This window comes from Sulfitobacter sabulilitoris (assembly GCF_005887615.1).
GTDB lineage: Bacteria > Pseudomonadota > Alphaproteobacteria > Rhodobacterales > Rhodobacteraceae > Sulfitobacter_E > Sulfitobacter_E sabulilitoris.
Genome location: NZ_VANS01000002.1, coordinates 672,456 through 727,761, shown reverse-complemented (window position 1 = coordinate 727,761; position 55,306 = coordinate 672,456). Strand labels below are relative to the sequence as shown.

At 64.4% G+C, this 55,306-nt stretch carries 59 protein-coding genes and 1 tRNA gene (2 of these 60 only partly in view); 31 read left to right on the top strand and 29 right to left on the bottom strand.

What is annotated here, in order from left to right:
• Positions 1–327, bottom strand: the beginning of a protein-coding gene (locus FDT80_RS11950) for a LysR family transcriptional regulator (protein ID WP_138662600.1). The gene continues 552 nt to the left of window position 1, outside the view; the window shows 327 of its 879 coding nt (coding positions 1–327); its start codon is at positions 325–327; its stop codon lies off the left edge, out of view.
• Positions 328–451: 124 nt separating this feature from the next.
• Between FDT80_RS11950 and FDT80_RS11945 the strand changes: the two genes are divergently transcribed.
• From FDT80_RS11945 to trmD, 11 genes are all read left to right on the top strand, one after another.
• Positions 452–1,030, top strand: a complete 579-nt coding sequence (locus FDT80_RS11945) for an FMN-dependent NADH-azoreductase (protein WP_138662493.1) — start codon at positions 452–454, stop codon at positions 1,028–1,030.
• Between the two features lie 231 nt (positions 1,031–1,261).
• The gene (ffh, locus tag FDT80_RS11940; RefSeq protein ID WP_138662492.1) at positions 1,262–2,773 is read left to right on the top strand and encodes a signal recognition particle protein; all 1,512 of its coding nucleotides are present in this window, start codon (positions 1,262–1,264) and stop codon (positions 2,771–2,773) included.
• Position 2,774: 1 nt separating this feature from the next.
• The gene (locus FDT80_RS11935; protein WP_138662491.1) at positions 2,775–3,293 is read left to right on the top strand and encodes a GNAT family N-acetyltransferase; all 519 of its coding nucleotides are present in this window, start codon (positions 2,775–2,777) and stop codon (positions 3,291–3,293) included.
• Complete coding sequence (locus FDT80_RS11930; RefSeq protein WP_138662490.1) at positions 3,290–3,889, top strand: GNAT family N-acetyltransferase; 600 nt, start codon at positions 3,290–3,292, stop codon at positions 3,887–3,889. The genes FDT80_RS11935 and FDT80_RS11930 overlap by 4 nt, the downstream gene beginning before the upstream one ends.
• On the top strand, positions 3,882–4,178 hold the full coding sequence (locus FDT80_RS11925; protein ID WP_138662489.1) for a chorismate mutase: 297 nt from the start codon (positions 3,882–3,884) through the stop codon (positions 4,176–4,178). The genes FDT80_RS11930 and FDT80_RS11925 overlap by 8 nt, the downstream gene beginning before the upstream one ends.
• Positions 4,179–4,227: 49 nt before the next feature.
• Complete coding sequence (rpsP, locus tag FDT80_RS11920; RefSeq protein WP_138662488.1) at positions 4,228–4,614, top strand: 30S ribosomal protein S16; 387 nt, start codon at positions 4,228–4,230, stop codon at positions 4,612–4,614.
• A 244-nt stretch (positions 4,615–4,858) separates the two neighbouring features.
• A complete protein-coding gene (locus tag FDT80_RS18900) occupies positions 4,859–5,020 on the top strand; it encodes a hypothetical protein (RefSeq protein WP_170311827.1) in 162 nt (53 codons plus the stop codon).
• Positions 5,017–5,535, top strand: coding sequence for a ribosome maturation factor RimM (rimM, locus tag FDT80_RS11915; RefSeq protein WP_138662487.1), 519 nt, complete (start codon positions 5,017–5,019; stop codon positions 5,533–5,535). Before FDT80_RS18900 ends, rimM begins: the two co-directional genes overlap by 4 nt.
• Before the next feature lie 2 nt (positions 5,536–5,537).
• Complete coding sequence (locus FDT80_RS11910) at positions 5,538–6,320, top strand: sulfotransferase (RefSeq protein ID WP_138662486.1); 783 nt, start codon at positions 5,538–5,540, stop codon at positions 6,318–6,320.
• A complete protein-coding gene (locus FDT80_RS11905; RefSeq protein ID WP_138662485.1) occupies positions 6,320–7,108 on the top strand; it encodes a hypothetical protein in 789 nt (262 codons plus the stop codon). The genes FDT80_RS11910 and FDT80_RS11905 overlap by 1 nt, the downstream gene beginning before the upstream one ends.
• Complete coding sequence (gene trmD, locus FDT80_RS11900; RefSeq protein ID WP_138662484.1) at positions 7,105–7,902, top strand: tRNA (guanosine(37)-N1)-methyltransferase TrmD; 798 nt, start codon at positions 7,105–7,107, stop codon at positions 7,900–7,902. Before FDT80_RS11905 ends, trmD begins: the two co-directional genes overlap by 4 nt.
• A gap of 63 nt (positions 7,903–7,965) precedes the next feature.
• Here the strand turns inward: trmD and FDT80_RS11895 are convergent, their stop codons facing one another.
• Positions 7,966–8,376, bottom strand: a complete 411-nt coding sequence (locus FDT80_RS11895; RefSeq protein ID WP_246039928.1) for a c-type cytochrome — start codon at positions 8,374–8,376, stop codon at positions 7,966–7,968.
• A 345-nt stretch (positions 8,377–8,721) separates the two neighbouring features.
• On the opposite strand from FDT80_RS11895, the gene rplS reads away from it, so the two are divergent.
• The 4 genes from rplS to FDT80_RS11875 all read left to right on the top strand — a co-directional run bounded on the left by rplS (position 8,722) and on the right by FDT80_RS11875 (position 12,170).
• Complete coding sequence (rplS, locus tag FDT80_RS11890) at positions 8,722–9,108, top strand: 50S ribosomal protein L19 (protein WP_138662483.1); 387 nt, start codon at positions 8,722–8,724, stop codon at positions 9,106–9,108.
• Between the two features lie 11 nt (positions 9,109–9,119).
• Positions 9,120–9,341: a 50S ribosomal protein L31 gene (gene rpmE / locus FDT80_RS11885; RefSeq protein ID WP_138662482.1), complete on the top strand. Its 222-nt coding sequence runs from the start codon at positions 9,120–9,122 to the stop codon at positions 9,339–9,341.
• Positions 9,342–9,469: 128 nt separating this feature from the next.
• On the top strand, positions 9,470–11,278 hold the full coding sequence (locus tag FDT80_RS11880) for a tetratricopeptide repeat-containing sulfotransferase family protein (protein ID WP_170311853.1): 1,809 nt from the start codon (positions 9,470–9,472) through the stop codon (positions 11,276–11,278).
• An 82-nt stretch (positions 11,279–11,360) separates the two neighbouring features.
• Positions 11,361–12,170, top strand: coding sequence for a division plane positioning ATPase MipZ (locus FDT80_RS11875; protein ID WP_138662480.1), 810 nt, complete (start codon positions 11,361–11,363; stop codon positions 12,168–12,170).
• Here FDT80_RS11875 and FDT80_RS11870 read toward each other — a convergent pair.
• Both FDT80_RS11870 and FDT80_RS11865 read right to left on the bottom strand, forming a co-directional pair.
• On the bottom strand, positions 12,139–13,026 hold the full coding sequence (locus FDT80_RS11870) for a DMT family transporter (protein WP_138662479.1): 888 nt from the start codon (positions 13,024–13,026) through the stop codon (positions 12,139–12,141). The genes FDT80_RS11875 and FDT80_RS11870 overlap by 32 nt on opposite strands.
• A gap of 26 nt (positions 13,027–13,052) precedes the next feature.
• A complete protein-coding gene (locus tag FDT80_RS11865; RefSeq protein WP_138662478.1) occupies positions 13,053–13,505 on the bottom strand; it encodes a MarR family winged helix-turn-helix transcriptional regulator in 453 nt (150 codons plus the stop codon).
• Positions 13,506–13,578: 73 nt separating this feature from the next.
• Here FDT80_RS11865 and hmgA point away from each other — a divergent pair, with 73 nt between their 5' ends.
• The 6 genes from hmgA to FDT80_RS11835 all read left to right on the top strand — a co-directional run bounded on the left by hmgA (position 13,579) and on the right by FDT80_RS11835 (position 19,295).
• A complete protein-coding gene (hmgA, locus tag FDT80_RS11860; protein ID WP_138662477.1) occupies positions 13,579–14,940 on the top strand; it encodes a homogentisate 1,2-dioxygenase in 1,362 nt (453 codons plus the stop codon).
• A 71-nt stretch (positions 14,941–15,011) separates the two neighbouring features.
• Positions 15,012–16,265, top strand: a complete 1,254-nt coding sequence (gene fahA / locus FDT80_RS11855) for a fumarylacetoacetase (protein ID WP_138662476.1) — start codon at positions 15,012–15,014, stop codon at positions 16,263–16,265.
• An 88-nt stretch (positions 16,266–16,353) separates the two neighbouring features.
• A complete protein-coding gene (locus FDT80_RS11850; protein ID WP_138662475.1) occupies positions 16,354–17,304 on the top strand; it encodes an MBL fold metallo-hydrolase in 951 nt (316 codons plus the stop codon).
• Positions 17,301–17,516: a hypothetical protein gene (locus tag FDT80_RS11845; protein ID WP_138662474.1), complete on the top strand. Its 216-nt coding sequence runs from the start codon at positions 17,301–17,303 to the stop codon at positions 17,514–17,516. Before FDT80_RS11850 ends, FDT80_RS11845 begins: the two co-directional genes overlap by 4 nt.
• On the top strand, positions 17,506–19,107 hold the full coding sequence (locus FDT80_RS11840) for an FAD-dependent oxidoreductase (RefSeq protein ID WP_138662473.1): 1,602 nt from the start codon (positions 17,506–17,508) through the stop codon (positions 19,105–19,107). Before FDT80_RS11845 ends, FDT80_RS11840 begins: the two co-directional genes overlap by 11 nt.
• Complete coding sequence (locus tag FDT80_RS11835; RefSeq protein WP_138662472.1) at positions 19,104–19,295, top strand: DUF2783 domain-containing protein; 192 nt, start codon at positions 19,104–19,106, stop codon at positions 19,293–19,295. Before FDT80_RS11840 ends, FDT80_RS11835 begins: the two co-directional genes overlap by 4 nt.
• A gap of 7 nt (positions 19,296–19,302) precedes the next feature.
• Here FDT80_RS11835 and FDT80_RS11830 read toward each other — a convergent pair whose 3' ends face one another.
• Positions 19,303–19,695: a RidA family protein gene (locus FDT80_RS11830; RefSeq protein ID WP_138662471.1), complete on the bottom strand. Its 393-nt coding sequence runs from the start codon at positions 19,693–19,695 to the stop codon at positions 19,303–19,305.
• Positions 19,696–19,890: 195 nt separating this feature from the next.
• On the opposite strand from FDT80_RS11830, the gene FDT80_RS11825 reads away from it, so the two are divergent.
• The 5 genes from FDT80_RS11825 to FDT80_RS11805 all read left to right on the top strand — a co-directional run bounded on the left by FDT80_RS11825 (position 19,891) and on the right by FDT80_RS11805 (position 26,016).
• The gene (locus tag FDT80_RS11825) at positions 19,891–20,676 is read left to right on the top strand and encodes a creatininase family protein (protein ID WP_138662470.1); all 786 of its coding nucleotides are present in this window, start codon (positions 19,891–19,893) and stop codon (positions 20,674–20,676) included.
• On the top strand, positions 20,673–21,860 hold the full coding sequence (locus tag FDT80_RS11820; RefSeq protein ID WP_246039927.1) for an amidohydrolase family protein: 1,188 nt from the start codon (positions 20,673–20,675) through the stop codon (positions 21,858–21,860). Before FDT80_RS11825 ends, FDT80_RS11820 begins: the two co-directional genes overlap by 4 nt.
• Positions 21,857–23,266 (top strand): FAD-binding oxidoreductase, encoded by a 1,410-nt coding sequence (locus tag FDT80_RS11815; RefSeq protein ID WP_138662469.1) that lies wholly within the window; start codon positions 21,857–21,859, stop codon positions 23,264–23,266. The genes FDT80_RS11820 and FDT80_RS11815 overlap by 4 nt, the downstream gene beginning before the upstream one ends.
• Before the next feature lie 515 nt (positions 23,267–23,781).
• Positions 23,782–25,446 carry an ABC transporter substrate-binding protein gene (locus FDT80_RS11810; protein WP_138662468.1) on the top strand — a complete coding sequence of 555 codons (1,665 nt, stop codon included), beginning with the start codon at positions 23,782–23,784 and terminating at the stop codon, positions 25,444–25,446.
• Between the two features lie 81 nt (positions 25,447–25,527).
• Positions 25,528–26,016 (top strand): DUF2165 family protein, encoded by a 489-nt coding sequence (locus tag FDT80_RS11805; RefSeq protein WP_138662467.1) that lies wholly within the window; start codon positions 25,528–25,530, stop codon positions 26,014–26,016.
• Here the strand turns inward: FDT80_RS11805 and FDT80_RS11800 are convergent.
• The 15 genes from FDT80_RS11800 to hemE form a co-directional block, all read right to left on the bottom strand.
• Positions 26,003–27,217, bottom strand: coding sequence for a 3-hydroxyacyl-CoA dehydrogenase family protein (locus tag FDT80_RS11800; RefSeq protein ID WP_138662466.1), 1,215 nt, complete (start codon positions 27,215–27,217; stop codon positions 26,003–26,005). The two genes, FDT80_RS11805 and FDT80_RS11800, sit on opposite strands and share 14 nt — an antisense overlap.
• Positions 27,214–28,104, bottom strand: coding sequence for a helix-turn-helix transcriptional regulator (locus FDT80_RS11795; protein ID WP_138662465.1), 891 nt, complete (start codon positions 28,102–28,104; stop codon positions 27,214–27,216). The genes FDT80_RS11800 and FDT80_RS11795 overlap by 4 nt, the downstream gene beginning before the upstream one ends.
• A 137-nt stretch (positions 28,105–28,241) precedes the next feature.
• Positions 28,242–29,441, bottom strand: coding sequence for a benzoyl-CoA 2,3-epoxidase subunit BoxA (gene boxA / locus FDT80_RS11790; RefSeq protein WP_138662464.1), 1,200 nt, complete (start codon positions 29,439–29,441; stop codon positions 28,242–28,244).
• Positions 29,438–29,611, bottom strand: coding sequence for a hypothetical protein (locus FDT80_RS18895; protein ID WP_170311852.1), 174 nt, complete (start codon positions 29,609–29,611; stop codon positions 29,438–29,440). The genes boxA and FDT80_RS18895 overlap by 4 nt, the downstream gene beginning before the upstream one ends.
• 68 nt (positions 29,612–29,679) lie before the next feature.
• The gene (gene boxB / locus FDT80_RS11785) at positions 29,680–31,131 is read right to left on the bottom strand and encodes a benzoyl-CoA 2,3-epoxidase subunit BoxB (RefSeq protein WP_138662463.1); all 1,452 of its coding nucleotides are present in this window, start codon (positions 31,129–31,131) and stop codon (positions 29,680–29,682) included.
• A 47-nt stretch (positions 31,132–31,178) separates the two neighbouring features.
• Entirely contained in the window at positions 31,179–32,837 is a 1,659-nt protein-coding gene (boxC, locus tag FDT80_RS11780) for a 2,3-epoxybenzoyl-CoA dihydrolase (RefSeq protein ID WP_138662462.1), read from the bottom strand.
• A gap of 136 nt (positions 32,838–32,973) precedes the next feature.
• On the bottom strand, positions 32,974–33,420 hold the full coding sequence (locus FDT80_RS11775) for a DUF309 domain-containing protein (protein ID WP_138662461.1): 447 nt from the start codon (positions 33,418–33,420) through the stop codon (positions 32,974–32,976).
• On the bottom strand, positions 33,413–34,240 hold the full coding sequence (locus FDT80_RS11770) for an alpha/beta fold hydrolase (RefSeq protein ID WP_138662460.1): 828 nt from the start codon (positions 34,238–34,240) through the stop codon (positions 33,413–33,415). Before FDT80_RS11770 ends, FDT80_RS11775 begins: the two co-directional genes overlap by 8 nt.
• Positions 34,240–35,778 (bottom strand): benzoate-CoA ligase family protein, encoded by a 1,539-nt coding sequence (locus FDT80_RS11765; RefSeq protein ID WP_138662459.1) that lies wholly within the window; start codon positions 35,776–35,778, stop codon positions 34,240–34,242. The genes FDT80_RS11770 and FDT80_RS11765 overlap by 1 nt, the downstream gene beginning before the upstream one ends.
• 109 nt (positions 35,779–35,887) lie before the next feature.
• On the bottom strand, positions 35,888–36,367 hold the full coding sequence (locus FDT80_RS11760) for a MarR family winged helix-turn-helix transcriptional regulator (protein ID WP_138662458.1): 480 nt from the start codon (positions 36,365–36,367) through the stop codon (positions 35,888–35,890).
• Between the two features lie 78 nt (positions 36,368–36,445).
• Positions 36,446–37,765 carry a TRAP transporter large permease gene (locus tag FDT80_RS11755; RefSeq protein ID WP_138662457.1) on the bottom strand — a complete coding sequence of 440 codons (1,320 nt, stop codon included), beginning with the start codon at positions 37,763–37,765 and terminating at the stop codon, positions 36,446–36,448.
• Between the two features lie 6 nt (positions 37,766–37,771).
• Positions 37,772–38,350 carry a TRAP transporter small permease gene (locus FDT80_RS11750; RefSeq protein WP_138662456.1) on the bottom strand — a complete coding sequence of 193 codons (579 nt, stop codon included), beginning with the start codon at positions 38,348–38,350 and terminating at the stop codon, positions 37,772–37,774.
• Between the two features lie 81 nt (positions 38,351–38,431).
• Complete coding sequence (locus FDT80_RS11745; protein ID WP_138662455.1) at positions 38,432–39,472, bottom strand: TRAP transporter substrate-binding protein; 1,041 nt, start codon at positions 39,470–39,472, stop codon at positions 38,432–38,434.
• Positions 39,473–39,676: 204 nt separating this feature from the next.
• A tRNA-Met gene (locus tag FDT80_RS11740) sits at positions 39,677–39,753 on the bottom strand.
• A 52-nt stretch (positions 39,754–39,805) separates the two neighbouring features.
• Positions 39,806–40,840, bottom strand: a complete 1,035-nt coding sequence (gene hemE / locus FDT80_RS11735) for a uroporphyrinogen decarboxylase (protein ID WP_138662454.1) — start codon at positions 40,838–40,840, stop codon at positions 39,806–39,808.
• Between the two features lie 107 nt (positions 40,841–40,947).
• On the opposite strand from hemE, the gene hemC reads away from it, so the two are divergent.
• Both hemC and FDT80_RS11725 read left to right on the top strand, forming a co-directional pair.
• Positions 40,948–41,904 carry a hydroxymethylbilane synthase gene (gene hemC, locus FDT80_RS11730; protein ID WP_138662453.1) on the top strand — a complete coding sequence of 319 codons (957 nt, stop codon included), beginning with the start codon at positions 40,948–40,950 and terminating at the stop codon, positions 41,902–41,904.
• Positions 41,905–41,978: 74 nt separating this feature from the next.
• Positions 41,979–42,914, top strand: a complete 936-nt coding sequence (locus tag FDT80_RS11725; RefSeq protein WP_138662452.1) for a fatty acid desaturase family protein — start codon at positions 41,979–41,981, stop codon at positions 42,912–42,914.
• Positions 42,915–42,946: 32 nt separating this feature from the next.
• On the opposite strand, the gene hemF is transcribed toward FDT80_RS11725, so the two are convergent.
• The 4 genes from hemF to clpS form a co-directional block, all read right to left on the bottom strand.
• On the bottom strand, positions 42,947–43,840 hold the full coding sequence (hemF, locus tag FDT80_RS11720) for an oxygen-dependent coproporphyrinogen oxidase (RefSeq protein ID WP_138662451.1): 894 nt from the start codon (positions 43,838–43,840) through the stop codon (positions 42,947–42,949).
• An 84-nt stretch (positions 43,841–43,924) separates the two neighbouring features.
• Positions 43,925–44,725 (bottom strand): SDR family NAD(P)-dependent oxidoreductase, encoded by an 801-nt coding sequence (locus tag FDT80_RS11715; protein WP_138662450.1) that lies wholly within the window; start codon positions 44,723–44,725, stop codon positions 43,925–43,927.
• A 36-nt stretch (positions 44,726–44,761) separates the two neighbouring features.
• A complete protein-coding gene (locus tag FDT80_RS11710; RefSeq protein ID WP_138662449.1) occupies positions 44,762–45,763 on the bottom strand; it encodes a class I SAM-dependent methyltransferase in 1,002 nt (333 codons plus the stop codon).
• A gap of 6 nt (positions 45,764–45,769) precedes the next feature.
• Entirely contained in the window at positions 45,770–46,111 is a 342-nt protein-coding gene (clpS, locus tag FDT80_RS11705) for an ATP-dependent Clp protease adapter ClpS (protein ID WP_138662596.1), read from the bottom strand.
• Between the two features lie 86 nt (positions 46,112–46,197).
• Here clpS and FDT80_RS11700 point away from each other — a divergent pair, with 86 nt between their 5' ends.
• Both FDT80_RS11700 and FDT80_RS11695 read left to right on the top strand, forming a co-directional pair.
• Positions 46,198–46,899, top strand: a complete 702-nt coding sequence (locus FDT80_RS11700) for an HAD family hydrolase (protein WP_138662448.1) — start codon at positions 46,198–46,200, stop codon at positions 46,897–46,899.
• Between the two features lie 237 nt (positions 46,900–47,136).
• Entirely contained in the window at positions 47,137–48,561 is a 1,425-nt protein-coding gene (locus FDT80_RS11695; protein WP_138662447.1) for a D-alanyl-D-alanine carboxypeptidase family protein, read from the top strand.
• 15 nt (positions 48,562–48,576) lie between these two features.
• On the opposite strand, the gene FDT80_RS11690 is transcribed toward FDT80_RS11695, so the two are convergent.
• Positions 48,577–49,479: a LysR family transcriptional regulator gene (locus FDT80_RS11690; RefSeq protein ID WP_138662446.1), complete on the bottom strand. Its 903-nt coding sequence runs from the start codon at positions 49,477–49,479 to the stop codon at positions 48,577–48,579.
• A 280-nt stretch (positions 49,480–49,759) separates the two neighbouring features.
• Between FDT80_RS11690 and FDT80_RS11685 the strand changes: the two genes are divergently transcribed.
• The gene (locus FDT80_RS11685; protein ID WP_138662445.1) at positions 49,760–50,302 is read left to right on the top strand and encodes a cysteine hydrolase family protein; all 543 of its coding nucleotides are present in this window, start codon (positions 49,760–49,762) and stop codon (positions 50,300–50,302) included.
• 22 nt (positions 50,303–50,324) lie between these two features.
• On the opposite strand, the gene FDT80_RS11680 is transcribed toward FDT80_RS11685, so the two are convergent.
• The 4 genes in view from FDT80_RS11680 to FDT80_RS11665 are tightly spaced (at most 4 nt apart) and all read right to left on the bottom strand, a layout consistent with a single transcriptional unit that may run on beyond the window.
• Positions 50,325–51,905, bottom strand: coding sequence for an ABC transporter ATP-binding protein (locus tag FDT80_RS11680; protein WP_138662444.1), 1,581 nt, complete (start codon positions 51,903–51,905; stop codon positions 50,325–50,327).
• The gene (locus tag FDT80_RS11675) at positions 51,902–53,086 is read right to left on the bottom strand and encodes an ABC transporter permease (protein ID WP_138662443.1); all 1,185 of its coding nucleotides are present in this window, start codon (positions 53,084–53,086) and stop codon (positions 51,902–51,904) included. The genes FDT80_RS11680 and FDT80_RS11675 overlap by 4 nt, the downstream gene beginning before the upstream one ends.
• A gap of 3 nt (positions 53,087–53,089) precedes the next feature.
• Positions 53,090–54,178, bottom strand: coding sequence for a microcin C ABC transporter permease YejB (locus tag FDT80_RS11670; protein ID WP_138662442.1), 1,089 nt, complete (start codon positions 54,176–54,178; stop codon positions 53,090–53,092).
• A gap of 4 nt (positions 54,179–54,182) precedes the next feature.
• Positions 54,183–55,306 carry the 3' portion of an extracellular solute-binding protein gene (locus FDT80_RS11665; RefSeq protein ID WP_138662441.1) on the bottom strand. The gene runs 814 nt beyond the window's last position, so 1,124 of the gene's 1,938 nt are visible here — the last part of the coding sequence; the start codon falls outside the window, past its right edge — the gene reads right to left on this strand; the stop codon is at positions 54,183–54,185.

Genomic DNA, 55,306 nt, shown 5'->3' with positions numbered 1-55,306 from the left:
CAAAGGCGCCAGCCGCGGCGCCAGCGACACCAGCGACGTCACCACCAGATCGCCCGAGACATCAGTGCCGTGCCCCTTGATCCGGCCGACAAGCTGGCTGAACTGATCGTCGGTCGCCTGCGCCACCCGCAAGAGATCCTCGCCCGCCTCCGTCGCCGTGTAGCCGCGCGCGTGACGCTGGAACAGCTTGACGCCCAGCCGCCCCTCCAGCGCGTCGATGTGGCGGATCACGGTGGCGTGGTGCACGCCAAGAACCTCCGCCGCGCCACTGACCGTCCCCATGCGCGCCACCTGGTAGGCGGTCTTGATCTCGTCCCAGTTGTCCATCGTGCTCCCCATGTGCGAATTCCCACAGATCATGTTGGTTTTCGCCGATTGCGTTTGTTTTTGCAAATGCCATCTCTCTATCCGACACCACCACGATCCCCCTGAACGCCACAAGGAAAAACATATGACCCGCACCATTCTGCATATCGACAGCTCCGCCCGGACCGAAGGGTCCGTCTCGCGCGATCTGACCGCCAGCATCGTCGTCAAGCTGGGCGGCGACGTCATCCGTCGCGACCTGAAAGACGGCCTGCCGCAGGTCAGCGAAACGTGGATCGGCGCCAATTTCACGCCGGCCGCGGATCGCACGCCCGAACAGGCAGAGGCGCTGGCCTTGTCGGACACGCTGATCGACGAGTTGAAGCGCGCCGACACCATCGTCATCGGCGCGCCGATGTACAATTTCACGATCACCGGCGCGCTCAAGGCCTGGGTCGATCTGGTCTGCCGCGCGGGCGAGACGTTCAACTATACGGAAAACGGCCCCGTGGGCCTGTTGAACGGCAAGCGCGCGGTGATCGCAGTGACCACAGGCGGTGTTCCTGTCGGATCCGACATGGACCACCTCACCGGTTACCTGCGTCAGATCATGGGCTTCATCGGAATTACCGATGTCGATGTCGTCTTTGCCGACAAGATCATGGCCGAGACGGATCATGCCGTCGCGCAGGCCAACGCCCAGATCGACAAGCTTGCCGCCTGACGTCATGGCGCAGGCGCGGGCAGGCGGCTACGGCCCCCTGCCCGCGCTTGACTCGCCGCGCGTCCGCCGGTAATCAGCCCCAAATCTCCGGAAGCATCACGCCTTCCGGTCCCTGAACCGTTCAGGGATCGACCCCCACCAGCGAGTTTCGCCCGTGGGGGCATTTGTGTATTCGCGGTCCGGCCCCTAAATAGGCCCTATCCCGCAACCGATCAGAGGGGGCCATGGCCCATGTTTGAGAACCTGTCAGATCGCCTCTCCGGCGTTTTCGACCGCCTGACCAAGCAGGGCGCGTTGAGCGACGACGATGTGAAAACAGCGCTGCGCGAGGTTCGCGTGGCCCTGCTCGAGGCTGACGTGTCGCTGCCCGTGGCGCGCGATTTCGTCAAGGCCGTGCAGGAAAAGGCGACCGGACAGGCCGTCACCAAATCCGTCACCCCGGGCCAGCAGGTCGTCAAGATCGTTCACGACACCCTGATCGACGTCCTCCGGGGCGAGGGCGAGCCCGGCGCGCTCAAGATCGACAACCCGCCCGCTCCGATCCTCATGGTCGGGCTTCAGGGGTCGGGCAAGACAACGACCACCGCGAAACTGGCCAAGCGCCTCAAGGACCGCGACGGCAAGCGCGTGCTGATGGCCTCGCTCGACGTGAACCGCCCTGCCGCGATGGAACAACTCGCCATTCTGGGGAAACAGATCGGCGTCGATACGCTGCCCATCGTCAAGGGCGAAGATCCCGTCCAGATCGCCAAACGCGCCAAGACGCAGGCGGCGATGGGCGGCTATGACGTCTATATGCTCGACACCGCGGGCCGGCTGCACATCGACGCGGACCTGATCGCGCAGGCCGCCGCCGTGCGCGATGTGGCCAACCCGCGCGAAACGCTGCTGGTCGTCGATGGCCTGACCGGTCAGGACGCGGTGAACGTCGCCACGGAATTCGACGACAAGATCGGCGTGACCGGCGTTGTGCTGACCCGGATGGACGGCGACGGGCGCGGCGGTGCGGCGCTGTCGATGCGTGCCGTGACCGGCAAACCGATCAAGTTCGTCGGCCTTGGCGAAAAGATGGACGCGATCGAGACGTTCGAGCCCGAGCGCATCGCGGGCCGCATCCTGGGCATGGGCGACATCGTCGCGCTGGTGGAAAAGGCGCAGGAAACCATCGAGGCCGAACAGGCCGAAAAGATGATGCGCCGCATGGCCAAGGGTCAGTTCAACATGAACGACCTCAAGATGCAGCTAGAGCAGATGCTCAAGATGGGCGGCATGGAAGGCGTGATGGGCATGATGCCCGGCATGGGCAAGATGGCCAAGCAAGTGCAGGACGCTGGCTTTGACGACAAGGTGCTCAAGCAGCAGATCGCCCTGATCCAGTCGATGACCAGGAAAGAGCGCGCCAACCCGCAGCTGTTGCAGGCCAGCCGCAAGAAGCGCATCGCCAAGGGCTCGGGGATGGAGGTTTCGGACCTCAACAAGCTGATGAAGATGCACCGCCAGATGTCCGACATGATGAAAAAGATGGGCAAGATGGGAAAGGGCGGCATGCTGAAACAGGCCATGAAGGGCATGTTCGGCAAGGGTGGCGGCCTGCCCGGCGGCATGGACCCCAGCCAGATGGACCCCAAGGCGCTGGAAGCGGCAGCCAAGCAGATGGGCGGCAAGCTGCCCGGTGGCTTGGGCGGCATGGGTGGCGGCGCGGGCCTGCCGCCTGGTCTGTCGGGATTTGGCAAGAAGAAGTAAAATGATCCCGATCCCCACCATAACCACCGAACGGCTGGTCCTGCGTGCCCCCTGCGCCCATGACCACGCGCCCTTTGCCGCTTTCTATGCGTCAGAGGCAGCGCAGTTCGTGGGCGGGCCGATGCGCGACTTCGAGGTCTGGCGCTACATGGCGGAGGTGATCGGCCACTGGCAGTTGCGCGGTTTCGGGCGGTGGATGGTGGAACGCAAGGACCGGCCCGGTGCCATCGGGCTTGTCGGCCTGCATGCTCCTCTCGATTGGCCCGAGCCCGAAGTGGGCTGGATGCTCTGGGACGGCAACGGTCGCGGCTATGCCGCCGAAGCCGGCCGCGCGGCCCGAAGCCATGCCTACGGCAAATTGGGCATGCGCACGCTGATCAGTTCGATCGCGCCGGGAAATGCCGCGTCGATCCGCGTCGCAGAAGGCCTTGGCGCCACACTGGAGCCCGACCCCTTCGAGCATCCCAAGTTCGGCACGATGAGCGTTTATCGCCACCCGGCACCGGAGGCGCTGGCATGAGCGTGGCCATCCCCGTCCTTGAAACAAGGCGGCTTGTCCTGCGTGGACCCGAGCCCGAGGATTACCCCGACTTCAAGGCCACCTTCTCGAGCTATCGCGCCCGCTTCATGGGGGGGCCGCTCAATGCCTACGAGGCGTGGATGCTGTATGCCGCCGAAATCGGCCACTGGCAGATCCGCGGCTACGGCATGTGGATGATCCACGACCGTGACACCGGCCGGACCTACGGCATGGCGGGCGGCTGGAAGCCGGCGAAATGGCCGCAGAAAGAACTCGCCTGGGTCATCTGGCCCGATGCGGCGGGCAAGGGCTACGCGCTCGAAGCGGTGCACGCCGCGCGCGCGCACTACTATGCCCAAGGCTGGGACGGCGCGGTCAGCTACATCGACCCCAAGAACCTCGACAGCATCCGGCTGGCCGAACGGCTTGGCGCCGTGCGCGATGTGCAGGCCGAACCGGTCGATGGCAACGACGTCGTGTACCGCCATCCCGCACCGGACGATCTGGCGGGTACGCAGCTATCGCATGGCATCGAGATGGAAATCGGCCATTACGCCGATCCGCTCTTCAAACCGAAAGGATGGGCCCTTGACTGATACCGCCGCTCGCGCCGCAGAGGTGCTCAAGGATCATCGCGACAGCATCGACCGTCTTGATGCGATCCTTGTCTATACCCTGGGTGAGCGGTTCAAGCACACCCAGGCGGTGGGCAAGCTCAAGGCGGCACACGACCTTCCCCCGTCCGATCCGGCGCGCGAAGCCGCGCAGATCGAACGGCTCGAAGATTTGGCGAACCGGGCCGATCTGGACCCGGAATTCGCCAAGGCCTTCCTGAATTTCATCATTCGGGAAGTCATCCACCACCACGAGAAACACCAATCCTGAGGCGGGCCCAAGCGCCCGCCGACCACATGACCTTAAAGGAGAATATCACATGGCCATGAAAATTCGTCTCGCCCGCGGCGGTTCCAAGAAGCGCCCGCACTATGCCATCGTCGCCGCCGACAGCCGCATGCCGCGCGACGGTCGCTTCATCGAAAAGCTGGGCACCTACAACCCGCTGCTGCCCAAGGACAGCGAAGAGCGCGTCAAGATGAACGCGGAGCGCATCGAATACTGGCTGGGTCAAGGCGCACAGCCGACCGACCGCGTGGCCCGTATGCTCGAGGCGGCCGGCATTCGTGAAAAGACAGAGCGCAACAACCCCAAGAAGGGCGCACCCGGCAAGAAAGCGCAAGAGCGCGTCGAAGAGAAAGCCGCCAAGGCAGCCGCAGCCGCCGAAGCCGCGAATGCCCCCGCCGAAGAGGCATCGGCGGAGTAATCCGGCCGCAGGATATCCTGCGGGGGGCCCTCGTCCCTTTGCGGAACGCCTGGAACATACAGCGCGGCGGCCCCAGACCGGGCCCCGCGCGACCCCGTCCAAAGGGCCGGCACGCACCGATACCGTATTTTCGTGCAGCACCCCTTTGCCTTGACCGGGCCAAGCCCCTATCACTGACATCAGAACACGAAACCAAGGCAAGGCGCGCGCCCCGCCCCTGCCCCAGCCTTATCGGTGGTCTTTCATGCTGCGCCTGATCCTTGTCGTCATCCTTGTCGTCATCCTTGTCGTCGCCGCCTTTTTCGGCGGCATCCGCTATGAACAAAGCACGACCCGTGCCGAATGCACCGCCGGTGAGGGCGAGTGGACCGGCACGATCTGCATCGGATCGGAGTTGGCGCAATGACCGCGGCGAAATCGGCGGACAAGGTCTGCGTCGGGGCCATCGGCGGCTCGTACGGCGTGCGTGGCGAATTGCGGATCAAAAGCTTTTGCGCCGTGCCCGAAGACATCGAAACCTATAGCCCGCTCAGCACCGAGGACGGCACCCAGAGTTTCGCGCTGGCGCTGATCCGACCGATCAAGAACGGGTTTGCCGCGCGCATCGCCAGCGTCACGACCAAGGAACAGGCCGACGCGCTGAAGGGCGTGCAACTGTTTGCCGACCGCGATCAGCTGCCGTCGCTGCCGGACGACGAATATTACCACGCGGACCTGATCGGCCTGCGGGTGTTCGACACCGGGGGCACCGAACTGGGCACCGTGAAATCCGTCCAGAACCACGGTGCCGCCGATCTGCTCGAGGTTCAGATCCCCGACAGCTCCACGACGGTCTTCCTGCCATTCACCGTCGCCGCCGTACCCACCGTGGATCTGGCGACGGGGCGCATCGTGGCGGACCCGCCCGAAGGGCTGTTCTAGCGATGCCGCGGGCCGTTGTGATTCACGCAGGGTTTCACAAGACCGGCACGACAAGCGTTCAAAACATGCTGCGCGCCAACCGCGCAGCGCTTCGCCCCGGTCTGCGCATCGTGCTGCGCCCCGCCATGGTCGCCCTGTGCGAAGCCGCACGCGCCTATTCCGTCAGCCAAAGCCAGGTCGACCTGGGGCTGGTGCGGTTCGAGGCCGCAGAGCTTTCGCAAAGCTGGGGCGACGGCCCGGAAACCGTTCTGATGTGCTCCGAAGACCTGTCGGGCCACATGCCGGGGCGACGCGGGCTCAGGACCTATGCCGCCGCGCCGGCGCTGATGCGGGCAATGACCGACAGCATCACCGCCGCGCAGCCGGATGTCGCGGTCACCGTCGTCTTCACCACCCGCGCGCCCGAGGCATGGCTTGCCAGTTGCTTTTCGCAGCATGTCCGCGCAACCCGCATGACGCAGACCGCCGCGCAATACGCCCGCAGCTATCGCGCCTCTGCCGATCTGTCCGCAATTGCCGATGACGTCCGCACGGCGCTGCCTGCCCACACGGTCGATCAGATCGCGCTGGAGGACTGCGCGCAATCGCCGCTTGGCCCACTTGATCCGCTGCTGCGCATCGCGGGTGTTCCCGAAGGGTCGCGTGAGGCTCTGACCGCCCTGCCACCCGCCAACACCGCCCTGCCCCCCGACGACCTGGCGGCGCTATTGGCGATCAACCGGTCGGTCGGCACGGACGCCGAAGTGAAAGCCGCGAAACGGGCGTGGCGCGGGCGGATGTCCTGATGCCCCGCCGGATCGTCCTGCACGCGGGGTTTCACAAGACCGGCACCACGTCCGTGCAACAGTTCCTGCGGGTGAACCGACGCGCGCTCAAGCCCTGGCTCGCGATCCGGCTCAAGCCGCAGATCAAGCCGCTGCTGCATGCCACGCGCGGCTATTCGACGTGGCGCGATCCGGTGACGCTCGACAAGGCACTGAACCGGTTTTCCAAACTTCTGGACAGCCTGCCGGGTATGCCCAAACGCACGCTCTGCATCTCTGCGGAAGAACTGTGCGGGCACCTGCCGGGGCGCGACGATCTGATGGATTACAGCGTGGCGCCTTCGCTGCTCTACGGGTTTGTCGACCGTGCGCGCGCCGCATTTCCAAACGCAGAGGTGGCGCTTTACTTCTCGACCCGCGCGCCGGGTCCCTGGTTGCACAGCGCCTATTGGGAGCACGTGACATCGTCGTCCATGACCCTGTCGTTCGACGATTTCGTGGCGCAGTACCGCGGCGCCGCCGATCTCGATCATATGGTGGATCTGATCGCGGCCACGGTGCCCTGCCCGACCTACCGCTTCAAGCTCGAAGACAGCAGGACGCTGCCGCTGGGCCCGGTCGACCCACTGCTGGACCTGTGCGATGTGCCGCGCGATCAGCGCGCCGCATTCGTGACCCCGCCGCCCGTGAACACCCGGACCGACCCCGCCGTTCTGCTTGCCCTTCTGGATGCCAACAGGGCATACCCCGACCGCGAGGCCCGCAAGGCCGCGAAAGATGCCATTCTGGCCAAAGCGAGACAGCCATGACCAACCCGCCCCGATCCCATGGCCGCAAGGCGATCCGCCCGACGCTGCAACCGCGCGAACTGATCGAACAGACGCCCGACCTTGCAGGCGTCTGGCAGGCGCGCATCGTCACGCTGTTTCCCGAGGTGTTTCCCGGCGTGCTGGGCGCCAGCCTGACCGGCAAGGCGCTGAGCGACGGGCTGTGGCAATTGCACACCCATGACTTGCGCGCGCACGGGTTGGGCAAACATCGCAACGTCGATGATACCCCCGCGGGCGGCGGCGCGGGCATGGTGCTGCGCGCCGATGTCGTCGGTCCCGCGATCGAGGCGGCGCAGACCCATGCGCGGGGCAACTGGCCCGTTCTCTACATGTCGCCGCGCGGCCCCAGGTTCGATCAGGCGATGGCCCGCGACCTGGCGCGCTGCGACGGTGTGACCATGCTTTGCGGTCGGTTCGAAGGTGTGGACGAACGCGTGCTGGAACACTACGGCGTGCGCGAGGTCAGCCTTGGCGATTTCGTTCTGACCGGCGGCGAGATCGCGGCGCAGGCGATGCTCGACGCCACCGTGCGGCTTTTGCCCGGCGTCTTGGGCAACGCCGACAGCACCGTGGATGAAAGCCACTCCGCCGGTCTGCTGGAGCACCCGCAATACACCCGCCCCGCCGAGTGGCAGGGCCGCGCGATCCCCGAGGTTCTGATGTCGGGCAACCACGGCAAGATCGCCCGGTGGCGGCGCGAGATGGCAGAAAAGCTGACGGCGGAACGCCGGCCCGACCTGTGGGCCAAGCGGCAAGAGCCGACACAGACATAACGCGCTACCAGACGCCCGCCGCGACGCGCGGTTCACCTCACGCCATGCGAGCGGGGCGCAGGCCTAGTCCTGGATGCTTTCCAGATAGGCCAGCAACCCGGCCAGAACCCGCGGTGTCGGCGTCAGGGTGCCGTCGATCTCGACCGGCACAAGATCCTCGGCCATGGCACCTCCGAACTGCGGCATCACGCGCGCCAGATGCCCCTGGGCCGGGTCGCCGTAGATGTAGCTGAGCGCCCGTGCCGCGGGAAACGTGCCGCCGTTCCGGCTGGTCAGCGTCGTCAGGTCCGGCGGCGCGGTCGGCAAGCTTGCGGACAGGGGTCCGTCGCCCCGCCCCTGCATCCCGTGACAGGATGTACAGTTATCGGCAAAAAACGTCCTGCCGTCGGTGTCGTCGGGCATCGACGGATCGGTACAGGCGACAAGCCCGGCAAGGGCCCCAAGCCCCGCAAAAATCTGAAAAGTCGTGTGCATCCTGCCCCCTGCCGGTTATTGTTGCCCCAACATTTTCGGGTTTCGGCACTGGCGCCATGATCCAGATCAAATGGCGGGCAGGCCGGATCCGCCGGGGCAGCCGTGACACCGGCGGCCGCCGCCGACACCAGCCTCTTGATCCGGGCGCGCATCCCGCCTATACCGCGCGAGTTCGGAATCGCTTTTGCGGTTGCGGACCCGTTCGCGTTACGCGGACACACACGACCAAGGAATGACGATGCTACCTTCGGCGGGCCGCTGCGGCTGACCCGATCCACCAACCGAAGCTCTTGGATCGCGCAAATCTTCGTGGGAAAAACCACGAGCATCATAGGAGTAGGTCAGATGAACCTGATCGCACAGATCGAGGCGGAACAGATCGCCGAACTGGGGAAAGAGATCCCCGATTTCCGCGCCGGTGACACCATCCGCGTCGGTTACAAAGTGACCGAAGGCACGCGCACCCGCGTGCAGAACTACGAAGGCGTGTGCATCGCGCGCAACAACGGCAAGGGTATCGCCGGGTCCTTCACCGTTCGCAAGATTTCGTTTGGCGAAGGCGTGGAGCGGAACTTCCCGCTGCATTCGACCAACATCGACAGCATCACCGTGGTGCGCCGCGGCCGCGTGCGTCGCGCCAAGCTCTACTATCTGCGCAGCCGTCGCGGCAAATCCGCGCGGATCGTCGAGAACACCAACTACAAGACGCCCAAGTCGGGCGCAGAGGCGTAAGGACCGAGATCATGAAAGCCGATACACATCCCGAGTACCACATGATCGACGTCAAGATGACCGACGGCACGATCATTCAGATGAAATCGACATGGGGCAAGGAAGGCGACCAACTGTCGCTGGACATCGACCCGACCGTTCACCCCGCGTGGACAGGCGGCACCAGCCGTCTGATGGACACCGGCGGCCGCGTGTCGAAGTTCAAGAACAAGTACGCCGGTCTCGGCTTCTGAGCCGGACCGCGACACAAGACGCTTCTCAGGCGCGGGTTTCGGCCCGCGCCTGTTTCATTTTCAAGGTTTGGTAAGAGATTATGGCGAGACTGCGCAGATCCCGACACGCGCAGAAAGGCCGGTCTCGCATGAATGTCCAGACACCTCCCGCGCGGATCCTGCTGTCGCGCGCGGAGCGGTTGACCCGCAAGGGCGACCGCGTCGCTGCTGCCACGCTCTACCAGGATGTGCTGGACAGATACCCCTCGAACCGCCGAGCCCGCACCGGACTGGCCCGACTGGCACAGGAGGCCGACCAGGCGGATGCGCGCACGCTGCGCCCTGCGGTCGCGTTGTTTCAGTCGGGGCGGATCACCGAGGCGCTGGAGCTGGCCGAACGCATCGCACGGCAAGGCCCCGGATCCATCCCGCTGCTTGAACTCAAGGCCGCCTGCCTGCGCCGGCTGAGCCGCCCGACAGAGGCGATAAAATGCTACGATCGCGCGCTTCAGACCGGCGATACCGCCAGCCTGTGGACGGGCAAGGGCGGCGCCCTGCTTGAGGCGGGCAAGCTGGCGCGCGCCGCCGCCGCCCTGGGACGCGCGACCGCACTGGCCCCTGACGACCCGCTGGCGTGGATGCAGTTGGCGCGCTGCCGTCTGGACATGGGCCAGCCGACCGCGGCGCTGGAGGCGGTCGAAACCGCGCTGATCCATGCGGCCGACGCCCGCGCCGGGGCGGTGCTCCGGGGTCGGATCCTGATCGCTCTGGGCCGTACCGATCAGGCCGAACGCGCGTTGCGCGACGCCCTGCGCGGCGATGCGCAGGATGCTCCCGCGCTCAATGAATTGGCCATTCTGGCCCGCGCGACCGGCGACCGCGACGGTGCCGTGCGCCAGTACGATCAGGCGTTGCGGCTGCTGCCCGATGCCGCCGCGGTGCACCGCAACCTGTCGGAGGTCGCCCGATACACCCCGGACGCGCCCCAGATCGCGACGATGTTGCGGCTTGTCACCGGCCCCTCCCTGGCACCGGGCGACAAGGCGCAGTTGCATTTCGCGCTGTTCAACGCCTTCGATCAACTGGACGAAACCGACCGGGCCTTTGACCATCTGCAACAGGGCAACGCGTTGCGCAAAGCGCAGTTGCACTACGACGTCGGACGCGACAGGCAGTTGATGTCTTGGCTGGCGTCGCTGCGCCTGCCGCCCGCGCCGATGGGCCAGCCCCGGCTGCGACCGATCTTTGTCACCGGCCTGCCCCGATCCGGCACCACCTTGACCGAACACGTTCTGGCCCGCTCGCCCGGTGTGCATCCGGCGGGCGAACTGCCCGTGGTCCAGACCGCCATCGCCCCCATCCTGCGCAGTCTTGAGGCGCAAATGCGATCGCACCTCGACCCCGAAGAGATACTGGCCCTGCAAACCACCCTGCGGCAAGGACTGGCGGATTACGCGGGCGATCACGATGTCATCATCGACAAGATGCCGCTCAACATCCGCTGGGCAGGTTTCTTGCGCGCCGCCCTGCCGGAGGCGCGGATCGTCGTGCTGCACCGCGATCCTATGGCGGTGGGATGGTCGCTTTACCGGCAGTATTTCGGCGGCGGCGGCAACGGGTTCGCCTATGACCTTGGCGATATCGCAAGGTATCAGGGCCTTGTGCGCGGCATGATCGCGCATTTCGACGCGGGACCGGGCGATCCCTTGATCCATCTCGATTACGCCGACCTGACCGCCACGCCGGATGAAACGGCACGTCGGCTGCGCCTTGCCTGCGATCTGAAAGAGCCGGAGCCGCATGACGCGCCCGTCACCCGCCCCATCCTGACCGCCAGCGCCGATCAGGTCCGCGGCCCCATCACCGCCGGTCGCGACAACCAGTGGCGGCGCTATGAAACCGCGCTGTCACCCTTACGCGACGCTTTGAAGGAAACAGGCGGTTTCAGCAACCTGTGACGCTTTCCAAATGTCGCGCCGCAACATATAGTAGCCGCCAATACCGACCGCAGGTTTCGCGGCGGGGATAAAGGGACAGGCTATGGCGCATATTATCGTCGTCGGAAATGAAAAAGGCGGCGCAGGCAAATCGACGGTGTCGATGCACGTGGCCACGGCCCTTGCGCGCATGGGCCACAAGGTCAGCGCGCTGGACCTGGATTTGCGGCAGCGCACATTTGGCCGCTACACCGAAAACCGGATCGATTTTCTGGCCAAGGCAGACCTGGATCTGCCCAGCCCGGACGTGCACGAACTGCCTGAAATCTCGCCCGACAGCCTGCAACCGGGCGAAAACATCTATGACCACCGCCTGTCCGCCGCCGTTGCCACGCTTGAGCCGGACAGCGATTTCATCCTGATTGATTGCCCCGGCAGCCACACCCGCCTGAGCCAGGTCGCCCATTCGCTGGCCGATACGCTGATCACCCCGCTGAACGACAGTTTCGTCGACTTCGACCTGCTGGCGCGCATCGACGCCACGGGCGAGAAGATTCAGGGGCCTTCGGTCTATTCCGAAATGGTCTGGAACGCGCGGCAACTGCGGGCGCAGGCCGGGCTGCAACCGATCGACTGGATCGTTGTGCGCAACCGCATGGGCGCCCAGCGTATGGTCAACAAGGAAAAGATGGAGCGTGCGATTGCCAACCTCTCCAAGCGGATCGGTTTTCGCGTCGCCCCCGGATTTTCCGAGCGTGTGGTCTTTCGTGAATTGTTTCCGCGCGGTCTGACGCTTCTCGACCTCAAGGATATCGGCGTCAAACAACTCAACATTTCCAATATCGCGGCCCGTCAGGAACTGCGCGATCTGGTCAAGGCGCTCAACTTGCCGGGTGTGACGGTCGATTTCTGATCCGCGACCGGCGCAACACGATCAGGTTCGACACCATCAACGCCCCCACGACGATTCCGCCGCCCAGCACCGCATAGCCGCCGGGGTTCTCGCCCACGACGGCCCAGACCAAGAGCGGCGCCAATACCGATTCCAGCAAGACCAGCAACGCCACTTCGGCAGAGGTGATATAACGTGGACCCAAGGCCAGACAGACCGAACTGAGCAGGATGAAACCGCCATGCGCCATCACCAACGGAGCTTGCGCAACGGGCACGGATAACGGGGCCGCCACCGGCGCGATCACAAGCGCCGCCCCCAGATATGCCAGCGCCACACCCGGCACCATCGATACCGCGCGCACATGCCGCGCCGCCGTCAGCCCGGCGGCAAACAACGCCGACACCGCCAGCGCCAGTGCATCGCCCGCAAGACCGGCATTGGCCGCCTCGCCCGATCCATAGGCAATCACCGCCAGCCCCACCATGACCGCCGCCATCGTCAGCAACATGCGCAGGCGGATCGGTTCAGCCAGGAACAGACGGCTGAACACCGTTGCAAAGACCGGCATGGAGGCGATGATGAAAACGACGTTGGCAACCGATGTCAGGCTGACGGCCAGCACGAACAACACCCCGCTGCCGCCGACGCCCAGCATGTAGATCGCACCGTACCGCCCCGTCGCCAGCACCGCGCGAAACGGCGCGCGCCCCTGCACCGCCAGAACGCCCAGCGCCGTCAGCCCGCCCGCCACCAGCAACCGCCAGAAGGCGATGGTCAGCGCGGGCGCTTCGATAAGTCGCACGAACAGCGAATCCGGCACCACGAACAGCACCCCAATCGTGGTGATCAAAAGGCCTTTCAAATGGTCGGTCATGCCGCAGCGGTGACCCGTTTCCGCGTTCAAGTAAAGGCCGCAGGCTCTGCCGCCGCCAGTTTTTCCAATGCGCCGCGCAGCACCGCGGCCTCTCGGTCACTCAACTGGGCGATCAGCGCCGCGTCATAATCCTGCGCCACGCGGCACAGATCGGCATAGGCGGCACGCCCCTGCGCCGTCAGTTCCAGATGCTCGACCCGGCGATCGCCATCGTCGCGCGTGCGGATCAAGAACCGGCGCTGCGCCAGGCGAAACACCGCGCGGCTGATCTTGGTCTTGTGCATCTTGGCCATCCGCCCGATTGCGCTTGCCGTCATGCGCCCGTGGATCCCCAGATGAAACAGCACCCGCCATTCGGCCCGCAACATGCCATATCGCGCCTTGTAGACCTGCTGGAATTCGAGGCTGCTGACCTCGGCCGCCTGATTGAGAAGATACGGCAGAAACTGACGAAGATCGAAAGGAGTGGTCTCGGGCATACCGCGTGCTACCTCTTGTTAGTTACAAAATCAACTATTACACCCGCAACAGATTATGCAAGGGAGCCGCCTCATGAACCGCCAAGTGATCCCGACCGAAATGACCCAGGCACCCGCAACCACCGGGACGACCGCCGGCTATATGCCCGGATTTGGCAATGATTTCGAGACCGAGGCCCTGCCGGGTGCGTTGCCGCAGGGCATGAACAGCCCGCAGAAATGCAATTACGGCCTTTATGGCGAGCAGTTGTCCGGCACCGCCTTTACGGCCCCAAGCCACCAGAATGAACGCACATGGTGCTACCGCATCCGCCCGTCCGTCAAGCACTCGGGCCGCTACGCGCGCATCGATCTGCCCTACTGGAAATCCGCGCCGCATGTGATGGATGACGTGATCAGCCTGGGTCAGTACCGCTGGGACCCGGTGCCGCACACCACCGAACCGATGACATGGCTGACCGGTATGCGCACCATGACCACGGCGGGCGACGTCAATACCCAGGTGGGCATGGCCAGCCATATCTATCTTGTCACCGACAGCATGCTCGACAGCTACTTCTACTCCGCCGACAGCGAACTGCTGGTCGTTCCACAGGAAGGCCACCTGCGGTTTTGCACCGAACTGGGCATCATCGACCTCGCGCCCAAGGAAATCGCGATCCTCCCTCGGGGCCTCGTGTACCGCGTCGAAGTCGTGGACGGGCCCGCCCGCGGTTTTGTCTGCGAGAACTACGGTCAGAAATTCGCGCTGCCCGGCCGGGGCCCCATCGGCGCCAACTGCATGGCGAACCGGCGCGATTTCAAGACCCCTGTCGCGGCGTTCGAGGACCGCGAAGCGCCCTCGACCCTCACGATCAAGTGGTGCGGCCAGTTTCACGAAACCCGCATCGGCCATTCGCCGCTCGACGTGGTGGCCTGGCATGGCAATTACGCGCCGGTGAAATACGACCTGCGCACCTATTGCCCCGTCGGTGCCGTGCTCTTCGACCACCCCGATCCGTCGATCTTCACCGTTCTGACCGCGCCCAGCGGCGTCGAAGGCACCGCCAACATCGACTTCGTGTTGTTCCGCGAGCGCTGGATGGTGGCGGAAGACACCTTTCGCCCGCCGTGGTATCACAAGAACATCATGTCCGAACTGATGGGCAACATTTACGGCCAGTACGACGCCAAGCCCAAGGGGTTTGTCCCCGGCGGCATGAGCCTGCACAACATGATGCTGCCGCACGGGCCGGACAAGAACGCCTTCGAGGGTGCATCCAACGCCGAGCTTGACGCCGTCAAGCTGGACAACACCATGTCGTTCATGTTCGAAACCCGCTTTCCCCAGCACCTCACCCGCTTCGCCGCGCAGGAAGCCCCCCTGCAGGACGACTACATCGACTGCTGGGACAGCCTGGAAAAGAAATTCGACGGCACGCCCGGCAAGAAATGAATGGCACGGCGGGTCACGTGGCCTGCCCTTGTCCGATGTGACCTCGCGATGCCCGAAAGGATCCCGACCCAATGCCCCTGATGCCCAGCTGGATCGCCAGCGCGAACGACCCCACCGGTGACTTTCCGCTCAACAACCTGCCCTGCGGGGTGTTTTCCAACGATCCGCACGATGCGCGCTGCGGCGTGGCCATCGGCGATCAGGTGCTCGACATGGCCGCGATCGAGGCGGCCGGGCTGATCACACTGTCTGAGACGCCGGTCTTCGACCTGCCATACTGGAACGACGTGATGGACCTCGGTCCCGACGCATGGGAGACACTGCGCGCCCGTCTGATCGATCTGCTCAGGGACGATGCCCCCGAACAGGCTCAGGTCGCCCCGCACCTTGTTCCGCTGACGGACGTGCGCCTGCATCTGCCGCTGGTCGTATCCGAATACACCGATTTCTACGCCGGCCGGCACCATGCCACCAATGTCGGCACCATGTTTCGCGGCGCCGACAACGCGCTGCCGCCGAACTGGCTGCACATCCCGATCGGCTACAACGGGCGCGCCAGCACCGTGGTCGTGTCCGGCACCGAAATCCGCCGTCCCAACGGCCAACTCAAGCTGCCCGACGCCGACACGCCCCACTTCGGCCCCTGCCAACGCCTCGATATCGAACTCGAAATGGGCGCGGTCGTCGGCGGATCGACGGAAATGGGCCAGCCGGTCACCGTGGCCGAAGCCGACCAGATGATCTTTGGCTACGTGCTGCTGAACGACTGGTCCGCCCGCGATATCCAGGCTTGGGAATACCAGCCTCTCGGCCCGTTCCAGGCCAAGGCCTTCGGCACCTCGATCAGCCCGTGGATCGTGACCCGCGCAGCACTCGAGCCTTTCCGCAGCGACACGCCCGCCCGCGAGGTCGACCTGCTGCCCTACCTGCGCGAACCCGGCCCGATGCTCTACGACATCGACCTGTCGGTGCTCATCATGCCCGATGGCGGCAAAGAAGAGGTCATCGCGCGCACCAATTACACCGAGATGTACTATTCGGCCGCTCAGCAACTGGCGCATCACGCCTCCTCGGGCTGCGCGATGAACGTCGGCGATCTCCTGGGCTCCGGCACGATCTCGGGCGCTGGCAAGGACCAGCGCGGCAGCCTGCTGGAACTGACCTGGGGCGGCAGGGACCCGATCACGCTGGCAGACGGCCAGACCCGCACCTTCATCGAGGACGGCGACACCCTCACCCTCACCGGACATGCCCAGGGCGACGGCTACCGCGTCGGCTTCGGCGCCTGCGCCGGCACCATCCTCCCCGCCGTCGAATTTCCCTGACCTCCGGCTTCTTTGGGTCGAAAATACTCCCGCCGGAGGCATCCCGAACGCGGCAACAGGCGCAAACGCAAGACAAAGGACGACACATATGGCCAAGGCCTTCGCATCCCAGGGCGACACGACCGAGAAAAAGATCAGCTTCACCGAGGTGGGCGAAGGGCTCTATGCCTTCACCGCCGAAGGCGACCCCAATTCGGGCGTGATCATCGGCGACGACAGCGTGATGATCGTCGAGGCGCAGGCGACCCCGCGGCTGGCCAACAAGGTCATCGAATGCGTGCGCGGCGTCACCGACAAGCCGATCTCGCATGTCGTCCTGACGCACTACCATGCCGTGCGCGTGCTGGGCGCCAGCGCCTTCGATGCACAGCAGATCATCATGTCCGACATGGCCCGCGGCATGGTCGCCGAACGGGGCCAGGAGGATTGGGACAGCGAATTCCAACGCTTTCCTCGCCTCTTCGAAGGGCATGAAAGCATCCCGGGCCTCACCTGGCCCACCACGACCTTCACCGATCGCATGACCGTCTATCTGGGCAATCGCCGTGTCGACCTGATGCACCTCGGCCGCGCGCATACCGCCGGCGACATCGTGATCCACGTCCCCGACGAGAACGTGATGTTCACCGGCGATATCGTCGAATACCACTCCGCCTGCTATTGCGGCGACGGGTATTTCGCCGACTGGGGCACCACACTCGACGCAATCAAGGGCTATGACGTGGCGGCCATCGCACCGGGGCGCGGCAACGCGCTGGTCGGCGCGGACATGGTCAACACGGCAATTGAGAACACCCGCGATTTCGTCGCCAGCACCTATGCTCCCGCCGCCCGCGTCGCCGCCCGCAACGGTACCCTCAAGGAGGCGTGGGACGCGGTGCGCGACGCCTGCGACCCCAAGTTCGCCGACTACGCGATCTACGAACATTGCCTGCCCTTCAACGTCGCCCGCGCCTACGACGAGGCGCGCGGCATCGCCCATCCGCGCATCTGGACCGCCGAGCGCGACATCGAGATGTGGGAGCAGTTGCAGGCATGAGCAAATTCGGCCCCGGCAAACCGGAGCTGAAGTTCCGGCTCTACGTGTCGGCGGCGGGGCTGGCGCTGATGCTGGCTGCGATGCTCTACCGCGGCATTCCGCAGGGGCCCGCGCTGTTCGAGGTGATCGGCGTGGCCGGTGCGTTTTTCGGCGGCACCTTTCTTTGGACACTGCGCAAGCTCATCAAGGGGGATCACTCCGATGGCCTATGACTACGCGCCCTTTCCTTATGTCGCCCCGCCGGGGCTGCGCACGCCCGAACCGCGCCATCCCGTCGCGATCGCGGGCGCGGGGCCGATCGGTCTGTCGATGGCCATCGACCTGGCGCAGCGCGGCGTGCCGTCGGTCGTCCTCGATGACAACAACGTGGTGTCCGTGGGCAGCCGCGCCATCTGCTGGGCAAAGCGCAGCCTCGAGATTTTCGACCGCCTGGGGCTGGGCGAACGGATGCTGGCCAAGGGCGTCACCTGGAAGGTGGGGCGACTGTTTCATGGCGACAGCCCGGTCTATGCCTTTGATCTGCTGCCGGACGAGGGCCACAAATATCCTGCCTTCATCAACCTTCAGCAATATTACGTCGAACAGTACCTGGTCGAGCGCGCACAGCAGTTCCCGGATCTCATTGACCTGAGGTTCCTCAATACCGTGACGGACCACGCCGATCACGGCGATCATGTGCGCATCGATATCGACACGCCCGACGGTTCCTACACGCTGGACGCAGACTACTATCTTGCCTGCGACGGGGCGGGCAGCCCGACGCGCAAGCGCATGAACCTCGCCTTCGAAGGCCAGACCTTCGAGGAACACTTCCTGATCGTCGATGTCGAGATGGAGCGCAGCCCCTTTGCCACCGACACGCCGGAGCGGTGGTTCTGGTTCGCACCGCCCTTTCACCCCGGCCAATCCGCGCTGCTGCACCGTCAGCCCGACAACATCTACCGCATCGACCTGCAACTGGGCCCCGACACCGACCCGAAAGTCGAGGCGACGGAAGAAAAAGTGATCCCGCGCATCAAGGCAATTGTCGGCGACACGCCGTTCCGGCTCGACTGGATGAGCGTCTACAAGTTCCGCTGCGCCAAGCTCGACCGTTTCGTGCACGGCCGGGTGATCTTTGTGGGCGACAGCGCCCATGTCGTCAGCCCGTTCGGCGCGCGCGGTGGCAACGGCGGCATTCAGGATGTGGACAACCTCGGCTGGAAGCTGGCCGCCGTCCTGCACGGCGACGCCGGGCACTCCCTGCTCGAAAGCTATGATGAGGAACGCGGCACTGCGGCGTCCGAAAACATCCTCCATTCCACCCGCGCCACCAATTTCATGACCCCCAAATCCCCGGTCGAGGCGCTGTTTCGCGATGCGACACTCGACCTCGCGCACAGGCATCCCTTCGCGCGCAGGCTGATCAATTCCGGGCGGTTGTCACAGCCCTGCGTCCTGTCGCGTGCATCGCTGCAGACGCCTGGCGATGCGCCGGTGCCGCCGGGCACGCCACTGATCGACGCGCCGCTGATCGGGCCGGAGGGCGACACATGGCTGGTGTCCGAAATACCTGGCCGCTTTGCCCTGATGCGATGCGGCCCCGACCCGATCCCTGACATCGATGGACTGGCCCGCATGGGAATAGGTCACGGCGCCGATTACCCTTGCTTTGACGATCCCGCCGGGCTGGCCGCCGCGCGCTATGGCACCGACCATCTGTACCTTCTGCGCCCCGACGGGCATGTCTGCGCGGTGTTTGCCAGCGATGACGCGGAGCCGATCCGCGCGGCGCTGGCCCGCGCGATGGGGAGGCAGCCATGAGTCTCGACGACAAGCTCGGCGCGGGCGCCGACGACCTCTACAGCGCCCTGATGGCCGCACACGAAGGATTGAGCGAGGCGCAAAGCCAGGCCCTCAATGCGCGGCTCGTGCTGATCCTTGCCAACGAGGTCGGCGATCTCGACCGGCTGCGCGCATTGATCGACGCCGCCAGATCGCCCAGGCCCTAGGGCCGCGCTACGGCGCCGCTGCGGCCCACACCTCGATTTCGACCACGAATTCGGCGCGGGTAAAGCCCGCCACGATCAACAGGGTGGACGCCGGCAGCGCCGTGACCTGCGCAAGAAACCGGTCACGCGCCGCCATGTACCCCGCCATATGCGCACGGTCCGTGACATACCCCGTGATATGCACCACATCCGCGGGCCCCATGCCTGCCTCGGCCAGGATGGCGGTGATGTGTTCAAAACACAGGTCCGCCTGTGCCCCCGCGCCCTCCGGCACCGTGCCATCCGGCGCCTGCGCCAACTGCCCCGAGGTCCGCACGAGGCGATGCCCGGCGGGCACTTCGACACCGTGACTGTAGCGCGCAAAGGGCGCGGCGATGCCGGGAGGAGACAGCGGTTTCATCGGGCCTTCCTTTCTCGCGGTCCGTGGAAACAGCCTTGCGGACCCGCGCTTTTTTTGCCAGCCTAGCCACAGATCTCTGGCACGGATACGCATCTTAGGGCCGCTGAATTCTTTTTCTCCGAAAGGGAGGGACATGGATAAGCGTTGCCTGTCGTCTTGCCGAAACCGCGGCGTACCCGTGAGCGGGAGACGCATATGACCCAAGCCTACTGGGCCGATCTGGCGGCGCCTGCGTTTCGCGCGCTGCCGCGCGACACCATCGCTGTCCTGCCGTTGGGCGCCACCGAACAGCATGGTCCGCACCTGCCCCTGTCGGTGGACCGCGACCTGACCGATGGCGTGATCACGGCCATGTGGCCAAACCTGACGCCACGGCAATCCGTGCTGGTTCTGCCGACGGTCGCCATCGGCAAAAGCGACGAACACATGGGCTTTCCCGGCACACTCAGCCTGGGGGCCACGACGCTGCTGGCCGTGCTGGGCGACATCATGGACGGCATCGCCCGCGCGGGCGTCACCCGTGTGCTGTGCCTGAACGGGCATGGCGGGAATACCGCCATACTGGAAATCGCGGTGCGCGCCGCGCGCGTGGATCACGGCCTGGTCGCGGCCCACGCATCTTGGTTCGCCTTTGCGGGCGATCTGTCGGGATTTGCCGACGTGGCGCATGACCTGCACGCGGGCGAGATCGAAACCAGCGCCATGCTGGCCCTGCGCCCCGACCGTGTGAACATGGACCTTGCGCAGGATTTCACCGCCGGCATGGCGGCATGGGAGGCGGCGAACCACCTGACCGGCCTGACCGGGCAGGCCGCGCGCCCCGGCTGGGTGATCGAGGATCTGAACCCCGACGGCGCCTGCGGCGACGCATCGGCGGCGACGGCGCGCAAAGGGGCGCGGCTGATCGAAACCGCGGGACAGGAGCTGGCGCGATACCTGGCCGATTTCGCAACCTTCGACCTGCCGGGGCGCGCGCGGTGATCCTGCGCGACGTTCTTGTCCCGCAAAGCCTTGCCGGCGACGGTCTGGGCGGTGACGCCACAGGCGACTGCCTGCGCGGCGACCTGCACGTCCGGGACGGGCGCGTGACCCGCATGACCCCGTCCGCGCAGACGCCAAGGCCGCGCATGGTCGTGCCGAAACTGGTCGAGGCGCACTGCCATCTGGACAAATGCCACAGCTTTCATCGCCTGGGTCCAGTCGGTGGCGATCTTCGCAAGGCGATTGAGACGCAGGCGGCGGACCGCGACAACTGGACCGAAGACGACCTGCGCGCCCGCGCGGGACAAGGCTTGCAAGAGGCCGCGATGGCAGGATGCTCCGCACTTCGCACGCACATCGATTGGCGCGACACGGCTTCGCCGCCGCGGGCGTGGTCCGTGGTGACCGAACTGGCGCAGGGCATGGCCGGCATGACCGTGCAATGCGCGGCCCTGATGGGAGTGGACCAGATGGCGGATGCCACGTTCTGCAACGCCGTGGCGCGCGGCATCGCGCCCACCGGCGGCGTGCTGGGCGCATTCGTTCTGGACCACGCGGACCGGACAGCGGGCCTGCGCAACATGTTCGACGCGGCGGCGCGCCACGGCCTGCCGCTCGACTTTCACGCCGACGAGGGGCTTGGCGATTTCGACGGGGTGGAGGCGATTGCCGACATGGCGATCGAAACGGACTTCGCCGGGCCGATCCTGTGCGGTCATGCCTGCGGGTTGATGGACAAGGACACGGCCACGCTCGCCCGCGTCATCGACAAACTCGCGCGCGCCGGCATCGCGGTCTGCGCGCTGCCAACGACGAACCTCTACCTGCAAGGGCGCGCCCATGGCACCCCCGACCGGCGCGGCCTCACGCGGCTGCGCGAATTGCAGGCAGGCGGCGTGCCGATCGTTCTGGCCTCGGACAATGTCGCCGATGCGTTCTGTCCTGTGGGGCGGCACGACCCGATGGAGGCGCTTCACCTCGGGGTCATGGGCGCACATCTTGACCCGCCGTTCGGTCGCTGGCTGCCCGCCGTCACGACCCACGCCGCCGCCGCGCTTGGACTGCGCCCGGTCCTGGTCAAGGGCAGCAGCCCCCGAGACCTTTTGCTGAGCACCGCGACGACAACGGCCGATCTGGTTGCCGGGCGCGGCAGCCTGACCCCACTGCACGAGGGACCGACATGACATCGATTTCCGGAAAGACCGACATCGACTGGGGCGCCTTTGCCCGGGCTCTGGCCCCGGTCGAGGTCATCAACACGCCGGTCCTGGTCAAGAAACGCAGCCGCGATTTCTTCTGGTACAGCCCGATCCTGAACGCCGAACTGAAATCCTGCTTCGGCGATCTGGTCGCGCGGCCCAGGACACCCGATGAAATGCGTCATGTACTGGCGGTCGCCTATGCCCATGACGCGCCGGTCGTGCTGCGCGGTGGGGGCACCGGGAACTATGGTCAGGCGGTGCCGGTCAACGGCGGCTTGATCATCGAGACAACCGCGATGAACCGCGTGATCGAGGTTGGCGACGGTTTCGTGCGGGCCGAAGCGGGGGCGCTGATGGCCGACATCAATGCCGCGCTGATCCCGCAGGGCCGGGAAATGGCGATGTTCCCCTCGACGCAGGACATCGCGACCGTCGGCGGCTTTGTCGCGGGCGGATCGGCGGGCATCGGATCGGTCGCCAACGGCGCCCTGCGCGATCCGGGCAACATCATCGCGCTCAAGGTGCAGTCGCTTGACGCCACCCCCCGCGAACACCTGTTCGAAGGCGTAGACACCCTGCACATCCATCACGCCTGGGGGATCAACGGGGTCATCACCGAAGTCAGCCTGCGCACTGTGCCCACGCGCGACTGGGTCGGGTGCATGGCGACGTTCGACCGTTACGAAGACGCCTATGCCGCGGGCCACGCATTGGCGCGCGACGAGGCCATTGCCTGCAAGCTCGTCAGCACGGCGGATGCGCGCATCTGCGCCTATTTTCCCCGCCTTGACGGGCATATCCGCAAGGACAGACATCTGCTGGTCTCCCTGCTCCCCCAAGAGGACGTGGCCGCCTTTCGGGCGCTGATCACGCAGGAGGGCGGTCATGTCGATCTGACCCTGACTGAGGACGAACGCATCGAAGCCAAGCTGCCGCATGTGTTCGATTTCTCGTACAACCACACCACGCTTCAGGTGCTCAAGGCCGACCGCAAGGCGACCTATCAGCAGGTCGGCTGCCCCGCTCCACCCGATCCGCGCGCCATCGCAAGGCTGCGCCCGCAACTGGGCGACGACGTCTGGATGCATCACGAATTCGCGCGTGTGGGTGGACAGATCGTCACCTTCGATCTGCCGATCATCTGGTTTTCCGGTCGCGCGCGGCTGGATCAGATCAACGCCATCTACGAGGACAACGGCTTTCCCGTCCACGACGCGCACACCTGGCGCGTCGAAGGGGGCGGATTGAAGACTGCCGACTACCGCCACCTTGCCTGGAAAAAACGGCTGGACCCGAAGGGGCTGCTCAACTCCGCCAAATCAGCGGCCTGGGACAGCGTCAAGCATCTGTCAGCCGCAGAGATCGAGGCCCTGGAGACAGCACAATGATGTGATCGCCACTGGCCGGATGGCGCGAGTCCTGCGCGAGATTCGCGCGCGCCTGGCCCGTTGACGCGGTTCGTGGCGCGTGTTTCGCGACGCCCACGACAAACCCATACAGGCGGACCGGTTTGCTGTGTGCTGGTCCGGCATCGCTCGCCGCCTGACGGAACGGCCGTTCAAAACACCAGGTCAAGGCACGACAGCGACACCGATAGCCCCTATTCAGGGCGCTCTTTGACCAATCTGCCCGCGTGGCGGGTGGGCCAGCCCGCTGCAAGGCCATTCGCGCCTGCATGCGATGTCACGGACAGCGCGAAAAACCGCTTGTTTCGCACCGGTGCCTGATGGGCGCGCGTGGCCCGGACGGGGTTGACGCCACATGCTTTGATGTTTGAGTATCGGCCACGCCCTGAACATAGGCAGATAGAGAACGCAGGGAAACTGCATCACCAAGCCGGGCCATCCCGGTATCGCGGGCCAAAAGGGATCATCCCGTCCACGCGACAACAGAGAGGAAGACCATGACATTTTTCACACGAACCGGTAAGCCCCTGCCCAAGGCGGTGGTCGACTCCGCGTCGAAGGTTGGCACCGATGCCGTGAACCGCCGCGAATTCCTGGCCTTGGCCAGCGCGTTCGGCGCCACCGCCGCCACGGCCTATTCGATGCTGGGCCTTGCCGCCCCCGCACAGGCCGCCGCACACAAGATGGGCGGCACTGTCCGCATCCAGATGGAAGTGCGCGCGCTCAAGGATCCGCGCACCTATGACTGGTCGCAGATCGCCAACTTCTCGCGCGGGTGGCTGGAATACCTCGTCAAATATGAAAACGACGGCACGTTCACGCCCATGCTGCTCGAAAGCTGGGAAATCAACGAAGACGCCACCGAATACACGCTGAATGTCCGTCAGGGCGTCAAGTGGAACAACGGCGACGATTTCACCGCCGAGGATGTCGCCCGGAACATCACCGCCTGGTGCGACAAGGACGTCGAGGGCAACTCGATGGCGGGCCGCTTCGGCACGCTGATCGACCCCGAAACCAACAAGGCCCTTGCGGGTGCGATCCAGGTCGTGGACGGCACCACCGTCAAGCTGATGCTGCCGCGCCCCGACATCTCGCTGATCCCCGGAATGGCGGATTATCCGGCGGCGATCACGCATGCCACCACAAACCTCGAAGACATCGCGGGCGATCCGGTCGGCACCGGCCCCTATCTGCCGGCGGAATTCGACGTTGGCGTCAAGGCGGTCCTGACCAAGAACGAAGACCACACCTGGTGGGGCACCGAAGTCTATGGCGGGCCTTACATGGACCGGATCGAATATATCGACTACGGCACCGATCCGTCGGCATTCGTCGCCGCGGCAGAGGCTGAAGAGATCGATATGACCTATTCGATCGAGGGCGATTTCATCGACCTCTTCGATACGCTCGATGGCTGGGTCCGCAACGAGATCGTGACCGCCGCAACCATCGTGATCCGGCCCAACCAACTGGCCGAAGTCGATGGCATGAAGCCCTACGCCGACAAACGCGTGCGTCAGGCGATTGCGATGGCCGTGGACAACAACATCCTGCTTGAGCTTGGTTATGCCGGGCGCGGTCTGGTCGCCGAAAACCACCACGTCGGCCCGATGCACCCCGAATATGCCGAACTGCCCCCCCGCAAGGTCGATCCCGCAGCCGCCAAGGCGCTTATGGACGAGGCCGGAATGGGCGATTTCGAGCACGAGCTGATCTCCATCGACGATGCCTGGCGCAAGGACACCACCGATGCGGTAGCCGCCCAGTTGCGCGATGCCGGCATCAAGGTCAAGCGGACCATCCTGCCCGGGTCCACCTTCTGGAACGACTGGGTGAAATACCCGTTCTCCTCGACGAACTGGAACCACCGCCCGCTTGGCGTGCAAATCTGGGCGCTGGCCTATCGCTCGGGCGAGGCATGGAACGAATTCGGGTATTCCAACCCCGAATTCGACGCCTTGCTTGAAAAGGCGCTGGCCACGGCCGATGTCGAACAGCGCCGCGCGCTGATGGCCGAAGGCGAAGCGATGATCCAGGATGACGGCGTGACGATCCAGCCTTACTGGCGGTCGCTGTTCAACCACACCCGCGACGGTCTGGTGGGCGGCGCGCACCATATCTCGTTCGAATTCGATCCCGCGCGTCTCGCCTGGACGTGATGGCACACTGACCACGAGGGGCCGCGCCAGTCGCGGCCCTTTTTCGTTGCGCCCGAGTTCGTCGCGGCAAGGGGCCCCCTGATGGAGCTTGCACTCCTCCTGTCTCAAACTGTCGCCACCGGCCTGATTGCGCTGTGGCTGTCGCTGGGACTGCGCGACAACCTTCTGTTTCCCGCGCTGAACCTGTCATCCATTGCCGAGGTGATGCGCATGGACCGGATGCGCAAAGACTATCCCGACGAATTTGCCGTACTGGCCCATCGCGCCGTCACCGACCCTCGCCTGCACAGGATCGTCTTTCTCACCGTCCTTCTGGTCGAGGCGCTGACGTGTCTCGTCCTCTGGCTTGGCGTGGTGGCATTGTTGGTGGCGGCGGCCGGGGCGGCTTCGGTCGATGCCGGGCGCGGCCTCGCACTTGCCGGGGCCACGCTTTTCACCGGGCTTTGGGCCGGGTTCCTGATTGGCGGCAACCACTTTAGCTATTGGTTCTGCCACGAGGCAGCGCAGAACACGCATTTCCAGATGACCCTATGGGGGGTCGGCAGCATGATCGTTCTTATGCAGGGGTGAACCGCCCCCCTATCGCGGCCATTCGCGCGATCCGCGCACTCGGGGTCCAGAAGGTCGGGTCCTCTGGCTGCAAGGCGCGCAACCGGTCCAGCACATGCGCCGCGCCAAGATGATCGGCATAGCGCAGAAGACCGCCCTTTTCGCGCGGAAAACCAAGCACGTGAACGCTCAGGATATCCAGATCATCGGCCCTGAGCGACACGCCCGCCTCCAAAAGCCCGGCCGCGTGGTTGATCGCCGCCAGAACCAGCCGCTCGACCATCTGCGCGTCGCTCCGGGTGACGCGCTCGAGTTTTGCGAACCACGCTTCCTCGGTGATCATATCCTCGATCAGCGGATCGACGACCAGACCGCCGCCGCCGGGATAGCGATACCACCCGACACCGACCTTGCGGCCAAGGCGCCCCTCTTGAACCATCCTGTCGGAAATCAGCATGCGTCGGCTTCGGGGCCCGGACCCGGCCATCCGCCGCCGGGCATAGGCCAGGTCCAGGCCCTCGTGGTCCTGCGCCTCGAAAACCCCCATCGCAAAGCCGAATCCGGTCATCGCGTCATCCAATTCCCAGGGGGTTGCCGCCTCCATCAGCAAGGCATCCGCCGTTTCGCGAAACGCGTCCAGCATCAGGGGCGCCAGCCATGTGTCGCTCCGTATCTCGATAAGCCGCAGCGATCCGATCACCTCCTGTGCTGCCGTCACCGTATCGGTCGACGCCGACCCGCAGGCCAACTCGACGATATGCGTGGCGTAGACCGGTGCCGTCAGCCCCATCGCCACGGTCTGCGCCGCATCCGGCAAACCCGGCAGAGCGGCGGGGTCTGACAAGCTGATCCGAAGGCGCGCGGGCGCCGTGATCGCGCGCAGGGCATCGGCGGGCGCAATCACCAGATCGGCGCCCGCCACATCCGCCGGATCAGAACAGACCCGCGAGGCCGCTCGTTGTTGCGCGGCAGCGGCGGCGGTCTGCTCGCCCGCAGCCACACGCTGCTCAATCATCCTGTCCAAGGCCAGCAACGCGCGCTCGACCGCGCCTGCGTCCTCTTCGATCAGCGTCGTGGCAAGGCCCTGTTCCAGCAACGCGGCGGCAAGGCTGGCCCCGAGCATGCCGCCATCGACGATCACGGCCTGTGAAAAGCCCTCCAACGACGCGACGCCGGGCGCCGCCGCGGCCTCGATCGCGGCCAGGTATTCGGCGTCCGTCATTCGGGCTTGATATCGAGAAATTTCTTGCTCGCGATCGTCGCCAGAAGATCGTTCAGCGATGTGGAAACCGTCTTGTTCGAGGTGTTGATCTGCGCTTCGGCCTGCTGGTACAGCGGCGTGCGATGCGCCAACAGCGATTTCAACTGCTCCATCGCCGCCGGGTTGCCCTGCATCGGGCGCACGTCGCCCTGCGCCCGGACCCGCTCCATATGTTCGGCCGGGCTGGTCCGGACCCAGATCGTGTGGAACCGCTCCAGAAGTTGGGCAAAGGTCGCGGGCTCGGCCACGATGCCGCCCCCAACGGCAAGGATCATCCTGTCATGCCGCGCCACCACCCGCGCCACCGCATCCGCCTCCAACGCGCGATAGCCGTCCTGCCCATAGAGCGCCATGATCTCGGACAGTGGCATGCCGACATGCTCCTCGATATCCTTGTTCAGTTCGACGAAAGGCAGGTTCAACGCGGTACTCGCCATCTTGCCCAGCGTCGATTTCCCCGCCCCCCGCAGACCGACCAGGCAAATCCGCCCCGCGCGCAACGCCTTTGGATCCTGCGGCGACAACAGCGCACGCACCTTGCCCTGGACGTCAGCCGGGGCATGCGAATACAGCAGTGCGATCCGTTGCAGGTCGCGGTCCCAGGGCACGTCTTCGGCCAGCAGCGCCTCGACACGCAGGTCAAGCGCCGCGGCGACCCGCTGCAACAGCAAGACAGAGATATTGCCCTCGCCGGCCTCGAGCTGCGCCAGATACCGAGGCGAGACGCCCGACATCTCCGACAGCACACGCCGTGGCAACCCACGCGCCTTTCGCGCCTCGCGGACACGGGTGGCAAGCCGCGCAATCAACTGCGCCGCTGCATCGGCAGATGGCTTTATCTGGGACATGGAAGCTCAATCGCGCTTGGGAACAATAGTGCAAACGTAGAGAGGCGGCCCCCGACACGCAAGGCGAGAAGTTTAATTTTGTGCATTATGTCGCAGAAAAAGCGGCGGCAGGTGCCCGCGACGCCGCCGCCGCTCTGTCAGTAGGTTTCGACGTGATAACGGCCCTGATCGCGCATGTCATCCCGAACCTTGGCCCAGTCAAGCCCGGCCCCGCGCGCAATGTCGCGCAGCGCCTCCTCAACCCCCTGCTCCATCGCCTTGAGGCCACAGATATAGATGCAGGCGGTATCGGACGCCAGCAGCCCCGCCACGTGATCGGACTGCTCGCGCAGCTTGTCCTGCACATATTGCTTCGGCTCGCCATCCTGACGGCTGAACGCGAATTCCTTGCGCATGAAGCTGTCTGGCACCTTCTTGAGCGGCCCGAAATACGGCAGATCGCGCGGGCTGCGCGCCCCGAAGACCAATGTCATGCTGTCCTTGGCCGAAGGCATTTCACGCTGGCGGCGCATGGTGAACCCGCGGAACGGCGCCGATCCGGTGCCGGTGCAGATCATCAGCAGATGCGCGTTCGCGTCGCTGGGCAGCAGAAACGTCGATCCGAACGGTCCGGTGATCCGGACCTCGTCGCCCTTGGCAAGATCGCAGACATAATTGGAACACAGGCCCTTGTCCTCTCGCTTGACGGTCAACGAGACGTTGTTGAAGCCCGGTCGCTCCCCGTCGCGGGGGCTTGAGACGGAATACAGTCGTGGCAGATGCGGCTTGCCCTCGGCATCGGTGCCGGGTGCGATAATGCCGATACTCTGCCCTTCGAGCACGGGAAACGGCAGCTTGGCCAGATCGAGGATGATATGGCGCACATCGCCATCGCTTTGCGCGTCAGTCAGACGGTAGTTGCCCTGCACCGTGGCCGTTGCAGGATTGCCCAGGTTGTACAGGTTGATCGTCGGTTTCGACGCAGAGGCGGGCGCCCTGGCCTTGCCGCCCGCGCCCTTGTGCGCTTCGGCCAACAGCGCCGCGATCGCATCGTCATGCGCCTCGAGCCCATCGTCCTCCCCGGCCTCGGCCGCAAGCGTGATGTCCTCCTGCTCGGGCAACTCGTCCATTTCGTACTGCTGCTCGAGCGAATAGGGGGTCTCGACCACGCGCCATTCGTCGATGGATCCGGTGGGGCATACCGGGATGCAATCCATGCAGAAATTGCAGATGTCCGGGTCCACCACGACATTGTTGTCGTCATGCTGGATCGCCCCGATGGGGCAGGTCATTTCGCAGGTGTAGCAGCGGATGCAGATTTCGGGGTCGATCAGATGTTGCTTGAGCGGCTTGTTCATGCGGCGCGGCCCTTGCGCAGAACCGCATCCGGCAGGGTCATCGCCTCGATCAGTGCGGCGCAGATTCCCTGGCAGCCGTCGCAGCCGATGCATGGTTCGTTCAGCGCGGCCACGTCACGGCCCAATGCACGGGTCCGGGGGGCAAATGCGATTTCGCGGTCGATCTTCATGGCGGGTCTCCTGTCGGTCAGCGGGTAGGCGCAAGGCGGGCAAATCACCCCCCCTGCGAAGGGCCGGATCAGGCCATGTGCAGTTTGACGTATTCGAAATCGCCGGGCTTGTTGTCGATCCCCACCTTGGGGGCCGCAATCCAGCTTGCGTATTTGCCCGGCTCGAAGCAAGGCACCATCAGCGACTGGATGTAATCTCCATCCGCCTTGGTCGGCAGCCAATCGTCCTTGCGATTGCGCCATTCGTCGGCCGAGATGATGTTGCCATCCGGGTCGACGGCGACCGATGAGAACACGCCGATCTGGCGGTGGAACCCTTCGTGCGGCAGCTTCAGCTCGAACTCGACGCCCGATTTCGCGATCATCTTGTTCCAGCGTCCGACGCCGCCCGCCGCGTCGCGCACATAGTCGTCGCGCAGGCGCATGTTGATCGCCGTGAGCGCAGGCACATCCTCGGTGAGGATCTTGCCATCCTTGATCGAGGTCACGGCATAGGTGTCGTTCTGCAACTTGTGGTCGTCGTCGATCCGCTGCTCCATATAGCGGCCCTTGATGCCGGAATTGAAGGCGTTGGCGGCGTTCGTCGATACTTCCTGACCGAACAGATCAAGCGACAGCGTGTAGTGCAGGTTCAGCTTTTTCTGGATCGTGGGCAGGTCGATGACGCCCAGATCGCGGATCTTGTTGATGTCGTAGGGGTCGGTGATGCCGGCCTTGTTCATGGCGTCCAGCGTCGCCTGAATGGTGCGGCCCACGCCGGTCTCGCCCACGAACATGTGGTGCGCTTCCTCGGTCAGCATGAACCGGCACGTGCGCGACAGCGGGTCAAAGCCGGACTGCGCCAGGCTTTCAAGCTGCATCTTGCCGTCACGGTCGGTGAAATAGGTGAACATGAAGAACGACAGCCAGTCCGGCGTTTCCTCGTTGAAGGCGCCCAGCATTCGCGGCGCCTCGTCCGAGCCGGAGGAGCGGACCAGCAGGTCGTCGGCCTCTTCCCGGCCATCGCGGCCGAAATACTTTTGCAGCAGATAGACCATCGCCCAGAGGTGGCGACCTTCCTCGACGTTGACCTGAAACAGGTTGCGCATGTCATAGAGCGATGGCGCGGTGAGGCCGAGGAACCGCTGCTGCTCGACCGAACCCGGTTCGGTGTCGCCCTGGATGACGATCAGCCGCTTGAGCATGTTGCGGTACTCGCCCGGCACTTCCTGCCAGGCCGGTTCGCCCAGATGTTCGCCCATCGGGATCTTGCGGTCCTCGACCGCGGGCGCCAGCAGAACACCCCAGCGGTATTCGGGCATCTTGACGTAATCGAACTTGGCCCAGCCTTTCGGGTCCACGCTGACGGCGGTGCGCAGGTAGACCATGCTTTCCTGAAAATTCTGCGGAATAAGGTCGTTCCACCAGTTGATGTAACCGGGGTGCCATTTCTCGAGCGCCTTCAGCACCTTCTTGTCGGAGCTGAGGTTCACGTTGTTCGGAATCTGAGTGTCATAGCTGACGTTGATCAAATCGAGCATTTCATATCCTTCCATGTCGGCGCGTGCAGATCACGCGCCTTGGGGGGTTAAACACGTTGCATGTTGTATTCGCCGCGCACGCCGGTGCCGTAGCGCTGTAGCGCGCCCTCGGGGCCGACGGCGTTGGGGCGCTGGAATATCCAGTTCTGCCATGCGGTGAGACGGCCGAAAATGCGCGTCTCCATCGTCTCTGGCCCGGCAAAGCGCAGGTTCGCTTCCATGCCGGTCATCGCATCGGGGCTGAAGCTGGCGCGTTCTTCCATGAACAGGCGCACCTCGTCCTCCCAGTCGATATCGTCATAGGCATAGGTCACAAGGCCCAGTTCTTCGGCCTCCCCCGCCTCCAGCGCCCTGCCCGCATGCGGCTTCAGCGTCTCTACCGTTTCGGGTGCCCCAAGGAACCGCGTTTCAAGCCGGCTCAGATCGTTGCCCATCGGGTATTGGCCGAAATTGCCATCGGACAGCGTGATCGTCGCCATGTTGCGATTGTCGCCCTCGAACTCCTCCAGCATCATGTAGCTGCGATCGACGGCCCAGAGCAGTTCCGCCAGCGGCCCGGCAAAGCACGAGCCGTGCTCGACGATCGCCACCAGGCTGCGCGACGTCATGTCCACCCGCTTCAGAACGCGCTTCCAATAGGCCAGCACCTCGTTGGCCAGCCAGTGCTGCTTGTTGCCCAGCATCAGCGCCTCATGCGCGATCACGACCTCCGGATCGCCTTGGGTCTGGAATTCGATCAGGCCAAGCTCGTCCTCGTTGCTGCGCAGGTGCAGGATCGCATCGTCCAGTTCACGCGCGCAGCGCAGGATCCAGTTGTCCGCACCCTTGGCCGTAAAGGCCTCCATGTCGGCAGGCGCGTCTTCGCCGGGCCCCTTGATCGTGATCGTCGCGCGCCGGGCGTCGCGGTCGATCGCCACCTCGACAGTCGAATAGCTGACGCCATCGTCGGAAAAGCTGCGTGACAGCGGTGTCAGCGCGATGCCGTGCGTCACATCCGGCTTGTCGGATGCGGCCGCGAATTCACGGGCCCGCTCGACCACCGCCTCGTCAAATTTGGAATTCGGGATCGCCTCGTCCACCAGGCGCCAGTCGACCGCGCGCTTGCCCTTCACGCCCTCTTCGACGGAACAAAAGACATCGGCCAGATCGCGGCGCACCTTGCGCTTGTCGGTGACGCGGGTCAGCCCGCCGGTGCCGGGCAGCACAGCCAGCAACGGCACCTCGGGCAGTGCGACCGACGATGTGCTGTCGTCGGTCAACATGATGTGATTGCACGCCAGCGCCAGTTCGTACCCGCCACCGGCACAGGCCCCCCGCACCGCCGCTATGTAATTCTGCCCGCTGTCGGCTTTCGCCGCCTCAAAGGTATTTCGCGTCTCGTTGGTGAATTTGCAGAAGTTGACCTTGTGCGCATGCGCCGCCCCACCCAGCATCCGGATATTGGCGCCCGCGCAGAACACCTTGTCCTTGGCCGACCGCATCACGACCACCTTGACCTCCGGATGTTCGAACCGCATCCGCTGCACGACATCCGCCAGTTCGATATCGACGCCAAGGTCGTAGGAATTCAGCTTGAGCTCGTAGCCATCGAACAGGCCGCCCTTTTCATCCACGTCCATGTACAGGTTGGCGACGGGGCCGTCGTACTCCACCTTCCAGTGACGATAGGTTTCTGGGTCCACCTGGAAATCGATGCGCTTGGTCATTCTATCCTCCTGAGAGCGACGCAAGGCGACGTGCCGTCCAACGCTCGATACTTGAACTATAATACATACAACCCTTCGGTAAAGCCCCTTTTCCGGGACATTTGGAGAGTTTTCGGCATATTTAATGCACTATATTTCACTTTTTGAGAGTGTCTTGCGTTTCCATGACCCACCGCTGCATCTGCGGCACGTCCAGCCCCAGAATCGCGATGTCACGCGGACAGCGCGCCAGATGCGCCATCACCATGTCACACAGCCGTCGCGCCGCGCGCGGGCGGTCCATCCGCAGCTTCAGACGCGCGTTCGCCAACTGGATCAGCGCCTGCACCATATCGCGCTCCGCGCTGCCCTCGGGCGCCTGCATCCAGACCGCCTCGAGCACCTCGTGACACTCCCAGTAATAGCCCGCGTCGAAATAGGCGCGGCCTGCGTGAAAGGCCTGCGTGGTATGCAGGTCGGCCACGGGTGTCGCGGTCGTAACGCTGGCCTTGATCCCATCGAACCAATCCTCCGGATGGCGCGGCGTCTGGCCGGGAACATAGGCATGCGGCGGGGCCGTGACCCCTCCGGCCAGGTCAGGCAATCTTCACCTCTTCGCGTTCCAACCGCTCAAGCCGTTCGCAGAACTCGGTGATCGCGGCCATCGTCGCCTGCGGCTGGTCGATCTGGGGCGCGTGTCCGCAATCGTCCAGAATGGCGGTTTCGATCGGCGAATAAATCCGCTCCTCGATCTCGGTCACCTGCGCCAGCGTGCCGTATGCGTCGTCGCGCCCTTGTATGGCCAGCACCGGAATACGCAGGTGGTCGATGGCGTCGGCGACGTTCCATGCCTCGAACCCCGGATCGGTCCACGCATCGTGCCAGCCTTTGAACGCGATATCCGGATCGGAGTGATACTTCGCCAGTCTGGCCTTCAGGTCGCCACTTGCATACGCCTCTCCCGCGGTACGGATCGCGGCAAGGCCCGAGGCTTCGGTAAAGAAATGCGGCGCGATCAGGATCAGGCCGCGCACCCGCTGGTCGCTGATCGACCCGGCATAGATCGTGGCGATGGTCGCCCCGTCGGAATGGCCCAGCAGGATACCATGCTGAAACCCGATGGCATCCAGCACCACGCCAAGACTGTCTTCGGCCTCGCGGGTCATGTAATCGAGCGGGCGCGGCATATCCGCCGGATCGGACGCCCCGTAGCCCGCGCGCGAATAGACGCAGACGCCAAAGCCGGTGGCATCGGCCAGTTTTTGCGGCATGTCGCGCCACAGCGTCACACAGCCCAGCCCCTCGTGCAGCATCACGATCGTGGGCGCTTCGCCGGGGGGCGGACCATAGCAGGCGTATTCCAGCGATTTACGGTCCGCCGTCAGCCGCGCCCCCGGTGCATTCGTCCATTTTGCAGATGACATCAGGCGGTCTCCCTCAGTTTGAACCGTTGTATCTTGCCCGTGGCCGTCTTGGGCAGGTCGTCGACCACGTCGATCCAGCGGGGGTATTTCCACTTGCCGATCCGGTCCTTGACGTAGTCTTTGAGATCACTCAGCACCGCATCCGACGCGCCGTCGGCCAGCACCACGAAGGCCTTGGGTTTTTCCAGCCCGTCCGCATCGCGCGCGGCCACCACGGCGGCCTCGAGCACCGCCTTGTGACTGACCAACGCCTGTTCGACTTCGAAGGGCGACACCCAGATACCCGAAACCTTGAACATGTCGTCCGTGCGCCCGCAGTACACGAAACGACCATCGGCGCGGCGTTCGTACTTGTCGCCCGTGCGCGTCCACATGCCCTCGAAGGTGGCGCGGCTTTTGTCGCGCTGGTTCCAGTAGCAGGCCGCGGCAGAGGCACCGTTGACCAGCAATTCGCCCACCTCGCCATCCGCCACATCGGCGCCGGTTTCATCCACCAGCCGCACCGAATACCCGGGCACCGCCGTGCCGGAGGTGCCGTATTCGACATTGCCCGGCTGGTTCGACAAGAAGATATGCAGCATTTCCGTCGATCCCACACCATCGAGAATGCTGACGCCGGTATGCGCCTCCCAACGGGTGCCGATATCGTGCGGCAAGGCTTCTCCGGCGGAAATGCAGGTGCGCAAGGGCGCCACGGGCACGCCCGCCTTGTCCATATGCGCGACCATCGCGGCATACAGCGTGGGCACCCCGCAAAAGATCGTCGGCCGCTCCGAATTCAGGACCTCGATCATGTCGCCGGGCGTGGGCCGGCCGCCGAACAAGACCGTCGTGGCCCCCACCGACAGCGGAAAGGTCATCGCGTTGCCCAGCCCATAGGCGAAGAACAGCTTTGCCGCCGACAGCACGGTGTCGTCCTCGGCGATGCCAAGCACCTGCGCGCCGTAGGTGTCCGAGGTCGCCTTGAGGCTGGAGTGGACGTGATGCACGCCCTTTGGCTGACCGGTGGAGCCGGAGGAATAGAGCCAGAACGCCACCTCATCCGCGCTCGCGGGGCGCGTCGCCTGCGGATCGGCGCCCTGGATGAACGCCTCGAAGCTTTGCGTGCGTTCGGGGGCATCGCCGCCGATCACGACCACATGGCGCAGATAGGGATGATCCGTCAGCGCCGGCTTGACCGTGTCGAACAGCGGCGCGGACACGAACAGCACCGACGCCCGGCTGTCGCGCAGAATGACGTCATAGACCGATGTCGCCAGCAACGTGTTGAGCGGCACAGGGATGACCCCCGCCTTGATCGCGCCCCAGAACACTTGCGGGAATTCGATCTGGTCCAGCACCAGCATCGCCACGCGCTCCTCCGGCCTGACCCCGGCGCGCACCAGCGCACCCGCCACGACCTCGGCGCCCCGCGCCATATCCAGATAGCTCAGGCTGCGTCCGCTGTCGGCCTCCCTGTACGCAGCCTTGTCGCCACGACCTTCGGTCAGATGGCGGTCAACGAAATAGCTCGCTGCGTTGTCGGATATGCTGGTCATGGATCCCCTCCCAAGAATCTTTCGCGGCTTTTGCTATATCCTGCACTTTGCCAACACCACCGCAAGCAATGATCCGGCTTTGTGCATCTTAATGCCACTTTCGACGCCGTCACGCGCGTGTTCTTGCGTGCTCTTCGATTTTGGCCAAGGCGGACAGCAGGGTGGCCAGTGCGTCGGGGTCAAGCACGTCGACCATGCGCGAATCCTGTGCGCGCGCCGCCTGGCGGGCCCGCGCCAGCACCGCGACACCGGCTTCAGTCAGGTGAAGGGTCTGCGCCCGCCCATCCACAGGGCAGGGAATGCGATCAATCAGGTTGCGCGCCGCCAGCGCATCCAGAATGCCCACCAGGTTGCCACGCTCGACGGCCAGCCCGTCCGCCAACTGGCTGGGGCGCAAGCCGGGATTTTCAGAAATCAGGGACAACGCGGCAAAGGTCATCAACCGAAGATCGAACGGCGCAAGCGCCCGCAGCATGTCGGCCTGCATGGCGTTGAACGCGCGTTTCATCGAATAGCTGACCAGGTCGCGCAGCGCCGCATCCGTGATCCCCTCGGGAAGAGGCACATGGGTGCGCGCGCGACCCGGCATCAGCGCCCCGCGCCCCCGTCGGACGCCGCAGGCCGCCCGATGATCGCGGTTGCGGGTGTCGGATCGGCACCCATCCCCCTACCCCGGCAGCAAGAACAGCGTGATCGCGGGGAACATCACCAGGATGACGACCCGCACGATGTCGCTGCCGACAAAGAACATCACCGCCTTGTAGGTTTCGGTCATCGGCGTTTCGCGGTCCATCGCGTTGATGATGAACAGGTTCATCCCCACCGGCGGCGTGATCAATCCGACCTCGACCACGATCAGCACGAGGATCCCAAACCAGATTGCCACATGCTCCACGCTCATGCCGAAATCCATGGCCGAGATCACGGGGAAAAAGATCGGCACCGTCAGCAGGATCATCGACAGGCTGTCCATCAGACAGCCGAACACGAGGTAGAACAAAAGGATGATCGACAGGACCAGCCAGGGGCTGAACCCCTGTGTCAGCACCCAGTCGGCCATGAATTGCGGCACCCCAGACAGCGCGAGGAACCCGTTGTAGAACCCCGCGCCCAGAACGATGAAGAAAATCATCGCCGTGGTCTTTGCGGTGCCCAGAAGGCTGTCGCGGAACACCGACCATGTCAGGCTGCGCGAGACCAGCGCGACCAGCCCTGTGCCCGCCGCGCCGATGGCCGATCCTTCGGTCGGGGTGAACCAGCCCAGGTAGATACCGCCCACCACCACGCCAAAGATCACTAGCACCGGCCATGTATTGGCCAGCGCGGCCCACCGCTCCGACATCGGCTGCGGTTCGCGGGTGCCCGCGGATTTGGGATAGAGCCGCACGTAGATCGAGATGGTCAGCATATACCCCACCGCCGCCAGGATGCCGGGGATGAAGGCCGCCAGAAACAGCTTGGCGATGTTCTGTTCGGTCAGGATGGCATAGATCACGAGGATCACCGATGGCGGGATCAGGATACCCAGCGTGCCGCCCGCCGCCAGCGTCGCGGTCGAGAACCCGCCCGAATAGCCATAGCGGCGCAGCTCCGGCAGGGCGACCTTGGACATGGTCGCCGCCGTGGCCAGCGACGACCCGCAGATCGCGCCGAAGCCCGCGCAAGCCCCCACCGCCGCCATCGCGACCCCGCCGCGCCGGTGGCCCAGGAAACTTTCGGCCGCCTTGAACAGCGCGCTCGACATGCCCGACAGCGTCGCGAATTGCCCCATCAGCAGGAACATCGGAATGATCGACAGCGAATAGCTGGAGAAGGTCGTGTAGGTTTCGGATTTCAGCTTGGCCAGCAGCGGCGTCGGGTTGCCGCCCATCGCGAAATACCACCCGCCAAAGCCGCACAGCAGCATGGCAAGGCCGATGGGCGCGCGCAGGAACACCATGATCAAAAGGACGGGAAAGGACCAAAATCCAAGCTCGAGATTACTCATCTGGGGTCAGTGTCCTTGCTCGGTGGGAAGAATGCTGCGGCGTCGGGCCAGCTCGACCACGCGCAGGCAGGCGCAATAGACCGCGACCACACAGGTCACGACAGAGGCGACAAAGCTGGCGGCATAGCCCCACCAGACCGGAAATTGCAGGAAAAACGTCGTCTCGCCATTGCCGATGTAGCGCTGCATCCCTTCGAAAAGCCTCCAGCTGATCAGGATCAGCGTCGCGGTCAGCACGATTTCCCAGAACGCGATGATGCTGCGGTTCAGCCGCTCGGGCAACGCCGAGGTAAAGATATCGACCGTCGCATGCGCGCCGTACAACTGGCAGATCGGAAAGAACGAAAAGATGGCAAAGGCCACACCCGCCTCGAGCAGTTCGTAGTTGCCCTTGATCTCTCCCACGCCGAGGTCGATCAGCGTCTGGGCGTACCCACCCAGCAGGCCGCTGGCCGTGTCGGTATGCAGCAAGTCATTGAGCGATCGGCCTATGATCGACAGCGTGGTCATCACGATCAGCGCGACCAGAACAAGGCCACCGATCACGGCCGTAACGCGCGCCAGCGTCATCATCAGGCGATGCATGGGCTGCTCCGAATTTGAATGGGGCTGCAAAAAGACCCGCGACACCCAGGCGGGGCATCGCGGGTCGGACAGGGGCCGAGGTTACTCGGTGTACTTGTCGATCAGCATCCGGGCCTCGTCGATCAACGCCTGACCGTCAATGCCCTTTGTCTCCATGTCGGCCACCCATTCGTCGTAGATCGGCTTGGACGCGTCGATCCAGACCTGGGTCTCTTCGGCATCAAGCGTCACGATGTTGTTGCCGCGATCCGCCGCCAGCTTGCGCGCGGGGCCGTCGCTGTCTTCCTGCGTGCCACCGGCAAACACCGAGAATTCCAGACCGGAGTTGTCGTCGATCACCTTTTTCAAATCGTCGGGCAGGCTCTCGTACTTGTCCTTGTTCATCGCCAGAACAAAGGTCAGCACATAGAGCGCATTGCCGGTGAATTCGGTGTGATTGGTCACAAGCTCCGGCACTTTCAGTGCCGCCGTCACTTCCCACGGGATCGTGGTGCCGTCGATCACACCCTTGGACAGCCCCTCTGGGATGGCCGGAACGGGCATGCCAACGGGGGTTGCGCCCACCTTCTCAAGCAGTTGGTTGGCCAGACGCGATCCGCCACGGATCTTGAGACCCTGCATGTCGGCGGGGGTGCGGACTTCCTTGTTGGTGTGGATCAGGCCGGGGCCGTGCACCCATGTGCCCAGGATATGCACATCCTTGAACTCGGTGTCCTTCATGTGCTTTTCGAACATTTCCCAATAGGCGCGGGATGCCGCGCGGGCGTTCGTCATCATGAAGGGAAGCTCGAAGACTTCGGTGCTGGGATAGCGGCCGGGCGTATAGCCGACCACGGTCCAGACGATGTCGGCCACGCCGTCGATGGCCTGGTCCATCAGCTCGGGCGGGGTGCCGCCAAGCTGCATCGAGGGGTAACGCTCGACCTTGATCCGGCCTTCGCTGTCGGCTTCGACCTTGTCGGCCCAGACATCCAGCACCAGCTTGGGCACATTGGCCTGCGGCGGCAGGAACTGGTGCAGGCGCAGCGTGACGTCCTGCGCGGCGGCGGCAGTCGCGCCCATGCCGAACGCAAGCGCCGCAGCGCCGGCCAGTTGCAGAAATGATTTGCGTGTGATGGTCATTATGGTCCTCCCTGATGACCCGATAGCTCCGCGTTGATCGCGTCGTCTGACTCGGGCGTCCCTGCGAAATTGCTATTGCAGATAACTATTATTGTCACCTGTCTTTGTAACTATCGCCGCCGCATTCGCCTATGGGTTGATCCGGACGGACAACCGCCATCACGGAAAACACGTCCGCATGACATTGTTCCAAAAGGGGGGTGATGGTGGCGTGAGGTGGACTTGAACCACCGACCTAACGATTATGAGTCGTTCGCTCTAACCAACTGAGCTACCACGCCATCGGCGCGGGGAGTATGCCAATGCCCACCCCCCGTCAAGGCAAGAAATGCCTCAATCCTGCCGAACCGTGTCGATCATCAGTTGCACATTGTCCGGATCGGCGTCGGGCGTGATCCCGTGCCCGAGATTGAAGATGTGCGGCCCCTTGGAAAACGCCTTCACGATGGCGCGCGTCTCGTCGATCAGGGGCTGGCCGCCCGTCACCATGTGGCGCGATGCAAGGTTGCCCTGCACGCAGCCATCGACCTGCACATGGGATGCCGCCCATTGCGCATCGACCGAATTGTCCAGCGCCACGCAATCGACGCCGGTCGCGCGGGCGAACCCGACATATTTCTCGCCCGCCTCCCTCGGGAAGCCGATGATCGGAACATGCGGATAGCGCGCTTTCAGCGCCGCTGTGATCTCGCGCGCAGGCTCAAGCGCGTATTTGTCGAAATCAGCACCTTTCAGCGATCCCGCCCAACTGTCGAATATCTTGACCACCTCTGCGCCCGCGTCGATTTGCGCGGCAAGATAGTGGATGGTGGCCTGTGTGATCCGCGCCATCAACGCCTCGAACAGGGGGCGGTCTTCGTCCTTGAGCTTGTGCGCCGGTGCCTGGTCGGGCGTACCTTGGCCGGCGATCATATAGGTGGCCACGGTCCACGGCGCGCCGGCGAACCCGATAAGCGTCGTCTCGGCCGGCAATGCGCCGGACAGGATCCTGACCGTCTCATAGATGGGGTTCAGCGTGTCGTGCACATCCTCCGCCGGGCCCAGCTTGTCGAAATCCGCCTGGCTGGTGATGGTGCTCAGGCGCGGCCCCTCGCCGGTGACGAACCACAGATCGGCGCCCAGCGCCTGCGGAACCAGCAGGATATCCGCAAACAAGATCGCCGCATCGAACCCGTAGCGGCGAATGGGCTGCAACGTGACTTCGGCCGCCAGTTCCGGGTTGTAGCACAACGACAGGAAATCCCCGGCCTGCGCCCGCGTCGCCTTGTATTCCGGCAGATAGCGGCCAGCCTGCCGCATCATCCAGATCGGCGGCGTGCTGAGTGTCTCGCCCGCCAGCGCGCGCAGAATGGTTTTGGTTTCGGCCATCGGTATCCCCCGGTTCAAGTGCTGCAACCGTTGGTCCGCGTCCCGTGCGCCGATGTCAAGACGGTGGCGGGTTGTCAGGGTAAAATGACACGCCTAATGATAGCGCCATGACAGTCACGCTCCCTTCCCCCGATGCACCGCTCAAGATCGGCACCCGCGGCTCTCCGCTGGCGCTGGCACAGGCCCACGAAACCCGCGCGCGCCTGATGGCGGCGTTCGATCTGCCGCAGGATGCCTTTCGCATCGTGGTGATCAAGGTGACGGGCGACGCGATCCAGGACCGTCCCCTGAAGGAAATCGGCGGAAAGGGCCTGTTCACCCGCGAGATCGAGGAAGACCTGATCGCCGGCCGCATCGACATCGCGGTCCATTCGATGAAGGACATGCCGACGCTGCAACCCGAGGGGCTGATCCTGGATACGTACTTGCCGCGCGAGGACGTGCGCGATGCCTTTGTCGCCCCCGTGCTGTCGGCGCTGGATCAGCTTGAGCAGGGCGCGGTGGTGGGCACGTCGTCGCTGCGCCGCCGGGCGCAACTGCTGCACCGCAGGCCCGATCTGAACGTGGTCGAGTTTCGCGGCAACGTGCAGACGCGCCTGCGCAAGTTGGCCGAAGGCGTCGCCGACTGCACCTTTCTCGCTGCTGCCGGGCTGAACCGTCTGGGCATGGAAAACGTGCCCGCGACCCCCATCAGCCCGGACGACATGCTGCCCGCCGTGGCGCAGGGCGCCATCGGGATCGAACGCCGCATCGCGGATGCCAATACCGCCGAAATGCTGATGGCCGTCCATGACATTCACACAGGCCAGCGGCTGGCGGCCGAACGCGCGTTCCTGCTGCGCCTCGACGGCTCCTGCGAGACGCCGATCGCGGGTCTGGCGCAGCTTGACGGCGACACCCTGCACCTGCGCGGAGAAGTCCTGCGCCCCGATGGCAGCCAGTCGATCAGCGGTGACCGCACCGGCACGATCAGCGACGCGGCCGACATGGGCTTCGACCTGGCCGATGAACTTCTGGGCCGCGCGGGCGATGGGTTTTTCGACTGGCACGCCCGCGCCAAGTGACGGTGCGTTTGCCTTGACTGACCCCGCGACCGCCTGAGAGGATCACGGCGCACAGAGTTTCAGGAGAGCGCTGCATGACACCCGGCAAGACATACCTCTCCAGCGAAGAGATCCGCCCCCTCGCGGAACGGTCCGATCTGATGGGCCTGTGGCTGATCGTGCATTGCTGGGGCGTGATCGCGCTCAGCGTGGCGCTTTTCGCCGTTTGGCCAAACCCGCTGACCTTCCTCGTGGCAATCGTGCTGATCGGCTCGCGCCAGCTGGGCCTCGCCATCCTGATGCACGAGGCCGCGCATAACGCGCTGTTCAGGACGCGGCGCATCAACGAATTCATCGGCGAATGGCTGTGCGGGCGGCCCATCCTTGCGGAACTGGCAAGCTACAGGCACTACCACCTGACGCATCACCGGCATACCCAGTCCGACAAGGACCCGGACCTGCCGCTGTCGGCAAAATTCCCTACCAGCCACGCCAGCCTGCGCCGCAAGTTCATCCGCGATCTAACGGGGCAAACCGGCGTCAAACAGCTTCTGGCACAGATCGCGATGTCGGTCCGCCTTGCAGGCGACGATGACGCGATCGAGGCCGCGACCCAGGACGCCGCACAGGCCTTCAAGGCGCGCGACCTGTGGAAATCCTTTCCGGTGTTCATCGGCGTGATGGCCGTCATGGGGCTGACCGGGCAGTGGTGGTACGGGCTGGCCTTCTGGTTGTTGCCGTATCTGACCTGGTTTCAACTGGTTCTGCGCATCCGCAACATCGCAGAGCACGGCGCGACCGAGCAATCCGACAACCCGCTGCAGAACGTGCGCACCACGCTCGCCGGTCCCCTCGCACGGGCGCTGGTGGCGCCCTACTACGTGAACTACCACCTCGAACATCATCTCGTGATGCACATCCCCTGCTGGCAATTGCCGAAGATGCACGCCCTGCTTTGCCGCAAGGGCCTAGACGCAAAGATGCGCATCAGCGCCGGCTACCGCAGCGCGCTCGGCGAAGCGGGCTGGTAACCAATCAACCCCGGAATCTCACTCCACCGCCCTTACACCCATTTGGCCAGAGGCGGCAGGCTCATCAGTACCGCGTTGGCGTCATGGCCGGTCTCGAGCCCGAACTTGGTGCCGCGATCGTAGACCAGGTTGTATTCCGCATAGAGCCCGCGATGCACCAGCTGCGCGTCCTTGTCGGCGTCGCTCCATGCCTGCACCCGACGTTTTTCGACCAACGGTAGATAGGCGGGCAGGAACGCGCGGCCGATATCCTGCGTCAGCGCGAAATCCGCCTCCCAGTCGCCGGTGCAATGGTCATCCATGAAAATGCCGCCGACGCCCCGCGCCCGGTTGCGATGGGGGATATAGAAATACTCGTCCGCCCAGGCCTTCAGTCGCGGATAAAGATCGCTGCCGTGCGGGTCCAGATGCGCCTGCTGCTGCGCATGGAAATGCGCGGTATCCTCGGCGTATTCGATGCAAGGGTTCAGATCGGACCCGCCGCCGAACCACCACGCATGGGGCGTCCAGAACATGCGGGTGTTCATATGCACCGCCGGCGCATGCGGGTTTTGCATATGCGCCACCAGCGAAATCCCCGAGGCCCAGAACCGCGGGTCGTCCGCCATGCCGGGAATGCCCTTGCGCGCGGCCATCGCGGCCTGCGCCCGCGCGCCCAGGGTGCCATAGACGGTCGAGATATTGACGCCGACCTTCTCGAACACCCGCCCGCCACGCAGCACGCTCATCAATCCGCCGCCCGCGTCGCTGCCGTCTTCGCTGTTGCGGGTGGTCTGCGTCACCTCGAACCGGCCCGCGGGCGCATCGCGCATCGGGCCCGTGTCGTGGTTTTCCTCCAGCTCCTCGAAGGCCGTGACGATCTGGTCGCGCAAATCGCGAAACCACGCCGCCGCGCGGGTTTTCTGGGCCTCGAAATCATCGCTCATCGGGGGCAGGTCTCCTGTGTCACTCGTGCAGATCACCCTTCTAGACCGGTTTTCGGAGCGGCGCAAAGCGGGCAGTGCCCGCGCTCAGTGCACCGGCGCCGCGACCACGTCCAGAAGGCTGCGGCCACCGTCCACCGTCATCACCTCGCCCGTCATGAAGCCGGAACTTTCCGCCGCCAGGAACTGCACCGCCTCGACCAGTTCCGAGGGCGGCGCGATCCGGCCAAGCGGCGTGTGTGTGCGAATATCCTCGCGGAACTCCGAATGCTCGATCATCGAGGTCTTGAGCGACGCGCTCATCACGGACCCGAAAGCGACGGCATTCACCCGGATCCGGTGCGGCGCCAGCGCAAGCGCCATCGAGCGGGTCATCTGTTCCAGCGCTGCGGCGGCGATGGAATAGCCCATCAGCTCGGGCCGGGTGTGGCGCGCCGCGATGGAGCTGAGGTTGATGATCGACCCCACCTGCCCCTCCGTTTGATCCTCGCTTTGCTTGATCATGCGGCGCGCGACCTGCTGCGTCAGTTGAAGCGCCGTCATCAGGTTCTGCTCCAGAAGCACCTGGACCGAATTGTCATCCACATCCAGAGCATCGGTCGGCATCACCTGCCGCGAGCCATTGACCAGAATATCCACTTGTTCGAACGCGTCGATGGTCGCGGACACCAGGTTGGCGATGGTCAGACGCTGGCGCAGATCCCCCGCGAAATAGCGCACGTTGCCTTCGTCAAGCTGATCGCCCCATTCTTCGTTCAGCTTTTTCTCGTCCATGTCCGCGCACATCACGTTGGCCCCCCGGTCCGCGAACTGACGCGCGATCGCAAGGCCGATGCCGTTCGCGGCCCCCGTGACGATGGCGGTCTTGCCTGAGATTGAAAAAGACATGGGTTTTCCTTTGTCTGTGGCGGCGCGAAACGCGCGTCAGCCCCGTTTGCGCGCGGGTCGCGCGGCGTGCAGCACCTTGAACCGGGCGTCGCCGCCCAGTTCGCTGACCTTCGCAAAATGCGCCTCTAGCGTGGTTTCATACGGCAAATGACGGTTCGCCACCATCCAAAGCTGTCCCTGCGGCGCCAAGATCCGCGCCGCCGACGCCACAAAGGCCTGCCCCAACGATGGATCGGCGGCGCGGCCCGTGTGAAACGGCGGGTTCATCACCACGCCGTCCATCTTGTGCGGGGGCTGCCAGAGGGTTGCGTCCGCCCAATGGAACGACGCGCGCGGATCGGTCACGTTTCGCCGCGCGCACTCGAGCGCCATGTGGTCGGCCTCGACCAGGTGCACGACCTCGACATCCGTTCGGGTCAGGACATGCGCCGCCAGGAATCCCCACCCCGCGCCAAGGTCCGCCACGGACCGTCCCAGTTTGGGCGGCAGATTGTCCACCAGCATCGCCGAGGCCGGATCGACGGCATCCGCCGAAAAGACGCCCGGCGCCGTCCAGAACCCACCGGCGGTCAGCGACGGCCCGGCGGCCCAATCCGCCACCGCGTCGGCCGCGGGGTCGCGGACCCAGAACATCTTGCCGTGCGCCTTTGCGATGGGGCCCTGAACCGCCAGGCGGCCGCGCACCGCCTTGAGCATCGAATCGACCCCGTCGGTCTTCTGCCCGTCGATGATCAGCACCTGCGGCGCCAGCGCCGCCGCGCGCGCGATCAGCGTCTGCGCCAGCGCCTTGGCGCGCGGCAGGCACACCAGCACCGCCGCACAGGGCGCGCCCGCTTCGGCGGCATCGACCACGCAGTTGTAGCCCTGCGCGGTGAAATGATCGAAGTCGGGTTTCAACGGCGCCACGACGACCACGCGGTCGCGCGGCAGGGCGGACAGATCGGCCTGTCCACCGGGATGCAACACGACGATGATCCCGCCATCAGGCAGCGCCAGACCGCCCGTACCCAGGGCCAGGGACAAACGCTGCGCCAACATTGTGTGTTATTCTTCTTTTTCCATGGTGCACTGCAGCGGGTGCTGATGGCGGCGCGCGAAATCCATCACCTGCGCCACCTTCGTCTCTGCGATCTCGTGACTGAACACGCCCACGACGGCCAGCCCTTTCTTGTGAACCGTCAGCATGATTTCGAACGCCTGGGCATGATTGAGCCCGAAGAACCGCTCCAGCACATGCACGACGAATTCCATCGGCGTAAAGTCGTCGTTCAAGAGCAAGACCTTGTAGAGCGGCGGGCGCTTGGTCTTGGGCTTGGTCGCGGTCAGAAGCGACGTGTCGTTGTCGTCATCTGATCGGTCCGACATCGTATGCGGGTCAAGGTGCATTTCTGCTCCGGTCTGGATCATGGTGGTGAGTCTGTTGGCAGTGTATATAACTTTTCTGACCACTTAGAAAAGAGGGGAGCCCGACGATGCGCCGATCGGTCACGTGTATAGGGTTCGATGCCGACGACACGCTGTGGCACAACGAACGCTTCTTTCAATTGACGCAGGCGCGCTTTGCCGACCTGCTGCGCGACTACACCGACCAGGACAGGCTGATGGCACGGCTGCTGGAAGCCGAGAAGCGCAACCTGGGGCACTACGGGTTCGGCATCAAGGGCTTCGTGCTGTCGATGATCGAGACCGCGATCGAGGTGACGGAGGGCCGCGTGCCCGCCAGCGTCATCGCCGAATTGCTGCAGGCGGGCCGCGAAATGCTGCGCCATCCCGTCGAACTATTGCCCCACGCGCATGCGGCGGTGACGACCCTCAAGGCGACGCACCGCGTCGTTCTGGTGACCAAGGGCGACCTGCTGGACCAGGAGCGCAAGCTGGCGCAGTCGGGGCTGGACGATCTGTTCGACGCCGTCGAAATCGTGTCGGACAAGACGCCCCAGGTCTATGAACGGATCTTTGCACAACATGGCGACGGCCCCGCGCGCGGGCTGATGGTCGGCAACTCCATGCGATCGGACGTGCGCCCGATGATCGACGTGGGCGGTTGGGGCGTATTCATCCCACATGGGGCCACATGGGACATCGAACATGCGCCGCCCCCGCAAGACCGCAGCCGTTATGCCGAAATCGACAGCCTTGCCGACCTTCCGGGGCTGGTACGCGCGCTTGGTTAGCACCCAGACAAATGCGGCAAAAATGAGCCCGCATCCGCCATATTCCCGCCACATTCGCGGGTTTAGGGGGTGCGCAGGAACCACCCGCTAGATGTTGGACCAACGGGTTTAAAATCGCTCCGAAATCCTTGCAATCACAGGCTTTATCGAGATCGCATCCTGTGCTACGGTTTTCTCAATAAATTTGGTCAGCCGAGAAAATCGGCGGCACGAGGCAGAGAAAAAAGGCAGGTTATCATGCAGGTGCGGCACGCGCGGCCGGCTCGTCTAGGGCTATTCATTTTCCTTGCAGTCTGGATGTTGGTGATTGTCCCGCTCAGCGCGGCAGCGGCACCCTATGCCGCGCATGTGATCGACGCGCGCACCGGCGAAGTGCTTCATTCGCGCAATGCCGATACCCGGCTGCATCCGGCCTCGCTGACCAAGATGATGACGCTCTATATCGCGTTCGAGGCGGTGCAGCGGGGTGAAATTTCGCTCGACACCAAGGTCAAGATCTCAAGAAACGCCGCGTCGGAGCCGCCCTCCAAGCTCGGCCTGCGATCCGGGCAGACCATCGCGTTCCGTTACCTGATCCGCGCCGCCGCGGTGAAATCGGCCAACGATGCCGCCACCGCCATCGGAGAGGCGATCGAAGGGTCCGAGGCGGCGTTTGCGCGGCGCATGAACCGCACGGCAAAGGCGCTGGGAATGACCCGCACCACCTTCAAGAACATGCACGGGCTGACCGAAAGCGGGCACATGTCCACCGCGCGCGACATGACCGAACTCGGGCGGCACCTGCTTTACGATTATCCCCAGTACTACAACCTGTTCTCGCGCACTTCGACCGATGCGGGCGTGCGGCAGGTGTCCAACACCAATCGCCGCCTGCTGGCCGCCTACAAGGGCGCGGACGGGATCAAGACGGGCTACACCCGCGCGGCGGGCTTCAACCTCGTGGCTTCGGCCGAGCGGGGCCACGAACGCGTCATCGCGACGGTCTTTGGCGGCACATCGACAACCGCGCGCAACGCCCGCGTGGCCGAGCTTCTGGACATGGGCTTTCGGCGCGCGCCAAGCCGGGCGCCGATCAACAAACCAGACGCCCCGGTCTATGCGAACGTCGACGACGGCGCGGCCGGCAAGACGATCCGCCTCATGACGGCGGTCAAATCCAGCAAGCGCCCCGTGCTGCGCCCCGGCACCGCCCCGGTGCTGATGGCAGCCGTCGTTCCCACCACGACCGTCCTGCCCGAAGACATCACGACCGCTCTGGTCGAGGCGCAACAGACGACTGCCGCCGAAGACACGCAAACGGCACTGGCAGTTGCGGCAACCTCGATCCGCCCCGAAGTGCGCCCGGCGAGCCTGGTCATGGCCAGCGCCCCGGCCGAAAAAACGCTGGAACCCGAAGTGGTCACGCGGCTGTCAACGTCCGGCGGACGGCACTGGGGCATCAACGTCGGTCGCTATCCCAGCAAGTACAAGGCCGAGCGCGTTCTGCTGACCACGGCACTGACCGAAATGGCATCGCTGGATGGAAGCCTGCGCAAGGTCGTGCGTCGCCCGCAGGGGTTCGACGCGAATTTCCTCGGCATGACCCGCGACAGCGCCGATCTGGCCTGCCGCAGGCTTCAGGCGCGCAATATCAGCTGCTTCATGATCGGTCCGCCCTCCTGATCTGACATTGCCCGATCAGGCGCGGGCCGCGTCTGCTCCGCCATCGGCGTCCCGCTCCCTGCGCAACCAGCGCAGGAAATCGCGCAGCGCCTGGCGCGGAACGCCCGACCGCGTGACGATGTGATAGCCCGCATCGGGCCTGTCCTCGGTGAACAGAAGTTTTAGCCGCCCCGCCTGCAGATCCGGCTCCACAAAGGCGCGGATCGTGACGGCGATGCCCTGCCCGTCGCGCGCACCATCCAGCAGCAGATTGCCGGGCACCTGCATCAACCCCTTCGCGATACCGCCCCCCACGCCCTGACGACGCAGCCAGTTGCTGCTTTCCGTCGTGCCGAATTCTTCCAGCCACGGAAAGGCGCGCAGGTCTTCGGGCGACGTGATCGGCGCATCGCCCACCAGGGACGGGGCCGCGACCACGACCATCGGCGATTGCAGCAAGGGCTCCGCCTCGAGCCCGGCGAAGGGCCCCGCCCCATAGCGGATCGCCACGTCGATGCCATCGGCGCTGAGTGTGACGATCTGCGGCGTCGGGTTCAGCATCAAATCGATGTCGGGATGCAACGCGCGGAACCTGGGCAGGCGCGGCATCAGCCAACTGGCCGCAAAGGTCGGCGTGGCCGAAATCTGCAGCGCCCGCGCATCGCGTGCGCCCGTGGCCTCCTGCGCCGCCTGGATCATCGCTGCGAACCCGGCGCGCAATGCATTGGCAAGCTGATCGCCCGCCGCTGTCAGGCGCAGTGCGCGCCCGGTGCGGTCCAGCAACGCCACGTCCAGATGTGTCTCGAGCGTACGCAATTGCTGGCTGATCGCGGCATGACTGACCCCCAGCGCCACGCCCGCATCCACCACATTTCCCGCTTCGGCAAAAGCGGCAAAGGCCCGCAACGCGGACAAAGGTGGCAGGCTGCGCCAATCCATATGTTATTTTTCCTTACATTCGACAACAAAGCATGAGTCGCATGAATCCACTTTTGCATCAATATGCGAAAGCACAAACACATAACCGAAAGGACAGACCATGTTAGGAATTTATGCAAGAATCCTGATGACCGCCACCCGCACCGGCAGCGTCGCGTTGCGCGATGCACCTCCCGCCAAGGCAACAAAGCCCGAGCGCCGCTGGTTGCGCGGCGCAAAGACAGGTTGCACTGACCGGGCGAAGTTCTAACCTTCGCGAAACTTTTTAGGAGACGACCCAATGACAGATCGCGCGCTTATCCTGGTGGACATTCAGAACGACTATTTCGACGGCGGCCTTTGGCCGGTTGACCAGATGGCGCAGGTCGCCCAGACCGCCGCCGCCGTGCTGGACCGCGCCCGCGCCGCCGGCGATCTGGTGATCCATGTCCACCACGAGGCCGGCAGCGAGACCGCCCCGTTTTTCCGCCCCGGCACGCAAGGGGCGGACATTCACTCCAGCGTCGCCCCGCAAGACGGCGAGGCCACGGTGCTGAAACATCGCCCCAACAGCTTTCACGACACCGACCTGCACGCGCGTCTGCAGGCGGCGGGTGTCACCAAAGTCACGATCGTGGGCGCGATGACCCAGATGTGCATCGACGCCACCGCACGCGCGGCGCGCGATTTGGGCTACGAGGTGACGCTCGTCGCCGACGCGTGCGGCGCGAAATCGATCGCCTACGGCGACACCAAGCTGACCGCCGAACAGGTTCAGGCCGCGTTCATGGCGCCGCTGTCCATGTCCTATGGCAAGGTGGTGATGGCTGCCGACCTCGACTGAGACCGCGATACCGCAGGCCGCGTCAGTGCGTGGCCTGCAGCAAGGTGCGGGTGTAGTCGGTCTGCGGGTTTTCGAACAGATCGTCCGAGCGGCCCTGCTCCACCACGTTGCCTTCCTTCATCACGATGACCTGATGAGACATCGCGCGCACGACCTTGAGGTCGTGACTGATGAACAGGTAGGCCAGCCCGTACTTGGCCTGAAGGTCGCGCAGCAGATCCACGATTTGGACCTGGACCGTCATGTCGAGCGCGCTTGTCGGCTCGTCCAGCACCAGCAGGCTGGGACGCAGCACCATGGCGCGCGCGATCGCGATGCGCTGACGCTGTCCGCCGGAAAATTCGTGCGGGTAACGGTCCATCGTCGCCGGGTCGAGACCCACCTCGACCATCACCTCGCGCACGAGATCGCGCTGGTCGCGGTCCGGGTCCACCTTGTGCACCGTCAACCCCTCGGCGATGATCTGCGCACAGGTCATGCGCGGGCTCAGGCTGCCGAAGGGGTCCTGAAACACGATCTGCATATCCTTGCGCAGCCGCCGCAGATCGCGCGTCGACCAGGCGCGCACATCCTCGCCCTTGTAGCTGATTGCGCCTTCGGACGCGATCAGCCGCATGATCGCCAGCGCCATCGTCGTCTTGCCCGACCCGCTTTCGCCAACGATGCCCAGCGTCTCGCCCGCGCGCACCTGCAGGGTCGCGTCATTCACCGCCTTGACGTATCCGGTGGTTCGCCGCAGCAGCCCGGTCTGGATCGGGAACCAGATTTTCAGGTGTTCCGTTTCCACGACCGTCGGCGCGTCCTGCGGCACCGGTTCGGGCTGTCCCGCAGGTTCCGCGCTCAACAGCTTGAGCGTATAGGGATGCTGCGGATTGGCGAAAATCTCGGTCGTGGGCCCGCTTTCGACGATTTCACCGTCCTTCATCACACAGACGCGGTCGGCGATCCGCCGCACGATGCCCAGATCATGCGTGATGAACAAAAGCCCCATGCCCAGCCGGTCCTTGAGATCCTTGAGCAGGTCCAGGATCTGCGCCTGTATCGTGACGTCGAGCGCGGTCGTCGGCTCGTCCGCGATCAGCACGTCAGGCGTATTCGCCAGCGCCATGGCGATCATCACGCGCTGCCGCTGCCCGCCCGACAACTGGTGCGGATAGGCGGTCAGCCGGCTTTCGGCGTCGCGAATGCCCACCTGCTCCATCAGCTCCAGGATACGCGCCCGCGCCTGCGGCCCCGCCACGCCCTGATGCAGCGCGAGGCTTTCGCCCAACTGCCTTTCGATCGTGTGCAGCGGATTGAGCGAGGTCATCGGCTCTTGAAAGATGAAGCTGATGTCGTTGCCGCGCACCTTGCGCAGGCGCGCTTCGTCCGCGCCGATCATCTGCTGACCGTCATAGGTGACGGAACCGGTGACCTCGGCGCTGTCGCCCAGCAAGGACACGGTGGACAGCGCCGAGACGGATTTGCCGGAACCGCTCTCTCCCACGATCGCGACCGTCTCGCCTCGTTCGAGGGAAAAACTGACCCCGCGCACGGCATGGGTCACGGCGCCGTCCTGCCGAAACCGCACGTGTAGATCGCGAACATCCAGTAGAGCGGTCATTCAAAGGTCTTTCTGGGGTCGAACGCGTCGCGGATGCCCTCGAAGATGAAGACGAGCAGCGACAGCATGATGGCAAAGGTGAAGAAGGCCGTGAAGGCAAGCCACGGCGCCTGCAGGTTCTGTTTGGCCTGCAAGGTCAACTCCCCCAGGCTGGGTGCCGAAGACGGCAGGCCGAAGCCGAGAAAATCGAGAATCGCCAGCGTCGAGATCGTCGAGGTGATGATGAAGGGCAGCATGGTCAGCGTCGCCACCATCGCGTTGGGCAGCATGTGCCGGAACATGATCGTCAGGTTGCTGACGCCCAGTGCCCGCGCCGCCCGCACGTACTCGAGATTTCGCGCACGCAGGAATTCGGCCCGCACGACCCCTACCAGAGAGGTCCACGAGAACAGCACCAGCAGGAACACCAGCAGCCAGAAACTGCGCCCCAGGATCGCGAACATGATGATGATCACGTAAAGCGATGGCGTGGAGGACCAGATTTCGATCACCCGCTGAAAGATCAGATCGAGCCAGCCGCCAAAGAAACCCTGAAGCGCGCCGGCGAAGATGCCGATCAGGCTGGCGGCCCCGGTGACAATCAGCGTGAAGAAGATCGACAGCCGGAAGCCATGCACCACCCGCGCCAGCACGTCGCGCTTGGTCCCGTCGGTGCCCAGCAGGTTCTGGCGATTTGGCGGCAGGGGCGCGGCGCCGGGCCGATCCACCGCCGTGTCAAAGGAATAGGGGATCAGCGGCCAGATGGCCCAGCCCTTGTCGATCGTCTCTCCCGCGATCACGCCATCCTGCGCATCGGCGATGTACCCTTCCGGATCGTCGAAACACAGGTCCAGCCCGCCGGTCTCGATCAGGCATTTCACCTCCGGGTCGCGGTACACCGCTTCGGTCTGGAAATCGCCGCCGAACTCGGTCTCGGGATAGAAATTCCAGATCGGCGTATAGAGCTGACCGCGATATTGCACCAGGATCGGCTTGTCGTAGGCCACGAATTCCGCCATCAGCGAAATCCCGAACAGCACCGCAAAGATGCACAGCGACCAGAACGCGCGGCGGTTGCGCTTGAAGTTGCGCCAGCGGCGTTGGTTCAGGGGCGACAGGAACCCGCGCTTGGGCTGTTGTGTGACGGGGGGCGGTGCGTCCTGGCCGGGGGCGTTCTGCGGCAGGGGATCGATCTGCGCCATGGCTCAGCCCTCCCGCCGCTCGAAGTCGATGCGCGGATCGACCAGCACATACATCAAATCCGACAGCAGCCCCACCACAAGGCCGATCAGGCCAAAGATGAACAGCGTGCCGAACACGATCGGATAGTCGCGCGCGACTGCCGCCTCGAACCCCAGACGGCCAAGGCCATCGAGCGAAAAGATCGTCTCGATGATCAGCGACCCGCCAAAGAACACACCGATGAACACCGCCGGAAAGCCCGCGATCACGATCAGCATCGCATTGCGGAACACATGGCCATACAGCACCGCGCGCTCAGACAGGCCCTTGGCGCGGGCGGTCATCACGTAGTGTTTCTTGATCTCGTCGAGAAAGCTGTTCTTGGTCAGCAGCGTGAGCGTGGCAAAGGCCGAGATCGTGGAGGCCAGAACCGGCAGCGTGATGTGCCAGAAATAATCCCCGATCTTGCCCAGCAGGCTAAGCTCTTCGAAGTTGTCGGACGTCAGCCCGCGCAACGGAAATATTTGCCAATAGGACCCGCCCGCAAAGAGCACCAGCAGCAGGATCGCGAACAGGAACCCAGGAATCGCATAGGCCGCGATGATCGCGCCGCTGGTCCAGGTGTCGAAACTGCTGCCGTCCCTGACCGCCTTGCGGATGCCCAGGGGAATCGACACCAGATACGCGATCAGCGTGGACCACAGGCCCAGCGTGATGGACACCGGCAACTTCTCCTTGACCAGTTCGATCACCGAGATCGACCGGAAATAGCTGTCGCCGAAATCCAGCCGCATGTAGTTCCACATCATGTTCAGGAACCGCTCAACCGGCGGCTTGTCAAAGCCAAATTCACGCTCAAGCTCGGCGATGAATTCCGGCGGCAGGCCGCGCGCGCCGACATATTGGCTGTCGTTGCTCGACAGATCCGAATTGCCCGCGTCCGCCCCCGACCCGGCAAAACCTTCGAACACGTCGCCGCCGCCCTGAATACGGGCGATCGCCTGTTCCACCGGGCCGCCAGGCACGAATTGCACCAGCGCGAAATTGATCAGCATGATCCCCACCAGCGTCGGGATGATCAGCAGCAACCGTCGAAGAATATAGGCGCCCACGCGTCTACCTCAGTGCGCCGGCGGCGCGCAGGGCCTCGGCCTTGTCCTGATTGTACCACCAGAAATCAAGGAACCCCAAAGCATAGGGCGGCAGCACCTGCGGGTGCTCGTACTGGTCGTAATAGGCCACCCAGAAACTGTCGTTATACCACGTGGGGATCATGAAGAATTCGTAGCGCAGCGCCCGGTCCAGCGCGCGCAGGGTGGTGTCCTCTTCCTCGGCGCTTTGCGCCAGCAGCGAGGCTTCGATGATCGCATCGACCATCGGTGAGGCCAGGCCCGCCGGATTGAACAAGCTGTATTCCGCGGCCTCGGACCCGTAGCGCTGCGCAAGGCCCGTGCCTGTGCCCAGAAACGCCGCGTAGGAATCATAGACCATGTCGTAATCCCGGTCGCGTTCGCGGCTGGTGTACTGGCTGGCGTCCACCGCCTCCAGCGTGACCTGTATCCCCATCGCCTCGAGGTTGGACAGGAAGTTTTCGACCACCGCGCGCAGCGTGGACGACCCGGCGGAATTGAGCAGGAACGTCAAGCGCAGCGGTTGACCCTGCGCATCGCGGCGCAGCCCGTCATCGCCCACCGGCCAGCCCGCCTCGTCCAGCAGTTTCATCGCGCGGCGCAGGTTGCGACGATCAAGCAGACGATCCGCGTTCGATTCATGCGGCACGACCGCCGGTTCGGTCAGCATCTCGGCCGGAACCACGTCACCGAGCGACTTCAGGAACGCAAGCTCGGCGCCCTGCGGGACGCCCTCCGCCATCAGCTTGGTGTCCTGCGTGAACGACGCACGCGGCTTGAACAGGCCGAATTGCAAACTCTCGTTGGTCCATTCAAAGTTGAAGCCCAGCGCAACGGCCTGCCGCACCCGCTTGTCCCGCAGCACCTCGCGACCAAGGTTGAAAACGATGCCCGAGGGCGTGGGCGGCGATCCGTCGGGCAGTTCCTTCTTGACGATCAGCCCCTCGTTGACCTTGGGAAAATCATAGGCTGTGGCCCATTGGCGCGAATTGCCTTCAGTGCGAAAGGTGTATTCCCCCGCCTTGAACGCTTCGAAGGCGGCATTTTCATCGCCGAAATATTCCACCCGGATCGTATCGAAATTGTGGCGGCCCACGTTGATCGGCAGAT

What these genes read in the sequence shown, in the direction of transcription:
- FDT80_RS11725 (WP_138662452.1), top strand. Translation starts at nt 41,979, where the DNA reads ATGACACCCGGCAAGACATACCTCTCCAGCGAAGAGATCCGCCCCCTC.
- boxA (WP_138662464.1), bottom strand. Translation starts at nt 29,441, where the DNA reads ATGAACAAGCCGCTCAAGCAACATCTGATCGACCCCGAAATCTGCATC.
- FDT80_RS11755 (WP_138662457.1), bottom strand. Translation starts at nt 37,765, where the DNA reads ATGAGTAATCTCGAGCTTGGATTTTGGTCCTTTCCCGTCCTTTTGATC.
- FDT80_RS11845 (WP_138662474.1), top strand. Translation starts at nt 17,301, where the DNA reads ATGAGCAAATTCGGCCCCGGCAAACCGGAGCTGAAGTTCCGGCTCTAC.
- FDT80_RS11905 (WP_138662485.1), top strand. Translation starts at nt 6,320, where the DNA reads ATGCCCCGCCGGATCGTCCTGCACGCGGGGTTTCACAAGACCGGCACC.
- FDT80_RS11805 (WP_138662467.1), top strand. Translation starts at nt 25,528, where the DNA reads ATGGAGCTTGCACTCCTCCTGTCTCAAACTGTCGCCACCGGCCTGATT.
- FDT80_RS11750 (WP_138662456.1), bottom strand. Translation starts at nt 38,350, where the DNA reads ATGCATCGCCTGATGATGACGCTGGCGCGCGTTACGGCCGTGATCGGT.
- FDT80_RS11935 (WP_138662491.1), top strand. Translation starts at nt 2,775, where the DNA reads ATGATCCCGATCCCCACCATAACCACCGAACGGCTGGTCCTGCGTGCC.
- FDT80_RS11895 (WP_246039928.1), bottom strand. Translation starts at nt 8,376, where the DNA reads ATGCACACGACTTTTCAGATTTTTGCGGGGCTTGGGGCCCTTGCCGGG.
- FDT80_RS11865 (WP_138662478.1), bottom strand. Translation starts at nt 13,505, where the DNA reads ATGCCCGAGACCACTCCTTTCGATCTTCGTCAGTTTCTGCCGTATCTT.
- FDT80_RS11675 (WP_138662443.1), bottom strand. Translation starts at nt 53,086, where the DNA reads ATGGCGCAGATCGATCCCCTGCCGCAGAACGCCCCCGGCCAGGACGCA.
- rpsP (WP_138662488.1), top strand. Translation starts at nt 4,228, where the DNA reads ATGGCCATGAAAATTCGTCTCGCCCGCGGCGGTTCCAAGAAGCGCCCG.
- FDT80_RS11685 (WP_138662445.1), top strand. Translation starts at nt 49,760, where the DNA reads ATGACAGATCGCGCGCTTATCCTGGTGGACATTCAGAACGACTATTTC.
- fahA (WP_138662476.1), top strand. Translation starts at nt 15,012, where the DNA reads ATGCCCCTGATGCCCAGCTGGATCGCCAGCGCGAACGACCCCACCGGT.
- FDT80_RS11765 (WP_138662459.1), bottom strand. Translation starts at nt 35,778, where the DNA reads ATGACCAGCATATCCGACAACGCAGCGAGCTATTTCGTTGACCGCCAT.
- clpS (WP_138662596.1), bottom strand. Translation starts at nt 46,111, where the DNA reads ATGCACCTTGACCCGCATACGATGTCGGACCGATCAGATGACGACAAC.
- FDT80_RS11945 (WP_138662493.1), top strand. Translation starts at nt 452, where the DNA reads ATGACCCGCACCATTCTGCATATCGACAGCTCCGCCCGGACCGAAGGG.
- FDT80_RS11850 (WP_138662475.1), top strand. Translation starts at nt 16,354, where the DNA reads ATGGCCAAGGCCTTCGCATCCCAGGGCGACACGACCGAGAAAAAGATC.
- FDT80_RS11930 (WP_138662490.1), top strand. Translation starts at nt 3,290, where the DNA reads ATGAGCGTGGCCATCCCCGTCCTTGAAACAAGGCGGCTTGTCCTGCGT.
- hemE (WP_138662454.1), bottom strand. Translation starts at nt 40,840, where the DNA reads ATGGCCGAAACCAAAACCATTCTGCGCGCGCTGGCGGGCGAGACACTC.
- trmD (WP_138662484.1), top strand. Translation starts at nt 7,105, where the DNA reads ATGACCAACCCGCCCCGATCCCATGGCCGCAAGGCGATCCGCCCGACG.
- FDT80_RS11840 (WP_138662473.1), top strand. Translation starts at nt 17,506, where the DNA reads ATGGCCTATGACTACGCGCCCTTTCCTTATGTCGCCCCGCCGGGGCTG.
- FDT80_RS11745 (WP_138662455.1), bottom strand. Translation starts at nt 39,472, where the DNA reads ATGACCATCACACGCAAATCATTTCTGCAACTGGCCGGCGCTGCGGCG.
- ffh (WP_138662492.1), top strand. Translation starts at nt 1,262, where the DNA reads ATGTTTGAGAACCTGTCAGATCGCCTCTCCGGCGTTTTCGACCGCCTG.
- rpmE (WP_138662482.1), top strand. Translation starts at nt 9,120, where the DNA reads ATGAAAGCCGATACACATCCCGAGTACCACATGATCGACGTCAAGATG.
- hemC (WP_138662453.1), top strand. Translation starts at nt 40,948, where the DNA reads ATGACAGTCACGCTCCCTTCCCCCGATGCACCGCTCAAGATCGGCACC.
- FDT80_RS11875 (WP_138662480.1), top strand. Translation starts at nt 11,361, where the DNA reads ATGGCGCATATTATCGTCGTCGGAAATGAAAAAGGCGGCGCAGGCAAA.
- FDT80_RS11795 (WP_138662465.1), bottom strand. Translation starts at nt 28,104, where the DNA reads ATGTCCCAGATAAAGCCATCTGCCGATGCAGCGGCGCAGTTGATTGCG.
- rplS (WP_138662483.1), top strand. Translation starts at nt 8,722, where the DNA reads ATGAACCTGATCGCACAGATCGAGGCGGAACAGATCGCCGAACTGGGG.
- FDT80_RS11760 (WP_138662458.1), bottom strand. Translation starts at nt 36,367, where the DNA reads ATGCCGGGTCGCGCGCGCACCCATGTGCCTCTTCCCGAGGGGATCACG.
- FDT80_RS11710 (WP_138662449.1), bottom strand. Translation starts at nt 45,763, where the DNA reads ATGTTGGCGCAGCGTTTGTCCCTGGCCCTGGGTACGGGCGGTCTGGCG.
- FDT80_RS11715 (WP_138662450.1), bottom strand. Translation starts at nt 44,725, where the DNA reads ATGTCTTTTTCAATCTCAGGCAAGACCGCCATCGTCACGGGGGCCGCG.
- FDT80_RS11880 (WP_170311853.1), top strand. Translation starts at nt 9,470, where the DNA reads ATGAATGTCCAGACACCTCCCGCGCGGATCCTGCTGTCGCGCGCGGAG.
- FDT80_RS11910 (WP_138662486.1), top strand. Translation starts at nt 5,538, where the DNA reads ATGCCGCGGGCCGTTGTGATTCACGCAGGGTTTCACAAGACCGGCACG.
- FDT80_RS11770 (WP_138662460.1), bottom strand. Translation starts at nt 34,240, where the DNA reads ATGTCATCTGCAAAATGGACGAATGCACCGGGGGCGCGGCTGACGGCG.
- FDT80_RS11680 (WP_138662444.1), bottom strand. Translation starts at nt 51,905, where the DNA reads ATGACCGCTCTACTGGATGTTCGCGATCTACACGTGCGGTTTCGGCAG.
- FDT80_RS11835 (WP_138662472.1), top strand. Translation starts at nt 19,104, where the DNA reads ATGAGTCTCGACGACAAGCTCGGCGCGGGCGCCGACGACCTCTACAGC.
- FDT80_RS11825 (WP_138662470.1), top strand. Translation starts at nt 19,891, where the DNA reads ATGACCCAAGCCTACTGGGCCGATCTGGCGGCGCCTGCGTTTCGCGCG.
- FDT80_RS11690 (WP_138662446.1), bottom strand. Translation starts at nt 49,479, where the DNA reads ATGGATTGGCGCAGCCTGCCACCTTTGTCCGCGTTGCGGGCCTTTGCC.
- boxB (WP_138662463.1), bottom strand. Translation starts at nt 31,131, where the DNA reads ATGCTCGATTTGATCAACGTCAGCTATGACACTCAGATTCCGAACAAC.
- FDT80_RS11700 (WP_138662448.1), top strand. Translation starts at nt 46,198, where the DNA reads ATGCGCCGATCGGTCACGTGTATAGGGTTCGATGCCGACGACACGCTG.
- rimM (WP_138662487.1), top strand. Translation starts at nt 5,017, where the DNA reads ATGACCGCGGCGAAATCGGCGGACAAGGTCTGCGTCGGGGCCATCGGC.
- hmgA (WP_138662477.1), top strand. Translation starts at nt 13,579, where the DNA reads ATGAACCGCCAAGTGATCCCGACCGAAATGACCCAGGCACCCGCAACC.
- FDT80_RS11815 (WP_138662469.1), top strand. Translation starts at nt 21,857, where the DNA reads ATGACATCGATTTCCGGAAAGACCGACATCGACTGGGGCGCCTTTGCC.
- FDT80_RS18895 (WP_170311852.1), bottom strand. Translation starts at nt 29,611, where the DNA reads ATGAAGATCGACCGCGAAATCGCATTTGCCCCCCGGACCCGTGCATTG.
- boxC (WP_138662462.1), bottom strand. Translation starts at nt 32,837, where the DNA reads ATGACCAAGCGCATCGATTTCCAGGTGGACCCAGAAACCTATCGTCAC.
- FDT80_RS11810 (WP_138662468.1), top strand. Translation starts at nt 23,782, where the DNA reads ATGACATTTTTCACACGAACCGGTAAGCCCCTGCCCAAGGCGGTGGTC.
- FDT80_RS11695 (WP_138662447.1), top strand. Translation starts at nt 47,137, where the DNA reads ATGCAGGTGCGGCACGCGCGGCCGGCTCGTCTAGGGCTATTCATTTTC.
- hemF (WP_138662451.1), bottom strand. Translation starts at nt 43,840, where the DNA reads ATGAGCGATGATTTCGAGGCCCAGAAAACCCGCGCGGCGGCGTGGTTT.
- FDT80_RS18900 (WP_170311827.1), top strand. Translation starts at nt 4,859, where the DNA reads ATGCTGCGCCTGATCCTTGTCGTCATCCTTGTCGTCATCCTTGTCGTC.
- FDT80_RS11870 (WP_138662479.1), bottom strand. Translation starts at nt 13,026, where the DNA reads ATGACCGACCATTTGAAAGGCCTTTTGATCACCACGATTGGGGTGCTG.
- FDT80_RS11800 (WP_138662466.1), bottom strand. Translation starts at nt 27,217, where the DNA reads ATGACGGACGCCGAATACCTGGCCGCGATCGAGGCCGCGGCGGCGCCC.
- FDT80_RS11830 (WP_138662471.1), bottom strand. Translation starts at nt 19,695, where the DNA reads ATGAAACCGCTGTCTCCTCCCGGCATCGCCGCGCCCTTTGCGCGCTAC.